Consider the following 57402-nt stretch of genomic DNA (forward strand, 5'->3'; position numbering starts at 1 on the left):
GCGGCGATCGCCAGCGCTGGACAACGTTATCAACAACGAATTCAACAGGCCCAGGGTTTACATTTCCTCCTGGTGCAACCCGACGATTCTGATGTGACCCACACCGCCCTTTGGCTTCTCAAAGCGTAGGGATTGGCGCAAATTCCCCTAATAGAATCCCAATAAAAAGCGATCGCCACCTGAGAGGAATAGGAGAAAGGCGATCGCCGACAATTTTTTTCAATACTATTTCTAGACACCTAAACCTGGGTCTAGCTTTCCGTTAACTTGGTGAACAGGTTGTCTTTCACCAGCATTTGCCGAAACATTTCCATTAAAAATTCTTGGGCTTGCTCCAGGCTCAGGTCTTGGGTACGGGTTTCAAAGATTTGCACCTGTAGCCTTTGTTCGAGGGTCAAGTTGGTTTCCGGGGACATGGGCAGCTCCTTGCCAATAGCTCTGGCGAATATTGCGAATGTCTCTACTGCATTTAATCTAACCTCTGTCAATCGTTCTGTCAAAATTGAAACAAAAAGAAACAATGGGGCGATCGCCTATTTTCCAGGGAGCGGCCCGAAATTCGTTAAGCTGAAAGATGTTTTTAACAAACACCGATAAAACGATATTTTTGTAATCAGCCAAGACCCAGAGGACAATTTTTCGATATGCAAAGCTTTGCGGATGCCAAGGAATTTTTCCAATACAGTGCCGGACAATGGCAGTCTCGACGCGTTACCCACCACCTCCCCTTCCGGCGGGCCGAATCCGGTGGTTCTAATATCCAAGTCGAAACCCTCGAAAAAGACGACCCCCGCATCATTGAAATTTGCCAGATGCACGACATGGACGCTAGCCTCAGCGTCGGCGGCTCCTATGTCACCTGGGCGGGCACGATGCAATGGGACAAAGACGATGAAAACCACGAAGGTAGCACGGTTTTTGCCCTCATCCCCGATGCTGATAACCCCCGCCAAGGAAAACTGTTGCGGGAGCGCGGCTATGCGGAAATCGTCCCCGTCGCTGGTGAATATCATCTAGATCACGAAGATGGCCTCGTTCTGACCACCGAATACGAAACCATGACGATCTACGAACGGTTTTGGTTCGCCAACCCGGATCTACGCCTGCGCACCAGCACCGTAAAACGCTTTGGGGGCTTTAACACAACGACTTTTTGTATGGAAGAGCGTATCCAGACATCCTCGGCAACGGCGACTGCGGCTGCGGAAACAAATCCCCTTTACGCTATTAGCGGTTGGTAGTGGGGAATTTTCGGCCATTTTGCCCCACAGGGATATCCGTGTTGCTGCAGTCAAAAAGATTCCGCCTGTCCATAGGCTTTCGGAGCAAACAGTGTTAGCATAATAGACTGCAATATTTGTATTTTATTTTCTACAAAAACAGATTATGGCTTTAACGCAAGAGCGTAAACAGGAACTCATGGGCGAGTATCAGGTACACGAAACTGATACTGGGTCTGCGGATCTCCAAGTGGCCTTCCTCACGGAGCGCATTAACCAACTGACCGAACACCTCAAGGTCAACAAAAAAGACCACTCCTCCCGGCGTGGTTTGTTAAAAATGATTGGGAAGCGGAAGCGCCTTTTACAATTTATTAAATCCAATGACCAAGAACGTTATCAAACCTTGATTGGTCGCCTCGGAATTCGTCGTTAAGTTTTTACCCAACCCATGTCCTCTGAACCGAAGCGAGATCGACTCCCCTTCGAGCCAAAGCAAACGAAGCAAAAGGCTCCCAAAAAGCCCCCAGCAACGGCAACGACCCAGTCTAGTTCAGGATCAAATGCGCCTAGGCGATCGCCAAAGGATGAGGCCAGTTTATCGGCGATCCCCGATGCAGTGAGCAAACGGATGATTCGTCGGATGGCCTTATTCTCCGGGATTCCCACGGCTATGGGGATCACATCTTTTGTGGTGTCCTACTATATTGTTTCCCGCGAACTGCTAGAGTTGCCCACCATCGCTGTTCTCCTAGTGAGCCTGGGTTGTTTCGGTTTGGGGGTTGTGGGGCTGAGCTACGGCATTCTCTCCACATCTTGGGATGAAAATCGTCTGGGGAGCCGTCTCGGTTGGGAGGAATTTAGTCTGAACCTCGGCCGGATGGTTCAAGCCTGGCGAGCCAGTCGCCGGGAAGCCCGCAGCAAATCTTAAAGTTTAGACCCTTGGTTTTTCAGGGTTTCCGAGCTTAAATATCACGTATGCAGCCTTGTCGGTTATCAAAATTTTCTCAGGTGAATGTGTCAAGATAAGACTGGGAGGGTGGCGATCGCCGACAACTTAGTTTTTAAGAACGTTATCCATAAAAAACGCCCTATTACATCGTTATTCCATAAATAAAATTTCTTTTACCTGTCGTAAATCTTCGAGGAAATACCATGATCGTAGTCATGAAAGTTGGCACTCCTGAAGCCGAAATCAACCGTTTAGGGAGTGAGCTTAAAGAGTTAGGCCTGACCCCCGAAAAAATTGTTGGGGCCCACAAAGTGGTCATTGGCTTAGTGGGAGACACCGCCACTTTTAACATTGAACTGATCCAAGAAATGAGCCCCTGGATCGAAAATGTCCTCCGGGTCGAAAAGCCCTTTAAGCGGGTCAGTCTTGAGTACCGTCATGGTCAATACAGCGAGGTCGTTGTCCCCACTCCGAACGGGGATGTCACCTTCGGCCCCAATCATCCCGTGGTTGTCGTCGCTGGCCCTTGCTCCGTCGAAAACGAAGAAATGATCGTTGAAACTGCCCTCCGGGTCAAAGCAGCCGGGGCAAAATTCCTCCGGGGTGGGGCGTACAAGCCGAGAACTTCTCCCTATGCGTTCCAGGGCCACGGCGAAAGTGCTTTAGAATTGTTGGCGGCAGCACGGGAAGCCTCCGGTCTAGGGATTATCACAGAAGTAATGGATACGGCGGACGTAGAAAAAATTGCTGAGGTTGCCGATGTGCTCCAAATCGGCGCGCGCAATATGCAAAACTTTGCCCTCTTGAAGAAGGTAGGAGCTCAGAATAAGCCGGTGTTGTTGAAGCGTGGGATGGCCGCCACCATCGACGACTGGTTAATGGCTGCAGAATATATTTTGGCGGAAGGAAATTCCCAGGTGATCCTCTGTGAACGGGGGATTCGCACCTTCGATAGTAAGTACACGCGCAATGTTTTGGATCTATCGGTGATTCCGGTGTTGCGCAGTTTGACCCACTTACCGATGATGATCGATCCGAGCCACGGTACAGGGAAGTCTGAATTTGTTCTTTCGCTGGCTAAAGGGGCGATCGCCATTGGCACTGATTCGCTGATGATCGAAGTTCACCCCAACCCGAAAAAAGCCCTTTCCGATGGCCCCCAATCCCTCACCCCAGAAGCTTTCGACCAGGTGATGCAAGAACTGGCAGAGGTTGAAAAGTTAACGGGACGTGGCCAAAAGGAATTGGCAACAGTTTAAAGCCCCTGTGATGGCTGGTTAATGTCAGTACCCTAACGTGATATCCCTGCTACTTGGAGTGGGGATTTTTTATTTACAAGTCAAGGTTGCCGCAAAAATCTTGGCCGTTGTAGCTTAAAGGAAGGCACCGGAAGGAATTTAAGGTGATGGAAAAAATGGCACAGCAAGCGGACGTTTTAATTTTGGGAGGCGGGATCATTGGTTTGGCGATCGCCGTCGAATTGCAACAACAGGGTTGTGCCGTGACAATCCTGAATCGAAACTTTACCGAGGCTGCCTGCCATGCCGCTGCCGGAATGCTCGCCCCGGAGGCCGAAGGGTTAACAGGAACGATGCTCGAATTGGGGCGGCGATCGCGCAATATGTACGCCGACTGGTGTCGCAAAATTGAACAACTCAGTGGCGTCGATGTGGGTTACTTGCCCTGTGGTATCTTTGCTCCCAAATCCGTTGCGCCGAGCCAAACCGTGACCGATAGTCCTTCTATTTGGCTAAACCGCGCCCAACTGGCCCACCATGAACCTGGTTTTGGTGATGGAGTGGTAGGAGCCTGGTGGCACCCTGAAGATGGCCAAGTAGACAACCGCCGTTTGAGCCAAGCCCTACTCCAAGCAGCGCGGGGTCTGGGGGTAGTAATTAAAGAAGGCGTCACTGTTTTGGGTCTCCAACAAATCCAGGGGCAAGTGCAAGCGGTGCAGACCGATCAAGGGCTATTCCAAGCGGGCCATTATGTTTTGGCCGCAGGTTCCTGGTCGAGTCAGATCACGCCCCTGCCCGTTTATCCGATTAAAGGGGAAATGATGTCCCTGAGGATGCCGAATCCTGAGGCCCTCCGGCGGGTGATTTTTGGTGATAATCTGTACCTCGTGCCGCGCACCAATGGCACCCTAATCATTGGGGCCACCGCAGAAACTGTACAGTGGCAACCCAACAATACCCCCCAAGGGATCCAAACCCTGCTGAATAAAGCGATTCAACTGTTGCCGAAACTCAAAGATTGGGAAATCACGGAACTCTGGTGGGGTTTTCGGCCCGCAACTCCCGATGAAAAACTGATTCTGGGGGCATCCCCTTGTGAAAATCTCACCTATGCCACGGGTCATTATCGCAATGGCATTTTATTGGCCCCCATCACGGCGAAACTCATTGGCGATCGCCTAATCCGCAACCAAGCAGATCCCCTCCTCCAACATTTTTCTTACCAACGCTTTTTAGATAACCCAACCCATCAACCCATGCAAAACGGTCACAATAGTCAAAACGGTTCAATGCCGAGCTTTTTTATCAGCCCCAAAACCACAACTGCAACGCCAAACCCCACAGAAACCCCTGATCAACTGGTCATTGCCGGTCGTCGCTTTACCTCGCGTTTGATGACAGGAACGGGGAAATATCCCTCAATTGCCGCAATGCAACAAAGTGTTGAAGCCAGCGGTTGCGAAATTGTCACGGTGGCAGTGCGTCGCGTTCAAACCAAAGCCCCAGGCCATGAAGGACTTGCCGAAGCCCTCGACTGGCAAAAAATTTGGATGTTGCCCAACACGGCGGGCTGTAAAACTGCCGAAGAAGCGATTAGGGTGGCCCGTTTAGGTCGGGAAATGGCCCGTCTGTTAGGCCAAGAAGATAACAACTTTGTCAAATTAGAAGTGATCCCCGATGCCCGCTACCTGCTGCCGGATCCCATCGGTACCCTCGAAGCCGCAGCACAATTGGTCAAAGAAGGGTTTGCGGTGCTGCCCTATATCAATGCCGATCCTCTGTTGGCGAAACGCCTAGAGGAAGTGGGCTGTGCCACGGTGATGCCCCTCGGTTCTCCCATTGGGTCGGGCCAGGGGATTCAAAATGAAGCCAACATCAAAATTATTATTGAACAGAGCAAGGTTCCCGTGGTGATTGATGCGGGGATTGGCTCCCCTAGTGAAGCGGCCTACGGGATGGAATTGGGAGCCGATGCGCTACTGGTCAATTCGGCGATCGCCCTCGCTAAAGATCCCGTACAAATGGGGCGAGCCATGGGGTTAGCCACCACTGCCGGCCGCCTCGCTCATCTGGCCGGGCGCATTCCGGTTCAACATATTGCCAGTGCCAGTTCTCCCCAAACTGGACTGGTTAGCACCTAAGTTTCTTCTGTCGATTGAATGCGGCGATCGCATCATCAATATTCTGATTTCGCAAAAGCCAGCCAGGCCCGTAGTTAACACTACAAAATCTCCCTGACTGAATGTTTACCTTGGTCAAATCACCCTGGATATCCAGCCGACGCCCATAGCAACATCAGTATTGAAATCAGGATTAACTCCATGACTGACGCCGCCACAATCCAAAAAATCAAACTCACAAAAATCGAACAAGCCAAACAAGCTAAACCCGGCTTAGCGATTAAAGATGAGTTGGCAACCCTGGCCCAGGCTGGCTGGGAAGCCATGGATCAAGATGACTTAATCATTCGTCTTAAATTTCTCGGACTTTTTCACCGACCGGTGACCCCAGGCAAATTTATGCTGCGTCTGCGGACTCCCCACGGCATCCTCAACAGTGCCCAAGTGCGCGCCCTAGCAGAAATTGTGCAACGCTACGGCGAAGACGGGAGTGCCGACATCACAACCCGCCAAAATATCCAATTACGCGGCATTCGACTGGAAGACACCCCAGAGATTTTGACGAAATTAAAGCAAGTGGGCCTCACCACGGTACAGTCTGGCCACGATAACGTGCGCAACATTACAGGGTCTCCCGTCGCCGGTATCGATCCCGAAGAATATTTTGATACCCGGGAACTCGCGGCCCAACTCCAAAATATGATCACCAATTACGGTGAAGGCAGTCTCGAATTTAGTGACCTCCCCCGGAAGTTTAATATCTGTCTAGAAGGAGCGCCGGATAATTCTTCCCACGTAGAAATTAATGACATTGGTTTTGTCCCGGCCTTTAAGGATGGGCAATTTGGCTTCAATGTCCTGGTTGGCGGATATTTTTCTGCCCAGCGACAAGCCGAAGGGATTTCGATTAATGTTTGGGTTCCCCCCAATGAGGCTGTCCTTGCGGTCAGTCGTGGCATTTTAGCGCTATATACCCGCCATAGTGCCGAGGAAGGTCTCCGGGGAAATCGGGCCAAAGCGCGGGTGTTGTGGCTGGTTGAAGCGTGGGGTGTCGATGCTTTCCGGGCGAGATTAGAAGCAGAAATTGGCCAATCTTTAGAACCGGCAGCCCCAGAACACGCCTTAACCATGGATAAGCGAGATCACATCGGTGTCTATGCCCAAAAACAAGCAGGTTATCACTACGTGGGCCTGCATGTCCCCGCCGGACGCTTGACCGCAGAGGACATGTTCGAGGTGGCACGCCTCGCAGAAACCTATGGCAATGGCGAAATTCGGGCCACAGTAGAAGAGAATTTCATTATTCCCTACGTCAAAAGCGAAAACGTTGAGGCGCTACTCCAGGAATCGTTGCTAGAAAAATTCTCGGTGAATCCTTCGACCCTAGTACGTTCTTTTGTGTCTTGTACGGGAAATCGTTACTGCAATTTTGCCCTTGTGGAGACGAAGGAACAGGGGTTAGCTCTGGCCCGTGAATTGGATGCCGAATTAGATATTCCCCAACGGGTACGGATGCACTGGACTGGCTGCCCAAATTCCTGTGGTCAAGCCCAGGTGGGTGATATCGGCTTTATCGGCTCTAAAGCGAAAGTTGATGGGGCAATTGTCGAAGCGGTCAATGTGCTCACTGGGGGAACGGTCGGTAACCAGGCGAGCCTCGGTGCGCCGGTGGCCCAGAAGGTTCCCTGTGGGGCCACCCTCAAGGCAACTGTGAAGAATATTTTAATCGAACAGTTTGGAGCAACGCCGAAGTCGGAGTAGGCTGAAGTCCTTCTAATTTTGCTTTAATCTTAAAAACTTACAAGCTATCCCACAGAGTCACTGACGGATTCTGTGGGATTTTTGCTGGATGGAATTTGTTGGGACGAGGAGACTAAATTTTTTCGCTGACCCAGATTCGATAGAGCTTACCATTCGCATCTGTTAACCAGTGAGCTACAAGGCGGGTCGGCACATTTCGATCTGTTTTGAGGGGAAAAGGGATCGAAGTTTGGGGGGTGGTTGGATTAGCAACATGATGCATTGTTCAAATCTCCTGGACACGCCAATAGGTAATGAAAGGATTAAGTCATAATTTACTTTTTCTTAACCTTGGTTTTAGTATACACCGAAGCTTTTTAGGAATTTCCTTTGTATCAGGGTTTTAAAACGGAAAAGTCCGTAAGGATATAGTTAATCTATTCTTAACCTTAGAGCGGGATTGCGGGCGATCGCCTTGCCTCTGGGGATAACCTCAGGCGACGAATTCACAGGAGGCAGCTTTTTAATTATTCGTTACAAACTTCATGAAAAATCACATTCACCGAGGCCGAAAACGTGCCAATTCAGGTTAGTCTGGAATACTAGTGTGACCTGTGTCGACCTAAAGAAGCCTTGTAACATCAGCCTTTGGGCCATCAGGTAAACCCTTTTAATAAATAGATAAAACTTCTTCCCACGCAACCATGACAGCTTTGCAAACAGAATCCACCAATGCCAGTTCCGCTAAGCCTGTGCCCCCTAGTGATTCCAAAGAACGGGTGAGCCAGTTTATGCAGCAAATCCAGGACAAAATTTGTCAGGGATTAGAGATGGCCGATGGAAAAGGAAAATTCCAGGAAGATTCTTGGCAGCGCCAGGAGGGTGGCGGCGGTCGTTCCCGGGTAATGCGTGAGGGGAATGTCCTTGAACAGGGAGGGGTCAACTTCTCTGAGGTGTGGGGCGATCAATTGCCGCCTTCGATTTTGAAGCAGCGTCCTGAAGCCGCAGGCCACGGGTTTTATGCCACGGGCACATCAATGGTGTTACATCCGCGCAATCCTCATATCCCAACGGTTCACCTCAATTATCGTTATTTTGAAGCTGGCCCTGTCTGGTGGTTTGGCGGTGGTGCAGATTTGACGCCCTACTATCCCTTTGCTGAGGATGCGGCCCATTTCCACAAAACCTACCAAGCCGCCTGCGATCGCCACCACAAGGAGTATTACAACGTCTTTAAGCGCTGGTGTGATGAATATTTCTACCTGAAGCACCGGGACGAAACCCGTGGAGTCGGTGGATTGTTCTTCGACTATCAAGATGGCACTGGGGAACTGTATAAAGGCCCCCACCCCGATAAAGCTGCTGCTGCCTACAGTAAGGATTTAGGGGAACAGCCCCAGCGCAGTTGGGAAGATATTTTTGCGTTTGTGCAAGACTGTGGTGGTTCCTTCCTTGATTCCTACGTGCCAATCATTGAACGGCGACGCAACACAGAATATAGCGATCGCGAACGACAATTCCAGCTTTACCGCCGGGGCCGCTACGTCGAATTTAACCTCGTCTATGACCGGGGAACTATTTTCGGCTTGCAGACCAATGGCCGTACCGAATCGATTTTGATGTCTTTACCGCCCCTGGTGCGTTGGGAATATAGCTATAGCCCAGAGCCTGGCACCCCAGAAGCAGAACTCTATGAACGGTTCCTTAAGCCCCAGGATTGGGCCAACTGGCAAGGTTAAGAATCGGCCTCTTTTAAAGAGTCAAAACCGAAAGCAAAAATTGTAGTGATCACTGGGGCAAATCTGGGGGCACGAACGCCGGAATTTCCCCAGAATTTTGATTTGGGGCATAATAGCTCAGGTATTACCGGAAAAGTCCAACACCAGCGGTGGCAATTCAAGCCGCTTTGGGGTGTTGCTCACCACTGCCCGGTCAGCTTTATTGTGCCCTAGAGAACGATTGATGCGGGTTACACCGAGAACACTACAAAACTATAAAAAAACGGCACGACCCATCGTGACCCTGACGGCCTGGGACTATGCGATCGCCCGCTTAGTCGATCAAGCTGGGGTCGACGTCATCCTAGTGGGGGACTCCCTCGCGATGGTGGCCCTCGGCTATGAAAATACGCTGCCTGTGACCCTAGAGGCGATGATTCACCATACCCAGGCTGTTTGTCGGGGGGTCAAGAATGCCTTAGTGGTCAGCGATCTTCCCTTTTTAACTTACCAAGAAAGCCTTTCCCAAGCGATCCATACGGCGGGTCGGATTCTCAAGGAAACCACCGCCCAGGCGATCAAACTGGAAGGGGGACACCCAGCGATGGCCGAAACGGTGGAACGTCTCACTCGCTTAGGCGTACCGGTGATGGGTCATGTGGGCCTCACTCCCCAATCGGTGCATACCCTGGGTTATCGGCAACAGGGCAATACGGAACTAGAAGCGACACGGGTAATCCAAGAGGCGATCGCCCTCGAACAGGCCGGGGCCTTTGCGGTGGTCTTAGAACATATTCCAGCGACCCTGGCACAGACGATTACCGAAAAACTGACAATTCCGACCATTGGCATCGGCGCGGGACGCCATTGTGATGGGCAAGTGCTGGTAACGGCGGATCTTTTGGGCCTCAGTGAAAAAGCGCCCCCCTTTGCCAAACAATATTTAGACTTAGACAATCTGATTACCAACGCAGTCCAACGCTATAGCGATGATGTTCGTACGCAGCAGTTTCCGCCCCATCTGGGCTCCTAGATTTCTCGTATTAGGGGCAGGGGTACTGATGGGCATGGCCTCGGCCCCCGTCGAAGCTTGGTATCTAGCCTGGATCGCCTTGATCCCCCTCTGGATATATCTTGGGCGATCGCCCCAAAGGACTAAGTCATCCCCGTCTGCTCAAGGTCGTAAAGGGCTACGGGCGATGCGTAATTTTTACCAGAGATATAAACAGCCCCTCTGGTTGAGCTTTTATTGGGGTTTGGGGTACCAGGGTTTTACGCTGTTTTGGATTACGGGGATTCACCCGATGACCTGGATGGGAGTGCCTTGGCTGTGGAGTTTGGCGATCGCCATTCTTTGCTGGATCATAATCACTCTGTGGGGGGCGGGCATCCCGGTGCTCTGGGCGTTAGGGATGGTTTGTTTCGAGGAATTTCGTGCTTCCTTCGGGCCTTTAAGCTTTGCCGGGCGACTTTACCGGGTTGTTTATGGGGCGTCCTTGTGGTGTGTGATCGAATATCTCTGGAGCCAGAGTGATCTCTTTTGGCACTTCCTTGCCTTTAGCCAGAGTCCCCATAATTTAGCGATTTTACAATTGGCTCAACTGTCGGGATTTACCACCATTTCTTGGCTTATTGTACTGGTGAATGGCTGTCTTGCGGAGGCCTGTTTCGATGCGACTGGGACTGTGCGCTTCCACCGTTGCAGTGGTCTGTTGGGGGGACTCACCCTAATTCTTCTGGGTAGTGCTCACCTGATTGGCTGGTCGCTACTCCAGACAACGCCCGTTACCAGCGATCGCCCTGCCCAAATCGGCATTATTCAGGGGAATATTCCCAACGAAATCAAACTCTACCAAGATGGTAATCAGTTGGCGATCGCCAATTATCGCGCGGGCTATGAAACCCTTGCCCAACAGCCCCTAGACTTGATTATCACCCCGGAGACGGCCTTACCCTTTCGCATTGAACAAATTCTCCAAGCAACCTTTTGGCCCCGCCTGATCCGCACAGAAAACGTCCCCCTCGTCCTGGGGGCTTTTGGTAGTGAAGCAAATAACTTTACCAACAGCCTATTTGCCCTGGATCGCCAAGGCTATGTATTCAGCCGCTACAACAAACAGCGCCTCGTGCCCCTGGGGGAATATATTCCCTTTGAAGCTGTCCTGGGCAAGATCATTAATCGCCTGTCGCCCCTCGATGCCCACCTGGTGCGGGGCCAAAACCCAGCAGTGATGCAAACACCCCTCGGCCCAGCCACCATCGCTATTTGCTATGAATCTGCCTATCCAGAACATTTTCGTCGCCAAACCGCCGCCGGGGGAGAGTTTATCATTGTGGCTTCCAATGACGCCCACTACAGTGAAACCATGCCAGCCCAACACCATGCCCTCGATGTGATGCAGGCGATCGCCAATGGTCGCTGGTTAGTGCGGGCAAACAATACGGGTCATTCGGGCGTGATTGACCCCACCGGAAAAACTTTGTGGTTATCTTCCCTAAATGAATTTGTCACCTACAGCGCACAAATATATTTAAGCGATAAAAAAACACCCTATGTCCACTGGGGAAATTGGCTCGTTAAAGGCCAAGGTTTATTTTTAATAGGAACGGGTTTGTCTGGATATATTAGCTACGCTCACAGAGCCAGAGTTTAAATTACTTATGCAGATAAATAAACAATAAAAAAGGGGAGGCTTTCCCCTTGAAGTTTCCTGAATTTTACAGTCTAAATCATTGCCAGAGAATAAACTTTAATCGGGTAAATTAAGATCCTGTTCCTGGAGAGATTTTTCGATCTGAAACCGTTGCTCGGCGTTACGGATAAAGTAGCCGCTCATCATTGCCGAGGCCAACAGTTGACCAAGCTGTTCACGGCTCATATTGACCGATACATTAAATCCATCGGCGTGGGATAAAACCCCCAATAACCCAACAATATTACGCTCAATCACTTGATTAACCGCTGGAGATTGGGGCTTTGACATATGGGCAATCATTTCTGGAGACAAAGACTGGACATAATGCCAAAGCTCGTCTGAACCTTGTTGTTTGTTACCTGTGAGACCATAAAAACTTTGGGCTTCGTTATTCACCAGTCTTTCCTCCTAGATGCTCAATGGAAGTGATGGGTTGAATCACTGTGTTTTGATGCAATACTAACTAAGGCTAATGTAACAACTTATTGACAACCTAGAGGGGAGTGTAACCGAACTTTTGCGGTGGCATTTTTACGATTTTTTCCCCCTAGGCGATCGCCAAATTATCCTTTGACTGAGCAATTAACTGGCTAAATATTCACCCATTTCCGCTTTTCGTTTGCGGAGTTTCGCAAGGGCCTCCCGTTCAATTTGACGTACCCGCTCCCGGCTGATGCTTAGGTGTTCACCGATTTTTGCGAGGGTGTGGGGCGTCCCATCCCGGAGACCAAAGCGGAGGGTTAAAACTTCCTGTTGTTGGGCGGTCAAATCATTTAACATCCGCGCCAAATCCCGTTTTAAGGCCGCATGGGTCGCATAATCATCGGGGGTCAAGCCGTCGTCTTCGAGGAGCTCGATCAGTTCCGTGTCGTTGTTATCGCCAACCCGCAGGTCTAGGGAAAGGGGCTGGCGGGATTTTTCGAGGTAGTCCCTGACTTGCTTGGTGGTTAAACCTAGTTCATCGGCTAGTTCTGGGATTGAGGCAGAACGTCCGTTAGTCTGGGCCAGTTGGCGCTGGGCTTTCTTAATTTTATTGAGCTTTTCGGTGATATGAATCGGGAGGCGAATCGTGCGACTTTTTTCGGCGATCGCCCGGGTGATTGCCTGCCGGATCCACCAGTAAGCATAGGTCGAGAAACGATAACCCTTGGTCGGGTCAAATTTTTCTACCCCCCGTTGCATGCCGATGGTGCCCTCTTGAATCAAATCGAGGAGATCCATATTGCGCTTAATGTATTTTTTCGCCACTGAGACCACAAGGCGGAGGTTCGCTTCGACCATTTTTTGTTTTGCCTGCTTCCCTAGGAGGAGTTGCTTTTTCAGCTCCCGCTGGGAAAGGTTCGCTGCCTGGGCCCATTCCTTGAGGCTCGGCTCTTGATCCTGCTTCTCTGCTAATTCGGCTTTAAGCTTCTCTAGGTTGACCATTTTCTGGACACGGCGAGAATAAAGGACTTCCTCTTCGTGGGTTAAAAGGGGAACTCTTCCAATTTCTTTGAGGTAGGTACGGACAGGATCGGCGGAGTATTTGGCAGTTTTCATAGGTCAACTCGGCTAGAAAGGACGAAATTTAAAAAATGAAAATAAGAAGCTACTCCCTAGACTGGATTCGCCAGGGCTGCGGAAAAAGTGAGTTGTCCACTAAAGGAAACAGGCAAGGTCTGTACTGACGGAGCAGCGATTTAACCTTGGTGAAAAAACGAGAATCGAAATGCTTAATTTTTATTTATGAATTTATTTTACCAAAAAATTAGAGTTTTATTAAGTTTATTTAATAAATGTAAAGTTACTGAGAATGACAAATGGGCCGTAGGGGAAACTACGGCGGACTAAGGGATCCAGGCACAAATTAGGGCGATGGCGAGTCCTCTTGGGGGACAAAATCAGGGTTGCGTTTAGAAAATCCCCAAATAAACATGGCGGCGATCGCCGTGATCATCAGCCATTCAGGCATCACAAAACTGGGATAAACCGCCTTAAGGAGGAGACGAACCCCCACAAAGCCCACGGTCACAAAACCCGCATCTTCTAAGTTGGTAAATTCATCGAGCCAGCGGATAAACAGCCCCGCCAGAAAGCGGAGGGTCAGAACGCCAATGGTGCCCCCAAGCACAATCAACCAAATGTCTTCCGCGACGGCGATCGCCGTTGTGACGCTATCGAGGGAAAAGGCTAAATCCGTAACCGCAATCATCGGGATCGCTTGCCAGAGGGACTTGAACTCTAGGCTATGGTGGTGATTTTTATCATCTTCAGGGGAGGTAAAGTAGCGAAAAACCAGCCACAGCAAATACAGTGCCCCCAAAAGTTCTACTTGCCAATAATGGATCACCCAGGTTGCCGTGAAAATGAGGGTGATTCTGAGAATGTAAGCCACCATCAAACCAATGTTGAGGGCTTTGCGTTGTTGGGTCGGACTGGCTAACCCCTGGGCGATCGCCGCGAGGGCAATGGCATTATCGGCTGAAAGAACAGCTTCTAGGGCCACCAAAATCACGAGAATGAAAGACGTTTCTAAGCTGAAATGCAACTGGGGATGAAGAATTTGCTCGAGCATGGGAAAAATTCGACACAGTAAACTTTTGAGAACAATTCAAGACAAAAAAAGACCGCCCGTCGGGTTGCTGTGGCGGCAAATGGGTCACCTTAAGGCCATTGTAAACAAACTATCCAGTCAACGGCAGAAACTTCTCAGAATCAAGGTTAAAGCGACGCATTTTTGGTGAATGGGTGCAGGTTGGGGTGATATGTTGCGTCTTGTTACAAAACCTTGGGGAAACCAGAGGCAATATCGCAAATTAAGGGATAAACCTCAGTTTATATTCGGAGTTTTTAAAATTATGGGAATTTCTGATACCCAAGTGTTAGTGGCCCTTGCCATTGCCCTCATTCCTGGTGTTTTGGCTTTCCGGCTCTCCACTGAGCTTTATAAGTAAATTTGTCTAAATCTGCCACAGAAGCAGACTTGGGGGTTCCGTGCGGAACCCTTTTTTCATGGCTCCCTTAATTTTTTTTAGTGGCGATAGGCTTTGAGAACACCCGGCTCTGTTTGGATCGGTAAAACCGCCAGGGTATCGCTTTGGGCACAGTAACGAATATCGATTTCATTGTCTAAGCGCAGGAGACGCTGGCCGTGGCTCGCGAGCTTAAAGAGGCCAAATAAATCTTGCTGCCACTGTTGGTAAAGGGAAATTGCCCCAATCACTTCGTCATTCCCTAACTGGTCACTGTCCCCATTCCACAGGGCCTTGGCGATCGCCCCAGCACAGACGGTATCTTCGAGGGAATAATCCCCCTGCCAACCGGAACCGATGAACCAAACGGTGTCTGGCTGTTCTGTCTGGAGAAACTTCACCACGCTCTGGCGATTCACTTGGGCTGCGGTAATCACTGTGGACGCTTGCTCAACGCGCTTGAGGGCCCTCGTGCCGTTGGTGGTTGTTAAGAAGAGGCGCTTCCCAGCCACCATTTCTGGGGTGCAACTGCGAGGAGAATTGCCAAGCTCACAGCCTTCTACCTGTTGCCCGCCCCGTTCCCCAGCCCGGAGAAAGGGGGTTTGCTGCCAAGTTTCACTAAATTGAAACAGTTCATCGAGGTCAGCAAAGGTTTGTACTGCTTCTGCTCCAGCGTGGAGCGCCGTAGCGATGGTCGTGGTGGCCCGCAGTACGTCAATAACCACAGCACAATCGGGGAGTTGATCCGTTGGCGTCGCCTCAGGCGTGTGATACACAAAAAGTTTCACGCAATAAAATCCTTCCTAACAATCCAGTCTAGATTCCAAAATACCTGATTTGGCGATCGCCCCGGACAAAACCTTCATGAGGTTAAGGGTTCTGACCAAGGCTGCCAAACAGCAAGGATCAACCCAAGCTGGCCGAGGAGAAATCCCAGATTATTTAAACAAGTTAAGCACGGCAGTCCGCACAGAGTCCCTTAACGGTTACTTCATAGCTCTCGGCGGTAACTTGCGTCGCAAACTGACCCAAATCAAAACAGCTAAAGGCTTGCCAAGGCAGATCCTGGATGGCCCCGCAGTCTCGACAGACGAAATGGTGGTGCGGATTAACATTGGCGTCATACCGAGTTACGCCTTCATCTAAGAGCACCTCTCGCACAAGATTCACTTCCCGCAAGACCGTCAGGGCACTGTAAACACTGGCCTTAGAAGCAATGGGCAAATCCGCATTCACATCCTCTAGGATCTGTTCTACCGTGGGATGATCCTGCCGACCGAGTAGATTGGCATAAACCGCAAACCGCTGGGGCGTGATGCGCAACCCCTCTTGCTTCATCGTGTTACGAATTTCTGTGGCACTAAAGGCTTGGGACATGGTTTTGGGGGAAGAACAGACGACAAGGAAATAATGGGGGCTATTCTGACGAATGGGCCAAGGTGAAATCAAGGCTTGTTCGTTGCAAAATCAGCGATAAAAGCAATTCTTAAGAATTTTTTCGGATTACGGATAAGAAAAAATATAGGTTAATAGTTCTTTAATGATCTTAGCACCTTAAATTAAGCTTTACGCCTATCTAGGAGAAAGTTCTATCTTATACCTTTCCCTAAGTAAGAATGAATCCAATCAGATCGAAAACGAATTGACGGCATTCTTTGGTCTCATTATTTGGCTTTGATGACATTTAACGGGCTAAATCTCTACCTCCAGTGATTTCCCTTGGGGCCAAGGGTGGGCAAACAGCACTTGAGTATTTATACTTAATAACAAGCAAAATCGATATTTCTTCGTTGCATATTTTGCTAGTGGAGCTGTCAAACCATGGAACTCAAAAAAGAAATTCAAGAAATCGGGATCATTTCGGGGCTAGCGTTATTGGTGTCTAGTTTTTTCACGGCCCTCGTCTGCCTGTAACGATTCATTAGGAGTTACTGATTCCCCATCGCTGCCAATCAGTTGAAGGAGCATCGAGCTTCGCAGTATTCTGGATGTCTGTTATATGAAGACTCTATAGAAATTTTTATGTTTAAATATCGACGCTTGCTCCAGGGGGCGATCGCCTTTCTGACGGCGGTGCTGGTGATTGCCTGTAATGCCCCGTCTCCTCCTACGGATGCCGGTAATAATAATGGCAACCTCGCGGAAATTCCTCTGGGAGTCGCCGTCGCCCAGACCAGTAATGTTGCCCTGTTTGGCCAAGAGCAGATCCTCGGCACCCAGATTGCAGAAACCTACTTCAACGAAAACGGCGGCATCAACGGTAAACCCCTAAAGATCATTCTCCAGGATGTGGCTGCCGATGAGCAGGGGGCAATTAACGCCTTTAATACCCTGATCAACCAAGATAAAGTGGTCGGTATCGTTGGCCCGACCCTTTCCCAACAAGCCTTTGCTGCCGATCCGATCGCCGACCGGGCCCAAGTTCCCGTCCTTGGCCCTTCCAATACCGCCGAAGGAATCCCGCAGATTGGTACATTTATTGGCCGAGTTTCTGCCCCTGTCTCGGTGGTTGCTCCCAATGCCGTAGCCCAAGCCCTGAAGCTCAACCCAGAACTACAGCGCGTTGCGGTTTTCTTCGCCCAAAATGATGCCTTTAGTAAATCAGAGACAGAAACCTTCCAGACGGCTGTGCAAGATTTTGGTCTGGAATTAGTCACGGTACAAAGGTTTCAAACCACCGACACTGATTTTCAAGCCCAGGTGACTGCCGCACTCAATGTTCAACCAGATCTAGTGATTATTTCGGGGTTAGCAGCCGATGCGGGCAACCTGGTGAAGCAACTGCGAGAATTAGGTTACAACGGCATTATTGTTGGGGGGAACGGCTTAAATACTTCTAATATTTTCCCCGTCTGCCAAGCAAAATGTGATGGGGTGTTGGTGGCCCAAGCCTACAGTGCCGAGTTAGATAATGAGATTAACCGCGCGTTTCGGGACGCCTATTTTCAACAAAACCAAAAAGAGCCGCCCCAATTTAGTGCCCAGGCTTTTACGGCGATCCAAGTTTTTGTTGAAGCCCTCAGCAGCCTCGATAAAAAAACGCCCCTAGAAACTCTTGCTCTACCGGACTTGCGACGACAACTGCGGGACGAAATTTTTGCAGGTACCTACGTCACGCCTTTGGGTGAAATTTCCTTCACAGAGGAAGGGGAAATTGTCCAGAAGGAATTTTTTGTGGCCCAAATTGAAATGGATGAATCGGGTCAACAGGGGCGTTTCGCCTTTATCGAAGGGAACTAGGTCAAAGCAAGCATTCGGAGGGACACCTAATGGAAATTTTCCCTCCGACTCCCCTCAAGAGAAGACACCCTCTGTCCTTTGGACATCTCCCTCAAGGGAGAATGGGGGGTTAGCCCCGGAGTTGATCGAGGACGCTGCGGTCTTCGAGGGTAGAAGTATCGCCCACAATTTCCTGTCCTGCGGCTAGGTTTCGCAACAAACGCCGCATGATTTTCCCAGAACGGGTTTTGGGCATTACATCGGCAAAACGGATTTCTCCCGGACGGGCGATCGCCCCAATTTCTTTCACCACATGGGCCTTCAGTTCCGTTACGAGATCATCGCTCGGACTGTAGGTGCCCTCAAGGGTGACAAAGGCAAACACCTCTTCCCCCTTAACCGGATCTGGCTTTCCAACCACGGCTGCTTCGGCGACGGCAGGGTGGGAAACGAGGGCCGATTCCACTTCCATGGTGCCGAGGCGGTGCCCCGAAACATTTAAGACATCATCGACGCGACCCATAATCCAAAAATAGCCATCTTGGTCACGGCGTGCCCCGTCACCTGCGAAATAAAGGTATTGTCCATCTTTCGGGGCGATGTGCTCCCAATAGGTAGACCGGAAGCGTTCGGGATTGCCGTAAACAGTACGCATCATCCCAGGCCAGGGTTGTTTCACTACCAGGTAGCCGCCTTCGTTGTCACCAACGGAATTTCCATCAAGGTCAACGACATCCGCCACAATCCCCGGAAAAGGACGAGTCGCCGAGCCGGGTTTTGTGGGAGTTGCACCGGGTAAAGGCGTAATCATCACACCGCCGGTTTCCGTTTGCCACCATGTATCAACAATGGGACAACGTTCGCCACCAATGACCCGGTGGTACCACATCCAAGCTTCTGGGTTAATCGGTTCACCCACGGTTCCTAAGAGGCGCAGGGAACTCATGTCATATTTATTGGGGATGTCTTCACCCATTTTGATAAAGGCCCGAATCGCCGTGGGTGCCGTGTAGAAGATAGTAACGCCATATTTTTGAATAATTTCCCAATAGCAACCGGGATTAGACGGACGGGGTGCGCCTTCATACATCAAGACCGTTGCCCCATTAGATAGAGGGCCATAGGTAATGTAACTGTGGCCTGTAATCCAACCCACATCAGCACCACACCAATACACGTCATCATCTTTGAGATCAAAGATCCACTTGGTCGTTATATGGGTGTAGAGATTATAACCGCCTGTGGTGTGGACAACGCCCTTGGGTTTGCCCGTGGTGCCGCTGGTATAAAGGATGAAGAGCATATCTTCGGCATCCATCGGCTCGGCGGGACAGTCAGCGGAGACTTCTTTTTGCAGCTCGTGCCACCAGTGATCCCGCCCGGCTTCCATGTGGACAGGCTCTTTGGTGCGTTGAACGACCAAGACATTCTCAACGCTGGGGGCATGATGATCGGCGATCGCCGCATCTACTTGATCCTTGAGGGGTACCGCTTTATCTTTTCGGAAGCCCCCGTCGGCGGTGATTACCAGTTTGGCTTCGGCATCTTCAAGGCGACTGCGGAGGGCTTCGGCACTAAAGCCACCAAAGACGACGGTGTGGGGCGCACCAATCCGCGCACAGGCGAGGAGGGCAACGACGGCTTCCGGGATCATTGGCATATAAATCCCGACGCGATCGCCTTTTTTGACGCCCAACTTTTTCATCGCATTGGCAAACTGGCAGACCTCGTGGTGTAGCTGGGCATAGGTGAGGGTACGGGAGTCACCGGGTTCCCCTTCCCAGATGAGGGCGGCTTTATTTTTGCGCCAGGTTTTGAGATGACGGTCGAGACAATTGTAGGAAATGTTAATTTTCCCGTTGACAAACCATTTGGCGAAGGGCGGTTGCCAATCGAGCACCTTGTCCCATTTCTCAAACCATTCCAATTCCTGCTCGGCGAGTTCCCCCCAAAAGCCTTCGGGGTCATTTTTCGCCCGGTCGTAGAGGGCTTGGTACTGGTCTATGCTCTTGATCTGGGCCTCGGCAGCAAAGTCTGGTGCAGGCGAAAAAAGGCGCTGCTCCTGGAGGATGGATTCAATGTTTTGTTCGGACATAACAGGGTTATTATCGTGGGATTTATTTCACCCCATTGTCCCCCAAGTCCGCCCCATCAGGGGGTCTCGTGCTTAAGCCGTAATGGTTTGCAAGATTTTTGCACTCAAGTTGATCGAATGTACGCCCCGGATATGACCTAGGGAGATTCTTCTAAAGCGAGCAGGGTTTGCCAAGTGGCGATCGCCTCAGGGAACCACAACCAACTTTGTTCGAGGCGACGGGGGTTGAGCTGGGAACGATCAAGATCTAGGGCGATCGCCCGGAGTTTTTCGGCTTTCCCCACAAGAATTTCCTGGTCAACGTCGGTGGGTTGCCCTTGGGCCAAATCGTACATACTAATCGCCAGGCCCGCATAAATCTCCGCCTGGAGGACTGGGGGGAAATCCTGGGTCGTTGCCGCTGCTAAGGCTTCATACCAACGATCATTGGCGGCTTCATAATCTGCATTGAGGTAATGGACAAAACCCAGGGCCATTAAAATTTCGGGGTCGTTGGGCTGTTGGGCTAGGGCTATGTCCCAATTTTCTTGCACCGTGGCGATCGCCGTTGCTTGGGTTGGTAGAGACTGGGGCGCGGCCAAGGTTGTTTGCCAGAGGTAGCGCCCCCGTAAAAAAGCGATGGTGCCATTCTCTGGGGCGATCGCCGGATCAAACAGTAATGGTTGCACCACACCAAAGGCTTGGCGATCGAGGAGTTCAGCGAGGATCATCTCAGCATTGCCCCAATTGTCTTGGTCAATATCTGCCTGGGCCAATTGCACTAAGTCTGCGTCATCGAGCTTGTCTAATTCCCTTTCTGTAAGACGTGTGATCCCCTCCGTGGTGGTCGGCGTTACAGAGAGATTTTGTAAATGTCGGCCCAGTAGAATGCCCCCCAGGGTGAGCATGATGATCAATCCCAACCCTAGGAGGCTACGGGGAAAGGCCAATAGGGAGCGCCAGGAGGGGATCAAGAGCATTCCCCGATGATCATTTTCAGTATTCGTCTCCGTCTCGGACGGTTCGGGCATATTCGCAAAAATATCTTGGATAAAGGCAACATCCTCCTCGGTTTCTGTCTCCCCTAACCAAGACAAATCAACCGCTGTATCTAAATTTTCAGAATTATCAGCACCAATTGCCCGATCCCGTTGCCGAGAAAAATTCACCGTATAACTCTGCGGTTCGATAAACATCGCCTCCCATGGCAGAAACCACAAAATCCCATCCGGTAAGCCCAAATAAACGTGAATGGGAAGATTATCCACTTTGGCGATCGCCACCATGTCCTGCCAATGCTCGTAAATCTCTCCCGTGAAAAGGGCCGTAAACAGCATTTTCCCCCAAGTCTCTAGGGGGTAATTGGCCCAGGTTGCCAGCCAAGCTTCCGGTTGCCAAGTGACCACTGCCACGATGGGTTCCGCACCAGGGGCGATCGCCGAACTCAAACGCAATTGATACTGGTCATGACCCAGGGCCAAGATAGACAATTGAAAATCATGGAGCATAGAAAATCTGTCGTGTCCAGGGAGATGCTGTTACCTTGATCGTAAGCGAGTCTGAATTGTTTCTCGATCAAATTTTTGGGACAATGATGTAATTCGCGACTGCCTTGAACGACCACAGCTATCCCAGTGCTCAACCCAATTCCTGTAACTTCGCCACCAAATCCGCCTGGCCAATCACATAAACCCCCCGAATTTTTTTGTGAGAAACAGCCAACTGGGCACGGGTGAACACCAGCAGTGGCGTGACAAAATCAAGCTTTTTTTTATCGCGTACCTGGAGCGCTTGCTTCATCACAATTTGTAAGAAATCCTTCTTAAAGCCATAGATCGTGCGTCCCATGCGGCGATGGAGCCGATGATCCTGGAAAATCACCGTGCCTTTATGGGATTTGACATCAATAACGTAGGTTTTTTTCTGGGGCGAAAAGCAAATCACATCGGCATCTCCCAGGCCATCATCAAGGCGCATTCCATATTCAAAAGACCACCCCTGGGGTTCTAGTTCCTGGAGTGTTTTGGCGACATTTTCCTCAGCCCTTGCCCCCTGGACAGCGCGGTTTGCGGCCTGCCAAAGATCTAAACCCCGGAAAATAAAACCCAAGGCCCCGAAGGCGGCGATCGCCACAATCACGATGGCTGCAATAAACCCCAGACCAATCGCCAAGACCGGAAACATGAACACCACCAAGACCGGGAGTCCTCCCGCCGCCAAGAAAGCCCGCCAGGACTGGAGGCGACGTCTAAAGGCTAAGCGACGTACATTTTGACCCGCTGTTCTAGGGGAAGAGGCAACCATAACTAGCCCAGATAAAAGTTAATCCATCAATAATCCACCAAACATCCAACCCAAAAGTCGTTATCCTAAAGCTGGAATTTAGTTTTCTTTCTATTGCCCATTATTCTGTCGTAAGTTCCATGGAAAAACCCGCCCAAACTCAATATCCAATTCATCCCCTACTGCGTCAACGGTTTAGTACGGTCATCTTTGATGGCGATCGCCCCGTAGAAGCAGAAAAAATTGGGAGCTTACTGGAAGCTGCCCGGTGGGCTTCCTCTTGTTTTAATGAACAGCCTTGGCGGTTTTTGGTGGCCACAAAAGCTGATGCTACTGCCTATGGCAAAATGTTGGACTGCCTGATGGAAACAAACCAGACCTGGGCAAAAAACGCATATATTCTGATGATTTCTGTCGGAAAACAGCGATTTACCCGCAATGATAACCCGAATCCCTACGGAATGTACGATGTGGGCCAGGCCTTGACCAGTTTAACAATCCAAGCTGAAGCCCTCAGTCTGCGGGTGCACCAAATGGGCGGTTTCGATAAAGACAAAGCCCGTGACCTCTACAAAATTCCCGCTGGCTTTGACCCGGCGGCAGCCGTGGCCATTGGTTATCCTGGGGACATTACCACAGCACCAGAAGCCCTCCAGGAACGGGAACAAAGCCCCCGTAGCCGCAAACCCCTCACGGAAATTGTCTTTACTGGAACGTGGGAAAATCCCTATTTCTAAAAATTAAACAAGGGCACAACCAAGGCAAAAAGCACCCCTAAACCCACAATGATTTCTAGGGATTTCAGTAACAAGCTCTGTCGCTGCTGAAATCCCTGTAACCAGTTTTTGGGGCGATCGCCTTCCCGTTTTCCCAGACTAACCATCGAAGCCAGCAGGGGAACACCTCCAACTTTAATGCCCAAAAGTAAGTGCAGAGCCAGCGCCCCAAACATGATCCCCCAGGCCAACAGATGACCAAGGTAGGCGAAATGATTGAGTTCTCCTGCCGGTAGCCATTCTTCTTTCATCATCCGGCCTGTAATGACAGCTAAGGTTCCCGCCAGCAGCATGCCTGTATTAATCAGTCGATGGGCCGAAACCCACCAAATCGGTTTTCCCAGTTGCTTTAATTGCGTCAGGAAATTCGGCTGCAACAAACGGCGATCACCCAGACGAAAACTGTACACCGCAAAGAACGGTAGCAATAAAAAGAATGTTAAGGCGATCGTTCCATGGATGCCCTGCATCGCTTCAATCTGTGGCAGACCCAAACGGCCCCAGCGACCATCATAAATGTCGTAAACCCAAAACCCCGTATCTAAAGCCAGCAATACCAGAATCGCCGTTAAACCATGGAGCAAGCGCAATAAAATAGGTTGATACGGTTTAGATTGTGCCATGGCCCCACAATGTCTTTGAGATTGCTAATACTTACTCAATTTTACGCAAAAAAGCAACCCATTTCCCTAAGACATTACCGTAACGCAGACTTTGGCAGCGGCAGAGACCCAGGATAACGGATCACCTCCCGCTGACGAGTCTTATCTCCGTTGGGATCGGCCAACAAAACATTACGGATGAAACGGGCGGCAATGCGCTGTAAAAGTCCCTCAGCGATTTTCTGACCTAATTGTTGCGTTTCCGGCTTAATGAGCACTTTAGGAATTAAAGGCAAAATAAACATCGGGTCAAAATCAGGGGTTTCCTGGAGGATGCGCCAAATATTTTGAATGTGCACCAGGTTCGCCCGGTCTTCTGCACTCATCCCCCTAGTCTGGTTGTGAGTCGGCTTTTGGCCCAACTGCTCTTGTACCAAACTGGTAATGTTTTGGAAGGTATTACGTCCGAGGATATCCACCGATTGAATAATTTCTTCGGCAAGGCGCTCCCGGATAAATTCACCCCGTTCTGAAAAGATATAGTCAATGGCTTGATTAACCGCCCCTTTGAGATCGTAGTCAGTAGAATCCTTCGCATTATTCAATAAATTTTCGAGACGATTCCAGCGAAAACTGCCTTCTTTAAACAATAAATCCTTCAGAGAATGACGCAATTCCGGAGAATTATCGGTCAACAAGCGCTTTGCAACATAGGGATAAGCTTTACTCAAGACTTTAAATTCTGGATCAACACCAATGGCAATCCCTTCGAGGGTCACCATCGAACGAATAATCAAAGCATAGTAGGCAGGCACCTTAAACGGAAATTCGTACATAATGCCCGACATTTGATCCGTGATGCTCTTAAAATTAAGTTCCGCCACACTAGCCCCCAAAGCATTATTAAAAACGGTGCTTAGGGCAGGCACAATGGGCGCAAGATCAGTATCTGGCTTGAGAAAATCTAATTTGACATAGTCATGGGCCAGGGCTTCAAAATCGCGGTTAACTAGGTGCACCACAGCTTCGATTAACCCATAGCGCTGGTAGGGTTCGATCATGCTCATCATGCCAAAGTCTAGATAAGCGAGGCGACCATCATCGAGGGCTAAAAGATTGCCAGGGTGGGGATCAGCATGGAAAAAGCCAAATTCTAGGAGTTGGCGGAGGGAACATTCCACCCCGACTTCAACCAAATGGGTGGCATCAATTCCTTTGGCGGCGACTTCCTTGAGGTTTGTTAGCTTTGTGCCATCGAGCCACTCCATGGTGAGGACGCGTTTACCGGTATATTTCCAGTAAATTTTTGGCACATAGATTTCTGCCATGCCGCCGTAGAGTTTCTTGAATTTCTCTGCGTTACGTCCTTCCTGGGCATAGTTCATTTCTTCGAAGATACGCGCCGCAAATTCGTCGGTAATGCCAATCAGGTCGGAGCGGACTTGTTTAACATTATTTTGGAGCCAGCGGGCAATGCGCCGCATGATAAAAATATCGAGGTTGATGCGCTGTTGCAGGTCAGGGCGCTGAACTTTTACGGCAACTTTTTCGCCGGTTTTGAGGCGAGCTTGATAGACTTGGCCGAGGGAGGCGGCAGCAAGGGGATGATCTGAGATCTCGGCGTAGATTTTTTCGGGAGGCTGTCCTAATTCTTCTTCAATGAAGCGAAAGGCAATTTCATTCGGAAAAGAAGGAAGTTGATCCTGAAGACTGGTTAGCTCCGTCAGATAGACGGGAGGGACGAGGTCAGGACGGGTAGAGAGGGCTTGGCCAATTTTGATGTAGGTGGGGCCTAATTTCGTCAGAATCGCCTTGAGGTGATCGGCTTGTTTCTGTTGGGCCTTAGGATTGTTGTTGTTTCCAGTGGCCTTAGCCCACCAAATTCTGAGTAGCAGGCCACTAAAGCTGGAAATAATGGTGAGGAGGCGTCCCAGAACAGCAAAGGGACGATTGCGGTATTTGGCTTCGATCGCCTCTGGATTGTAACGCCACAGCTCGGACTCCTGGGCGGGCTGTTCGATGACCGAATTGACCGGGGTCGCGGGGGTACGGGTCTGGTATGGCATAGTTTATCCGATGCGATCGCCTACAGTTGAATGGGTTGCATTGTAAATGATTGTAACAAATGTTTCTGGGTTACTCATCTACGGGAACTGCAGACGATCAAAGCGGCGGGAGGTGCTTAATTAGAGATGGCACCAGATGAGCGGGCGCTAAGGGGGGCTTGTTTGCCTGGAGTTTCACTAAGGCGCTGGTTCTGGAGAATATTGACTGCCTTGAGAAACTGGGGATCAGCACTCGTCCCGATCAAACTCGGATCGAGACGCAGTTGCGTGAACTGTTCATTATCTAGTTCTACGGTAATGTCAGGACTAACCCCATTCATATTGATACTCATGCCACTGGGGGGATAGTACCGGGAGATTGTGACTGCCAGGCCCGCACCGTTGGATAATTCATGGACTGATTGGACGGTGCCCTTGCCGTAAGTACGAGTCCCCACCAGGGTTGCCCGTTGGTTGTCCTTGAGGGCCGCCGCTAAGATTTCGCTGGCACTGGCAGAGTTTTCATCCACAAGCACGACGAGGGGTAAATCGGTAATCGCTGTTTGGTTGGCGCTAAATTGGCGATCGCCCCCTTTGCGATCCACCGTGCGAACGATTGCCCCTTCTTCCATCCACATCCGGGCAATATCAACGCTGGAGTAGAGTAAGCCCCCAGGATTTCCCCGGAGATCCAGAACAAAACCCGTAACCGTTTCCGCCTTTAGATCCTGGATCGCGTTATACATTTGCTCAGCGGCATGGGAACTAAACTCATCAAGGCGAATGTAGCCAACTTTTTCGTCCCCGATGGTTTGTACCCCGTAGTTCACCGTGGCCAATTCAATTTTTGCCCGCGTAATCGCAAGATCTAGGGAAGACTGGTCGCGGCGACGAATTTTTAAATTCACTTCAGTCCCTTCTAGGCCCCGAATCAGTTCCGAAGACTGCTCTAGGCTCAAAAGAGCGGTCACCTGACCATCAATCTGCATAATCTGATCTTCCGCTTGGACTCCCGCCGCCTCTGCCGGAGAATCCGGGAGGACATCGACCACCGTCAAGATCCCAGTTTCCGCATTAATTTCCATGCGGATGCCAATGCCAGATAGTTCTCCGGTGGTTTGGCTGGTTAGGGTTTCGAACTCCTCTGGATCAAGGAATCGCGTGTAGGGATCTCCCAAGCTTCTGAGGGCACCACGAATTTGACGATAGGCCGTGTCATAGGTATCGTAGTTCTGGCTTAATAAATCTTCGCGGAGCTTTAGCCAAGATTCCGGCTCAAAATTTTTGGCAACGGATTCTGTGTAGACGATCTGCCACATCTCATCAACGATGGCTTTCGGACTATCTTCCATCGCGGCGATCGCCGGACGAGACAAACTGGGCACAGTCAACAAAACTAAAACAGATAACGTCCTGAGGGCACCCTTTACAAAAGTATCTGGGCAACGAGGCAAAGACAGAGCAATCTTTTTCATGGAGATCTGAAGGCGAAGAAAAAAGGGGGGAGGAATGGCGCAAATCACCCCATTGGGACAGGTCAAAGTCAACAATCTACTTTCCTTCTGACTTCCCCACCGGAAAAACGGTTGGAAAAAGTCCCATGGAAACCCCTGGGCTTGACCCTAAAAACGCTGTGGGCGAGGAACTTGCAAGTCTCGAACGCTTTTAGATCAGCTTAGAGGGGAGATTGACTCGACCGAATCTTGTGCGGTTGCCCTCCATTGTAATCAATTCAGTTTTGCTTTTATCGGGTACGACAGCACATTCTTACAAAGGGCTTAACGGGTCGCTGAAGTCATGGGACATCTGTATCCCAATTACTCCAACAATTAGCCCCAATTTTCAGCAATTATGCTGGGGTAGTAATCCGCTATTCCACAGAAGCCGAGATGATTCTGTTGCTATCTGCCGCTGAGCATCTTAGGGATCAAGAGATACCGCGTTGCCACCCCGACTAATGAATCTGCGGAGAAGCTAGATCTCCGTAATAAATCTATGCAATGTAGGGCAAGAATGGTGCTTTTGCTTTAAGATAGGCGAGATTTTTCGTCCCATGGGTAAACAACTGTAAAAATCAAGAAATTTATATTATTTTTGCCCTTAAATCGTTGTATCTCCGATTTTTTCTCGCTACCATTGGACTTGAGTTATAAGTGCTCGATCAACCATCTGTAACCTTAACTGGCTGCTGCTAGTGAAAGCTCAAGCGACCTATGGAAATACAATTAATTAATATCGGTTTCGGTAATATTGTCTCTGCCAATCGTGTCATTGCGATTGTGAGTCCTGAGTCTGCACCGATCAAACGGATCATTAGCGATGCGCGCGATCGCGGCCAATTAATTGATGCCACCTATGGTAGACGTACCCGAGCAGTGATTATTACAGATTCCAGCCATGTGGTACTATCAGCGATCCAACCAGAGACAGTGGCCCATCGCTTTGTTGTGCAAAAAGATCCCGCCATGGCGATGACCAAAGTTTAACGGTTGAGTTATCATCTCCCGTCGCCGTCGAATCCATGACCACCCCCGGAAAATTAATTGTCCTCACAGGGCCAAGTGGTGTTGGTAAAGGAACTTTAGTTCGTTCTTTACTGCCGCGCCACCAAAATTTATTTCTCTCGATCTCAGCAACAACCCGTCAGCCCCGCCCCGGAGAAGTGGATGGGCAAGACTATTTTTTCAAAACCCGTGAACAATTTGAGGCGATGATCGCTGCGGGGGAGCTCCTCGAATGGGCCGAGTATGCGGGAAATTACTATGGCACCCCTCTGCCTCCGGTGAAAACACAAATTCAACAGGGAAACTTTGTCATCCTCGAAATCGAGGTCATTGGGGCCAACCAAGTTAAAGAAATCTATGCAGATGCCCTCAGAATTTTTATTTTGCCACCGTCCTTTGAAGAGTTAGAACAGCGGCTGCGGGGACGGGGGAACGATCCAGAAGCGGCGATCGCCAAACGGCTCGTCCGGGCAAAAGAAGAACTGGCCATGAGCCACGAGTTCGACCATGAAATTGTCAATGACGACCTAGAAACAGCCTTAACAGAACTCGAAAAAGTGATTTTCAGCTAGCCGAAACGCCACCGCTGCCAACTGAATCCATTACAATCAAACAAACAAGACATAAACAACAACGAGCTTACAGACCCCATGATTCCAACCGTTATCGAAAGTTCTGGTCGGGGCGAACGTGCCTTTGATATTTACTCTCGTCTACTCCGGGAGCGCATTGTGTTTCTCGGCACCCAAGTCAACGACGAAATTGCCAATCTCATCGTGGCACAGTTGTTATTCCTCGAAGCCGATGATCCCGAAAAGGATATTTACCTCTACATCAATTCTCCGGGGGGTTCTGTCTCAGCCGGCATGGGGATCTTCGATACGATGAACCAAGTGCGTCCGGATGTTTGTACAATCTGTATTGGTCTAGCGGCCAGTATGGGGGCGTTTCTGCTGAGTGCTGGGGCCAAAGGGAAGCGCATGAGCTTACCCAACTCCCGGATTATGATCCACCAACCCCTAGGCGGCGCCCAGGGTCAGGCGACGGATATTGAAATTCAAGCCAAAGAAATTCTTTATCTCAAAGGCAAGCTCAACCAACACCTGGCTGACCACACAGGCCAACCTTTAGAAAAGATTGAGATTGATACAGACCGCGATTTCTTCATGTCTGCGGCGGAGGCAAAGGATTATGGCCTCATTGATCAGGTCATTGAGAGAAGTCCTTCGGCCACCAATCCAGCTTAGATTTTTTTCTGTTGTGAATGATCGATCGTCCTCCTATTCCTAGGGGGATTTTTTATGATGGGGGTTTGTCACCTGTGGCGCGATAAATGGTCAGGGTAATTGCGCCGTGGGGATGTTGCGGTACTTGGCGGAAGTGAGTTAAGCCGTTTTCGAGGCGGTCTGGATTTTTGCCTAATTTCTCTACCATCTGGGGGATCATCAGTTTGATCCAGGTGTCGAGATGATCGACTAAGCCTTTTAGGTCTTGATTTTGGGGACTGTGCCAATGGTGAACGGCGATCGCCTCATTTTTAACCCCAGTAAAGCCCGCCTGTTCCAAATATCCTCCTAAGCTACGACCAACATAGGGATTGCCGTCTGCAACTTGAAATAATTCACAAAGAGCCTGCTGAAAATAGTCAAAATCAGGATGGGGCGGATAGATTAAAAGATTTTGGTAATCGGTTTCTGTTAGGCAAATTTTGCCCCCTGGTCGTAAAACCCGCAACGCTTCAGCAATAATTCCCGCTGGATCGGGCACGTGCTCCAGGAGCCACACGGTCAGGGCAAAATCAAAGGTATTTTCTGCCCAGGGCAAAGTGTAGGCATCTCCCACCTGGAGGTCAGTCTTGAATCCCAGGCGACGTAAATATTCTGTGGCATAGGCAATTTGACGAGGTTGGTGATCGATGCCCGCAAAGGTTAGGGTGGGAAACTTTTTACCGATGATCCCAAGGACAGCGCCGACGCCGCAACCGATGTCTAAAATTTTCGCCTTGGGGTCAAATGCGAGATCTTTTAACAACAGGCGATCGCCCCAGTAGCGTGCTTGATCAACGAGACGTTGTTGTTCCTCTGGATCATACCCGTGGATATATTCAGCCATATCCTTATTTTCTACCCAAAATATGCCTGCTCAACAATCTAACGCACTTAATCACCCTTTCTCTGTCATTGTGGCTTGTTTTTGGCGGATTCAAGTCAGGGTTGCGAGGGAGATCAAACGCGATAAAGCTCAAAAAATATTACAGATTGGCCGCGAAGTTGTTGCCATTGGGAACATAGTTTAGTACAAATCATCTTAAGATCATGTGTTTTGTACCATGGCACCATAAACATTCAACGCCTTCACGCCCCTGGCTTGTCTATTGAAGTGATTAGCTCGCGGCACTGGCGCAATATTTCGACTATGCAAAAATTAACCGTCGCCCAACAAGAACTCTACGATTGGCTTGTTTACTACATCCAGACAAACCAACATGCCCCATCCATTCGCCAGATGATGGTCGCGATGAATTTGCGATCGCCAGCACCAATCCAAAGCCGTTTAGAGCGACTGCGTAAGAAAAAATACATCGACTGGATCGATGGCAAAGCCCGTACTCTCAAGATTTTGCGCCCCCAACAACAGCGAGAAGGTCTGCCGATTTTGGGGACAATTACCGCTGGTGGCCTAGTTGAACCTTTTACGGATGATCAAAGTGAGACCCTAATCCTCAATCAAGTCGTCAACCAACCCAATTGTTATGCCCTCAAAGTCACCGGTGACAGCATGATTGAAGCCTTCATTACCGAAGGGGACTACGCGATCATGCAAAAAGTATTTGATCCAGACCGTGTTAAAAATGGCACCATTGTTGCGGCGCGTGTGACAGGGGACGGCACAACCCTAAAGCACTTTTATCGGGAAGGAAAAAAAGTTGTTCTTAAGCCCGCAAACCCCAAGTATGACGAAATAAAAACCGATGCGCTGAATGTCGATTTACAGGGGGTTTTAGTGGGAGTTTGGCGCGGCTACGGCCAATAGGCGACGATAAACTTCAATAGAAATAGAAAGTACAACCCCTGAATTATTTGACTTGCAGAGATATTTATTCAGGTTACTGTTAATCTTTGTTATTTATGCTTCTTCCGGACAAATAGTCAGTTGTGCCGGGGGCATCGTTTGATTTAAAACAACCTGGGTAATTGTGGCCTGTTCTCGTTCTAAGTCTTCTTGGTAACCCGCCAGATGACAGCGGGCTATTTTTTCACTGGAAAAAGGGCCAAAGTAGTAGACACAAAATGGATTCATGGTAGTCACTTTGAGCCACCAATCGCGGTTATAGGGTTGGTTGAGATAATAAAATACGGAACCCAGGGCTAGGGAATAGACTGCAAAAATAATTAAACCAGTCATTGTTCAAACCTCACTACAGCAAAAGTCAATATTTATGTAGATGCTTCAGCAGACAAATTTCGCAATTTCGACCAGAAATCAATGGTTTTCGCCAATATTTGTTGCTAGGCACTGGACGAGGAGACTTTTGGTTGAAAAATTCTCCCAGGCGATCGCCCGCTGAATAATATGACTCCTTAAATGCTAGCGAAGTTTCCAGGGCACAGACCCCAAGCAGTTGAGGAAATTCACGAAAGCGTACTATCGTATAAACAGTCCCATACACCAGAAAATACCGCGATGACTGCTGAGAACAATGCTTCCGACAAGGCTTTAGAGTTGATGAAAAACTTTGCCGAAAAATATGCCCAACGCACAGGCACCTATTTTTGTGTCGATCCTTCGGTAACGGCAGTTGTGATCGAAGGCCTCGCTAAACATAAAGAAGAATTGGGTGCGCCCCTCTGTCCCTGTCGCCATTACGAAGACAAAAAAGCGGAAGTTGACAATGCCTTTTGGAACTGCCCCTGTGTCCCCATGCGGGAGCGTAATGATTGCCACTGTATGCTCTTTATCACCGAAGACAACGACTTCGCTGGCGATAAGCAGGAAATTGAACTGGATTACGTCAAAGAAGTAGCGGCGAGCATGAAAGGATAGAGCCGATGACAATTCCAGAGACTTTTTTCGTGGGGGTAGAGCAACTAAATACTCAACAGTTTTATGCGTGCCACGATACCCTTGAGGCTCTGTGGTTTGAGGCTATGGAGCCAGAAAAGTCTCTTTACCAAGGTATTTTGCAAATTGCCGTGGCTTGTTATCACCTCAGTAATGATAATCTCAGGGGCGCGACAATTCTCATGGGAGAAGGGCTACGTCGCCTCCGCCAGACGGAAGAAGAAGTTTATGGTGGCCTGAATCTCGTGGACTTTATTCAGCAGGGAGAGGTGCTGCTCGCCAGTTTGCAACAGTTGCCCATGGCAGAGGTGACAACTTTTTATCAGGCGCTCCAAGCAGAGAATCGTTTCCCACGCCTCAATCCCGTTTAGGTTGTTTCTTCTCTAAATATTAAAGTGCCAAAAGATGACTAGCGATACGGTGGGCCGCCCCAGCCGTACCCATGCGTTCCTGGCCGTTGATGGCGATCGCCTGGAGTAAATCAGGATGACTCAGCAGAAAATCCACTTTATCAGGAACGGCGTTGGGGCGAGAACAAAGAAGCACGGATTCTCCCAGGAGCCGGGTTTGGGCTTCAGCGAAGGCCGGGGTAAATTGGGGGCCAGCACCGACGATGGTCAAAGCAGGCTTTCCAAGGCCAACAAATTGTTCGGTGGCCGTACCCGCCATGGCGATCGCCAAATCAGCACAGTGCAAACTTTCGGCATAGCGATGTTGGGTGAAGACAAGCTGAGCTTTATTTTGCTGGAAAACCTGGGCTTCAGGATCACCAAACGTGAGTTCAGTGGGCTGGGAATCGAGTTTTTGCCAACCTAAAGAGGACAAACAGTCGAAGAATTCTCCTGGGTCGAGACTAGGGGCGATCGCCGCAATAAAATTCACCGCCTGGTACTTTTCCACAAATAATTGTGCGGCTTGAAGAATTTTTTGCCAATTGTGCAGGGCTTCCGGGGGGCGCGAACCGGGCAGTAAGACAAAAGTCAAAGTTTGTTTTGTTTCCTTCTGGGGCAAATTTTCAGGAGGTTCGAGGCCATCCATCATTGGGTTGCCTAAATTTACGGCGGGAATCTTGTAGGTTGTTAAAACATCGGTGGTGAGGCGATCGCGCGGATAAACAGCCACACATTTTTTCCGACTAAGCAGCCACCGTTCCCAAGGCAAATAAACTGATCCAAACCACTTTTCGAGGGCAGAAGTTTTTGGGAGCCAATTTCCCTGGCGATCGCGCAAATAATATTCTGATTTGGCTGTCCCCACAAAAGCATATCGGCAACCACTGAGCCAAGCAAAAATGAGCGGGACAATATCACCCACCGCAAGAATTAAGGACTTTTCTTTTCCTTGATTTTTCCAGCGTTTCACAGCCTGATATTGTTGCCAAGTGAGCTGCAGTAAACCCCCTTTAAGATCCCGCATTAATTGCCGATTATCCATATAAACAAACCCGCCAGAAGGCATTTGCTGGGTACGACCAATGATTGGTATATCTAATTTTTGGTAGGCATGACCTGTGCCAACAATAGGGAGCGCGGCGAGGCTCACCTCTGGGTTTTGGGCTTGGATGGCGCTGAGGATTTGGACGGCGATCGCATCTTCTCCGTGGCCATTACTGAGACATAAAATCCGCATCGGTTAACCCCCAAATAAAAACTGTTTTGTTTCTTGCACAAGCGTGTCTAAGCAATTACCTAAACTGTGGTCACTGTCGAGAGAAATCAACATTGTCCAGGGTCGATCTTTACAATAATATTCGCTTACTTGAATGGGTACTGTTTCATCATGAATGCCGTGGAGAATTAACGTTGATGTTGTATTTTTAAACGAATAATTCGCGTAAGTTTCTGCATCTTGAAAAAAGTTATAGTGGAGAGGAATTTCCCGCTGGTAGCTGTAGTGAAACACCGGACGATAAATTTCTTTTTGCCATTTTGCGATGGTGGTTTCGCCTAAGCGACGATGCCAATTGGTGGTGAATTGGAAAGCCGGGGCCAGTAAAACAATTTTTTTAATCAGTTCTGGACATTGTTCCGCCAGGATTGCCGCAGTAAGGCCCCCCAAACTTGAACCAATGATGTAACTGGGTTCTGTGAGCAGGGGTTTAAGCTGCGCCAGTTGTCGGGAAATGGTCAAGCCACTGAAATCGTCTTGATTGAGATCGGGAATAACGAGATCAGGGATATGTTCAGCAAAATATTGGGCTTTGCGGGATTGGGGACTAGAAGCGAAGCCGTGGAGATAGAGGGTGCGGGTCATCAGCCAGGGAAACGGACAGCACAGACCATCATCTAATATTTTGGGTGTTTGGGCGAAGGGCGATCGCCTTTCTATTCGTCATCAAGAGTCTCAAGAATCGCATTTTCATAAAGATCAGCCACAGCACATTCAAATTCAATACTGGGGGGCCAAAAGGTTTCGTCGAGGCCGTAGTCGCTGTAACCCCACATCCGCCCCGATTGCCGCTGGTAAAGGGCCACAGAAATTTGTTGACTGTCGATTAAAATATATTCCTGGAGGCTGGGAATTTGCCGATAGAGCTTTAGTTTACGGCTTTGGTCATAGTTGGCGGTGCTGGGAGAAAGGACTTCTACAATCACCGTGGGATGCTGAATCTCCTTTGCTGTGTGATTACCGTTTCCATTGCGGTACAAGCTTATTAGCAGATAAGGTTTAATGTTGGCAGAGGGGTTAGCCTGCGTTTTTTGTCTATGGTGTTATGAATCAGCCGGATTTTTTGCGATTACAAAAAGCCTTATCCATCGAAGCGGAACGGGGCTTTCAGGATCTCCAGGGCCATCAGCATCGTTTTAGTGAATTTCTTTGCTTGAGTTTTGGCGCAGTTCCCCCGGCAGGCATTGATCCGGATCAGCGACGTCGGTGGCAGGGATTTGCCCAGAAATTTGCTGATTACCCCGTGGCAACGTTAGGCGATCGACGTCTTTTGGTAGCTGGGGCGAGACGTTTTTTGCAGCAACTTAAACAAGAGCTAGAACAGCCAAGCCAGATTGCTCCCAAAGCGAAAGTGCCCCGCACCCAATCGGTTTGTGAAAGTAATGTCAAAAGTTCAACCTATGGCAAGAGAATTTCCCTAGATCAACCGTTGATGTATTTGCCAGGCATCGGGCCGAAACGCAGCAACCAATTGGCAAAGCTAGGTTTAGAGACGGTGCGGGATGCACTCTTTTACTACCCCCGACAGCACATCGACTATGCCAAACAGGTCAAAATCACTGACCTAGAAGCGGGAGAAACAGTGACCCTGGTGGGCCATGTGGTGCGTTGCAATATTTTTACCAGCCCGAAAAACCAGAAGCTCAGTATTTTCGAACTCTGGCTGCGGGATAGCAGTGGCCGCATTAAGCTCAGTCGTTTCTATGCGGGCACCCGTTACAGTAATCGGGGCTGGCAGGAAAAGTTGAAACGGCAATATCCCCAGGGGGTGGCGATCGCCGCGTCGGGATTGGTGAAAAAAAATAAATATGGCCTCACCCTCGACAACCCAGAAATTGAGGTGCTCGACAGCAGTGGCGCTGATATCAAATCCCTCAAAATTGGCCGAGTATTGCCCGTTTATCCCCTCACGGAAGGGGTTCCCGCTGACCTAATTCGGAAAGTGGTCATTAACTCTCTACCTGCCATTGCGCAGCTTAAGGATGCTTTTCCCACTGCTTTTCGGGAGCAACACAGCTTGATGAAACTCCAAGAGGCGATCGCCAATATTCATTTCCCAGAAAATGCCGAAATTCTCCAACGGGCGCGGCAACGGCTGGTTTTCGATGAATTTTTCTACTTGCAACTGGGTTTCCTCCAACGGCGGCAACAGGAAAAAGCCAGTCAGAAAAGTGCTGTGTTTATTCCCCAGGGGGAACTCATTGAGCGTTTTGAAAAACTGCTGCCCTTCCAACTCACCAACGCCCAGCAACGGGTGATCACTGAAATTCTTGCGGATCTGGCCCAGTCAACGCCAATGAATCGCCTTGTCCAGGGGGATGTGGGGGCGGGGAAAACTGTGGTGGCAGTCTTTGCAATCCTCGCCGCGATCCAGTCCGGCTACCAAGCCGCTCTCATGGCGCCCACGGAAGTCCTTGCCGAGCAGCATTACCGGAAATTGGTGGGCTGGTTTAACCTGCTCCATCTGCCCGTAGAACTGCTCACGGGTTCGACAAAAACGAAAAAACGCCGGGAGATCCACAGCCAACTGCAAACAGGAGAGCTCAAAGTTCTGGTCGGTACCCACGCCCTGATTGAAGATCCGGTGCAATTTCAAAATTTGGGTCTGGTGGTGATCGACGAACAACACCGCTTCGGCGTCCAACAACGGGGTAAACTCCTCGCCAAGGGGAAAGCGCCCCACGTCCTCACCATGACCGCTACCCCGATTCCCCGGAGTTTGGCCCTCACCCTCCATGGGGATTTGGATGTTAGTCAAATTGATGAACTGCCCCCCGGTCGTCAACCCATTGATACGCGGGTGATCAAAGGAGGCGATCGCCACAAAGCCTACGAACTGATTAAGCGGGAAGTAGCCCAGGGTCGCCAAGCCTACGTCATTTTTCCGCTAATTGAAGAATCCGAAAAACTCGAAGCCAAGGCCGCCGTCGCCGAACACCAAAGGCTCTCTGAGCAAGTGTTCAAGAGCTTTAACGTGGGTCTACTGCACGGCCGGATGAAATCCGAGGAAAAAGACGCCGCCCTCAATGCTTTCCGCGATAACCAAAACCACATTATTGTTTCCACCACCGTGATCGAAGTGGGGGTTGATGTGCCCAATGCGACGGTAATGTTGATCGAAAATGCTGAACGCTTTGGCCTCTCCCAGTTGCACCAGTTGCGGGGGCGCGTCGGTCGGGGTCAACATCAATCCCATTGTTTGCTCGTCACCAATAGTAAAAATCCTGATTCCCAAACTCGTCTCCGGGTGTTGGAGCAATCCACCGACGGTTTTTTTATCTCAGAGATGGATCTACGCCTGCGGGGCCGGGGGAAGTGCTGGGGACGAAACAGTCGGGGCTACCAGATTTTGCCCTAGCCAGTCTGACAGAAGATCAAGAGGTTTTACTTATTGCCCGACAAGCGGCAGAACAATTGCTCAAAATCGATCCTCTCCTCGAACAATATCCCCTGATGCAACAGGAACTCCAGCGCAAATACCAAAAATTGTTGGGGGCTGACGTCCTGACCTAGGGGGCAACATCGCTGGTTTTTTTCAGACAGAAACTCCCTCCTAAAATTAGGGAAGCGCCCAGAATAATATTTACGGAAAGCTCTTCTTGGAAAAAGACGATGCCACAGACAATAGTGCTTAAAATTTCGAGATAACAGAGTAGGGCTGTGGTCGAAGCTTTGAGTTTACTAAGGGCAGAAAAAAACAGCATAAAACCAATAATCCCGATGGAAATACCGTAAATCCCTCCCATGGTGAACTGAAATAAGTTGGGCCAAGGTTGAGTTCCCAGCAGAAAAGGAAAGGAAACGACGCCAGCCACGAGGTTTTGGTAAAAAATCAGCCGATACACCGAGAAATCAGCGGCTTTAACCTTGTACATCACCACGGTAGACGCTACCAAAACGGCAGCAATGAGAACGCTGGTAAGACCTAAAAAGCTCCGGCTCGATAGACTAATTTCCGCATCAGCGTAGATGACGATGATCCCCAAAATGAAGCAGGGCAATAGCCACAGGTTACGGCGGGGAATTGTTTCTTTGAGAAAAATCCAACTCAATAGGGTCGTAAATAGGGGCCAGGTGTAGAGGATCACGACGGCACTGCTGAGGTCGGCATAGCTAAAGCCAATGATGTAGCACAGTCCCCGCACGGCATCGAGAAAGGAGATAAGCAACAAAAAAGGAGTTGCGCCCCAAAAAAGAGGTTCCCGACGGTAGAGGAATAAACCTGAGACGAAGATTAGGGGAATGCCCGCCCGAAAAAAGGTCATCACGAGGGGAGACAAAGCGGCCAGTTTGATAAAGACGCCGGAGGTTCCCAAAATCAGGGTGGCGATCGCCAATTGCAGTACAGGACTCATCAAAGGTTTTTAGACAGTGTAGAAAACAGGCCACAGAGACCGACCTATGTAAGGTAACCCCCAACAACCCCTAGCGCTAGCCCCTGACAAAATCAAAAACAACATGATCGCCCAAAAATAGTTAATTAAATTCTCAATAATATTGAAAAACTCTTTTATTAGTAGATTGTACTTAAACGAACCTGTTATCTTAGAAAAGTTGAAATAACAGTGATTACATGCAAGCGCTGGAGCACACTATGACACAGACTTTCACTGCCCAGGATGCCTTTCGGGCTGCCTACGAAAACCGCTACACCTGGGATCAAGATTTTCCCGGCTTTACTGCCACCGTTACCTTTACCCACGGCGACCAGAGCTACACCGGCACAGTAGCCATCAAAGCCGATATGTCCTTTGAGGTCACAGGGATTGAAGCCGAAGCAGCAAAAAAAGAAATCGAAGGTCAACTGTGGGAAATCACTGTCCACCGAGTACGCCGCTCCTTTGAAGACAGCCACGGCAAAAATAGCTTTGAATTTGGCGAAAAGTTTGCCGACGGTGCCCAGGAAATCCAAGTGACTGGCGCGTCCATGGGAAATTCCTACAAAATCAAAAATAATGTCGTTACCTTTGTGAACCGCAAGATCCGCGACATCATCGTTAACATCAATACCTTTGACGTGCTCAATACCGACGAAGGCTATCTTTCTTTGGGCTATGATTCGGTCTATTTTGATGCGGCCACCAAAGAACCCAAAGCGGGTAAGAGCCTTTTCCGAGATAGCTTCGAAAAAGTTAGCGGTTACTATGTCCTCACCCGTCGGGAAATTACTTACCTAGAAAACGATCAAGAAGTTGATAAAAAAGTGTTTACTTTCACTGATATTCAATTCTAGGGACGAAGCTGAGCATAATGTTTTCTCCTGGTGATCATTGATCATCTATCTCAGGTGAACACAAGGCCGTTCCGAGGGGACGGCTTTTTTTGGTTTAGACAATGGCCTCACCATTTTTTAAACGTTTGAGCTTGTACTCAATGGCTTCGATAACGGTCTCAATCACGAAAACACGGGCATAAAGTTTGTCATTGGCCGGCACAATCGTCCAGGGGGCGGCGGGGGTACTGGTGCGGGCGATCGCCTGATTAATGGCTACCGCATATTGATCCCATTTTTCTCGGTTGCGCCAATCTTCGTCGGTCAGCTTATATTTTTTGAAAATATTGTCCTGTCGTTGCTCAAAGCGTTTTAGTTGTTCATCCGGGTCAATGTGGAGCCAAAATTTTACAAGCACATAACCCTTATGAATTAGCTGGGCTTCAAACTCATTGATTTCGCGATAGGCCCGCTTCCATTCCGTTTCCGTCGCAAAGCCTTCAACCCGTTCGACTAAAACCCGCCCGTACCAACTGCGGTCGAAAATGCCAATCGTCCCCATGCCTGGTAAATGGCGAGAAAAACGCCAGAGGTAATGGTAACGGTTTTCTTCTTCGGTAGGCGCACCAAAGGCATCCACTTTGTAGCTACGGGGATCAAGGACATCAGTTAAGCGTTTAATGGCCCCCCCTTTGCCCGCAGCATCCCAGCCTTCAAACAACAGCAGAACTGGTAATTTTTCTTGGTGAATCTTGAGTTGCAGTTGCCGTAATTTAATTTGGGCCGCCCGGAGACGTTTTTTGTAGTCTTTGTCCTCTAGTTCTAGGCTTAAATCCACCTTGGCAAGAAAGTCTGGTTCCGTGGGCAAGAGTTGGGACTGGGGACGAATATGAACCGCTTCAGGAATGGTGATTTTGCGGCGATCTAAGGCTTCGACAATGGTCGCTACCAATTGGGAGAGCACTTTGATTTCCGACCACCGGTAATCGTTGCCCTCGACAAGAATCCAGGGAGCGGCACCGGTGCTGGAGTAGATCAACATTTCCTCCGCGAGGTGCCGATATTCTTTGTAGTTTTTCGCTTGTTGCCAATCTTCCGGACGCACTCGCCAGGCTTCTAATTCATCGGCTTCGGCACTTTTGAGGCGTTTTTTTAATTCTTTTTGGGACAGATGAATCCAAAATTTGGCGATCGCCATGCCATCATCCACCAGCTGCCGCTCAAAAGCATTAATTTCCCGCGTCACCAGGGGCACTTCCACCGGATCCAGCCGCTCAAACAGACGATCTTCGAGGACGTGGGTGTACCAACTGTGGTAGAAAAAAGCGATGCTCCCCTTCGCCGGGAGCTTATGCCAAAAGCGCCAAAGGAATGGATATTGCTTCTCACGGGCTGAGGGTTCAAAGATCGGTAATACCGAAAACCCACGGGGATCCATGTAGTTGGTCATTTTTTTGACTAAAGCGCCCTTGCCCGCCGCCGCCCAGCCTTCGAGGACGACCGTTACGGGTAATTGGTGCTGCCAACAGGCATTTTGCAAAGACCGCAATTGCTGCATCAGCTCCTCTAATTGTTCTTTGTAGGTGTCCTTTGCTAGGGTTCGCTTTAGATCAAGGGTATTTAACACGCGCCTTTTGCATTCCAAGAGTGCTTCACTACAAATTATGAATAAGGACACCCCGCGCCATGGTTATCGTGACAAAAACTGTAATGTGAGGGGGCTGACTTTTCCCGTAGGGCGATCGCCCCATTTAGACCTCACCAGAAAGTGAGCTATTCTGAAAAGAAAACGTGCGAAAATAGCGCCTAACAGCCAATCACCTTGTATTCGTTGTATTGTTTCATTCTGCACATCCTGGCAAGATTTCATGGACATTGAAGCTTTTAGCGAGCTTTTTCCCCTCTTTAGCACCGCAAACCCCGAAACCATCGAATGGCTCCTGTCTGTCACCACCGAGCATGACTATCCCGCAGAACGCACCGTCTTAATGGAAGACTCCTGGGGCAATGCCGTCTATTTCATCGAATCCGGCTGGGTTAAGGTGCGCCGCCTCACAGGGGACGATGAAACCGTGACCCTCGCAATTATGGGCAAAGGTGATTTTTTTGGGGAAATGTCAGTACTAGATGAATCGCCCCGTTCCACGGATGTGGTGGCCCTTTCGCCGGTCAAACTATTCAGTGTTTCGGCCCAACGTTTTATCCAGCTACTGTTTAAAGACCCCCAATTGCACCACAAAATGCTGCAACTCATGGTGCGTCGTCTTCGTAATGCCAATGCCCGGTTTTCTTGGCGTAAGCAGCCTCCCGCCCTCAAGTTAGTCAAAACTCTCCTCCTGCTGGCAGAAAACTACGGTCAACCCACGGAACAGGGTCTAGAAATTATTCAATTGTCGGTGTCTGACCTGGCCGATGTGGCTGATATCAGCACGAAAGAAGTTGAGATGATTCTGTCTAAACTGGAAGGGAAAGGGTGGATCGAAATGGGTGAAGGTCGCATTCATTTGATCAACTTTAAGCAACTGACAAATTTAGCCAACCGAGCATAGGAGTAAATTTTTTCTGATGGTTCACACGGCAACTTCCATGGCAACGCCAGCCCCAAGCGCGCAAAATACGGTGGCGATCGCCTATCAAGTGGCAATGCCCCAACCCCAAACCCACCTATTTGAGGTAACCATTCACATTAGCCAATGGGAAGCCGCAGTTTTGGATCTAAAAATGCCCGTATGGACGCCTGGCTCCTATATGGTGCGCGAATATTCCCGCCATCTCCAGGATTTTCGGGCGACTACAGCGGCAGGTGTTGACCTCAGTTGGCGCAAAGTGACGAAAAACCACTGGCAAGTTGAAACCACTGACACCTCAGACATCCAAGTCCACTATCGGGTTTTTGCCAATGACCTCACCGTCCGCACCAATCACCTCGATGGAACCCACGGTTATTTCAACGGTGCGGCTTTATTTTGCTTTATTCCGGGCTACCAAGACCAAGCTTGCACTCTGACCGTCGAACCGCCCCACATCGCCTGGGAAGTGAATACCACCTTGCCTCTGATCGAAGACCAGGAAAATTGTTTCTGGGTCGAAAATTTTGATGTGTTGGTGGATAGCCCTGTGGAGGTGGGTCTCCATGAAAATTATGAGTTCCTCTGTGAAGGGAAGCCCCACCGTTGGGTCGTTTGGGGGGAAGGCAATTTTGAAGCGGAAAAGGCGATCGCCGATACCAAAAAAATCATCCAGACCGAGGCCAAAATTTTCGGCGGTGAGTTGCCCTACGACGAATACATGTTTTTGTTGCACCTGTCCGGCAGTGGCTATGGCGGCCTCGAACATAAAGAAAGTTGCTCTTTAAACTATCCCCGGTTTGGCTTCCAAAAATCTGACCAGTACAACCGCTTTATGCAGTTGGTGGCCCACGAATTTTTTCCACCTCTGGAATGTGAAGCGCATTCGCCCTAAGGAACTCGAAACCTTTGACTACGAGACAGAAAATTACACCCCTTCCCTTTGGTTTGCCGAGGGTGTGACCAGTTACTATGATCTGCTCATTCCGTTGTGGGCCGGCATCTATGACAAGGCCTTTTTCCTTGAAAGCCTCAGCAAGGACATCACCCGCTACCTCCTCACCCCTGGGCGTTTGGTACAGCCCCTGGCCGAATCGAGTTTTGATGCCTGGATTAAACTCTACCGCCGCGAGGCCCATAGCAACAATAACCAGATGTCCTATTATCTCAAGGGTGCTCTGGTGGCGATGCTGCTGGATCTCAAAATCCGCGATCGCCACCAAAACCAAAAATCCCTAGATGATGTGTTGCGGATCATGTGGGAAAAATTTGGCAAACCAGAAATCGGCTTTACCCCGACCCAAGTAGAACAGATAATTAGTGAGGTGGCGGGCTGTGACCTGAGCGACTTTTTCCACGAATTTCTCCACACCACGGCAGAACTTCCCCTCGGCGCAGCCCTCGAAACCTTCGGCCTACAGATCAAACCCATCTACACCAACAAAGATCTCCCCTACCTGGGTCTCACCGTCACCGACCAAAACAATCGCACCCTAGTGCAAACGGTCAATGTTGATTCCCCGGCCCACCAAGCGGGCATTGATCCAGAAGATGAACTCCTGGCGATCGCCAACTATCGCACCAATGCCGAACAACTCAACCATCGCCTTCAGAACTACCAAGCAGGTGATACAATTTCGATCACGATTTTTCACCAAGACCAACTGAAAACCCTTGCCGTCACCCTCGCTGCCCCCCAACCGAGCAGTTATCAAGTCGTGAAAAATCCCCAAGCCTCTGCCAAGCAGTTGCAAAACCTCAAGGGCTGGCTGAATCCCAAAGATTCAGGTGCGGTAAGATAAATTCCTTGCTTCATTGTTCTTTCTGTAATTCATTTCGCACCCTACCGTTTGCCCCCAACCCATGCATAATTTCCTTCCCACTGCCTATTTCCAAGGAAAATTTGTTCCCTTCATTGATGCAAATATTTCCATTGCAACCCACGCACTCCACTATGGAACAGGGGCTTTTGGGGGCTTACGGGGTATTCCTGATCCCGCCGACGCAAACCAAATTCTTTTATTTCGTCTCGAACGCCACTGCCGCCGTCTTAGCAACAGCGCAAAATTTCTCCATTTCGATCTCCCGGCTGACAAAATTGAACACGTCATTGTGGACTTCGTGAAACAAAATCGGCCCACAAAATCTTTTTACATTCGCCCCTTTGTTTATACTTCTGATTTAGGCATTGCCCCCCGTCTCCACAACATTGAAAAAGATTTCTTCGTCTATGGCTTAGAACTGGGTGATTACCTTTCCCCCGACGGAATCGCCTGTCGCATCAGTTCCTGGACACGCCAAGAAGACCGGAGTTTTCCACTCCGGGGCAAAATTAGCGGTGCTTACATTGCCTCAGCCCTGGCCAAAACCGAAGCCGTTGCCTCTGGATTTGACGAAGCATTGCTGATGAACTCCCAAGGGAAAGTTTGTGAAGCATCTGGAATGAACGTCTTTATCGTCCGCGATGGCAAACTGATCACCCCTGGTTCTGACCAGGATATTCTCGAAGGCATCACCCGTGACAGCGTCGTTACCCTTGCTAAACATCTGGGTATCGACGTGATCGAACGCCCCATTGATAAATCAGAGCTTCTAATTGCCGATGAGGTCTTTTTAAGTGGGACAGCGGCCAAAGTCACCCCTGTGAAGCGAGTCGAAAACTATACCTTACCCACGGAACGGCCCATCACTGAGAAATTGCGAGAAAAACTAACGGCAATCACAGAAAACCGCGATTCGGAGTTTAGTGACTGGGTTTATAAAATCAGCCTGGCTTAAATTCTGTATTGTTTTCGCAAACTTAAATTCATTCAGTAGCATCAGAATATCAACAAAAATTTCTATCATGAAAAGTAATTTAAATGATGATCTAAAGTGTCCTGCATGTTACGGGCGAAATGTGTGTTTGTTGGAGTCTGGACTTTACAAATGTAATATATGCAATTACGAAGGAAGCTATGAGGAATACAAGCTAATAGAGAAAGATAATACAGAATATGATTGGCATAAAAAATTTAAAATCTATCAGCATCCTAATTCTCAATATCGACTGCAAGCTATAAAGAAAGGGTTTTCATGGCCTGCTTTTTGGTTTGGAATATTTTGGTTACTTTATCACCAGATGTGGAAGCAGGTTTTTTGTATTGTGTTCTTATCCTTATTATTTGGGGCTCTTTCTACTTCTGCTGAAAATGAAGATGAAATAAGAGCTATCAATTTATTTGGTAGCCTTACAGGTCTAGGTATCGCATATATTTTAGGAAGCGAAGGTAATAGGTGGCGTTCCAATGAATTAGAGCTCAGGGGATTTGAACATAAGCAAACGGTGGAAGCTAATCATCCAGATTCAGCAATTGCTTTTTATATCAAAGAGAAGAATTTGAAAGAATAATAAACATCACATCTTGTTAAAAGCATTGTTGATCATAAAGCTATGATCAAAGTAATGATTTGGACAATATGAACGTGGAGATTATTCGTTTACCAGCTTTTAACGATAACTATATTTTTCTCTTGGTTGATCGAGCTACAGGGGATTGTGCGGTTGTTGATCCAGGCGACGCTGAGGTTGTCCTGGAGTATCTAAGTAAAGAAGATTTAACGCTTAAGACCATTCTGATTACGCACCATCACGCTGACCATGTGGGTGGCAATCGTCAACTATTAAGTCATTTCCCCGCAGCGGCTGTGTATGGTAGCGAGATAGATTTACAAAGAAGACGTATTCCAGGCCAAACGGTGAGCCTTAAGGCTGGTGATCACTTAGATTTATTTAATCGCGCCGTCGAAATTTTGTTTGTACCAGGCCATACCCAAGGTCACATCGCCTACTATTTCCCTCCCCTACAGCCCGAAGACAGTGGCGATTTATTTTGTGGCGATACGCTGTTTGCCAATGGCTGTGGTCGTCTCTTGGAAGGAACGCCTGCTCAACTTTTTGCCTCGCTCCAGCAAATTTGTGATTTGCCGGATAACACGAATATCTGGTGCGCCCATGAGTACACCCTGAAAAATATTAAATTTTCCTTGACGGTTGATCCAGAAAATGAGGCTCTTCAGAGACGTTTTCAGCAAGTGCAGACCCAACGACAACGCCAGGAACCGACCATTCCAACGGTGTTAGCTTTAGAAAAACAGACAAATCCTTTTTTGCGCTGTGGCGATCGCCAACTGCAAGCTAACTTAAAAACAACAGATCCCCTGCGAGTTTTTACAAAATTGCGCGGCAAACGGGATCTCTTTTGAAGTTTAAACTGGTGGCAGCGACTTCCATAAAAAAATTCAACCATACCCCAGGGGAACGATTGCGGATTTGCTAAAACCGTTTACAGTGAGGATCAATCCCCTAAAATAAGGCTCAATTTATAGTTTTCTCTTCTTTTTTCCTGAAAAGTAAACCCCAGGGCCTCCGATCAGGAGCAAGGTATCACACACGACATTTCTCCCCTATCCTCTTTGTCACAATCATTTCCAAACGCCCACCACGTCCTATAATCTCCCTCGGATTACCCTACCCTGAGCTAGCCTTGTTCCATATCGCCAAACAAAAAATTTCTTTAATAAACCTCTAATCGATTTTCGGTAATTGCCATAATGCCTACTCTCCTCACTCCAGACCAGATCAACCAAATTGTTTCTAACCACCACGACAACCCCCATGCTGTCTTGGGTTGTCATCCCACCAACGACGATCCCAATCCGAAAACCTGGTCAATTCGCGCTTATTTACCTTCTGCTAGCCAAGCTTGGGTGATTGATACCCCTTCCCAAACGGAACACCCGATGACAACGGTGCATCATCCCCACTTTTTTGAGTGCACCCTCCAGAGTGAAACGACGCCGAAATATCAACTGAAGCTCCAAGAAGGCGATCGCCAACACATCATCAACGATCCCTATGCCTTTGCCGAAGCCCCCCACATTAGCGATCTCGATCTCCACCTCTTTGCCGAAGGGAATCACCACCGCATCTACAACAAACTGGGGGCGCACCTCGTCGAAGTCGATGGCATCAAAGGCGTTTACTTTGCCGTTTGGGCGCCCAATGCCCGCAACGTCTCCATCCTGGGCGACTTTAACAACTGGGATGGTCGCAAACACCAAATGCGCCGTTTAAACGTTGGTATTTGGGGAATTTTCATTCCTGACCTCGGCCCCAACACCAAATACAAATACGAAATCAAAAACCAACACGGCCACATCTACGAAAAATCAGACCCCTATGGCTTTCTCCGGGAAGTGCGCCCCGACACTGCTTCCATCGTTGCTGACCTCGACCAGTACCAATGGCAGGATCACGATTGGCTAGAACAACGTGCCAAACAAGATCCCCTCAAAAATCCTGTTTCCATCTACGAACTACACCTCGGCTCCTGGCTCCATGGTTCCGCCACCGAAAAAATGCGACTCCTTTCCGGTGAAGTCGATCCCATTCCTGTGGGCGATCAAAAACCCGGTGCCCGCTTCCTGAGCTATTACGAACTGGTTGATAAGCTCATCCCCTACGTTAAGGACATGGGCTACACCCACATCGAGCTACTGCCTGTCGCTGAACATCCCTTTGACGGCTCCTGGGGCTACCAAGTAACCGGCTACTATTCCCCCACTTCCCGCTTTGGCAATCCCGAAGACCTGATGTATTTCATCGATCAATGCCACGCCAATGGTATCGGGGTGATCGTTGACTGGGTTCCTGGCCATTTCCCTAAGGATGCCCATGGTCTCGCTTACTTCGATGGCACCCATCTCTACGAACACGCCGATCCCCGCAAAGGTGAGCACAAAGGCTGGGGCACCCTGATCTTTAACTACAATCGCAATGAGGTTCGCAACTTCCTGATTGCCAATGCCCTATTCTGGTTTGATAAATATCACATCGATGGCATTCGGGTCGATGCAGTGGCATCAATGCTCTACCTCGACTACGACCGGGAAGATGGCGAGTGGCTTCCCAATGACTACGGCGGCAACGAACACCTCGAAGCCGTAGAATTTCTCCGCCAAACCAACAATCTCATCTTCAAATACTATCCAGGGATTATCTCCGTTGCCGAAGAGTCCACCGCTTGGCCCATGGTTTCTCGTCCCACTTATCTCGGTGGCCTCGGCTTCAACCTCAAGTGGAATATGGGCTGGATGCATGATAATCTCAAATACTTCAGCATGGATCCTTGGTTCCGGCAGCACCACCAAAACAGCATTACCTTCAGTATGTGGTATCACCACAGCGAGAACTACATGTTGGCCCTTTCCCACGATGAAGTCGTTCATGGTAAGAGCTCGATTATTGGCAAAATGCCGGGGGACGAATGGCAGAAATTTGCCAATGTGCGGGCTTTATTTGCCTATATGTTTACCCATCCTGGTAAAAAGACCATGTTTATGAGCATGGAATTTGGCCAATGGAATGAGTGGAATGTTTGGAGTGACTTGAGTTGGGATTTGCTGCAACATGAACCCCACGCCAAACTCAAAGGTTTCTTCGGGGCATTAAATAGTCTCTATAAACAGGAACCGGCCCTTTACGAACGGGATTTTGAAGAGGAAGGATTCCAATGGATCGACTGCTCTGACAATCAAAATAGTGTTCTTTCCTTTATTCGACGGGCAAAAGATCCCAATGATTTTTTAGTTGTGGTCTGCAATTTTACGCCGCAACCCCATAGCCATTATCGAATTGGCATTCCAGAAGAGGGCTACTATCAAGAAATTTTGAATAGTGATGCCGAAACCTTTGGGGGGAGTAATCTGCTCAACTTCGGTGGCGTCTGGACTGAAGACTGGAGTTTCCATAATTTTCCTTATTCGGTTGACTTGTGTTTGCCGCCCCTCGGCGTGGTTGTCCTAAAAATTGATCGAGAAAAAACAGCCGCAATGCTTGCTCAAAAACAGGCCGATAAAGCCAAGGCTCTATCCGGCGAAATATAAAAAATAAAATTTTGTCGTTAGCTGTTGAACTATATTTACAGGGTCTGGGAGTTTGTCTCCAGACCTTTCTTGTTGGGTTTAAGAGAGACTGGATATGAATCCTCATCATTATCCCTTGTAATTTTTAGATGACCACCCATTTAATAAAGCAAAAGTAAGGTAGCACAAACCATGACACAACGCTGGACAGACGAAATGCTCGACAAGCTCGCCGATGACGTACAGGAGCTTACTGAAGCTATCAAAACCCAACGGGACGAACAAAAAGAATTGACCATCCGCTTTAATGCCTACCAGATGGCATCTCAATGGGTAGTTAATCTCGCCTTTGGCCTACTGGCAACTGCCACGATCACGACGATCATCACTGCGGTCGTCAAATAAAAATTTATTTCATCTAATAATTAAGAGGGTTTGAGACTATTTCTTGAACCTTTTTGGTTCTTTGCAGAGAAATTCGTGTGTTTAATTAGCCTCTATTAGGGCATAAAAAATAAAAAACTAGGAGTTCTACTTACGGAGCGAGTTCTAGGTCGATTTCAGCTATTAACAATAACAATAAGGTGGTACCCAGATTCGAACTGGGGAGTGGAGGTTTTGCAGACCTCTGCCTTACCACTTGGCTATACCACCGGGTCAACAGTTCGCTATTATAACAGGGCTTTTGTTCACATCACAACATTTTTTTCGTTATGGAAGTTATTCCCGCTATTGATCTGCTCGGTGGCCAATGTGTGCGCCTCTACCAGGGTGATTATCAACAGGCGCAAGTGTTTAATAATGACCCGGTTCAGGTGGCACGGACTTGGGCTGAGCAGGGGGCAACGCGGCTCCATGTGGTGGATTTAGACGGGGCAAAACAGGGAGAGTCGGTCAATCTAGGGGCGATCGCCAAAATTGCAGCAGCGATTGATATTCCTGTACAGGTGGGCGGTGGTCTCCGTACGGTAGAAAGTGTGGCGCAATTGTTTGATGTGGGTGTAGAGCGAGCCATTCTTGGGACGGCGGCGGTAGATAACCCGGATCTCGTGACAGAACTCTGTGCCAAATATCCTGGCCGGATTGCGGTTGGGATTGATGCCCGCGATGGAAAGGTAGCGACAAAGGGATGGTTGGAAACGTCGGCGGTTTTAGCGACGGATTTGGCGAAACAGATGGCTACCCAGGGCGTCGCTGCCATTATTTACACGGATATTCATCGGGATGGCACCATGGCTGGCCCTAATTTGGAGGCGCTGCGGGAATTGGCGGCCACCATTGAGATTCCGGTGATTGCGTCGGGGGGCGTGAGTTCTTTGGCGGATCTGGTTAATCTTGTGGCCCTTGAAGGGATCGGAGTCACAGGAGCGATTGTGGGCCGGGCGATTTATACCGGAGATATTAATTTGGCTGAAGCGGTGAAGGCGGTTGGCCCCCAACGTTTACAGGATGTTTTTCCGGATGATGGTACGGCGATCGCCTAATTTTCGTGTTAGATTGAGTCGTGAAATTGTAATGGAACAAACCACATCAAAAGCGATTCTAGAGTAAAGCTATATAGTGATCGACTGCACCACTTTATGCCATTGATATTTGTTGTAGATTTCTAATGTGTTTATGCTGAGACCCTTACGTAGATTAATCGGACATTCCTGGGTTCTTTCGGGGCTTGTATGGCTAGGAACCCTTGCACCTGCACAGGCAGCGGTTGATCTCCGGGTCGCTGTACGGCAGACGACGGCCAATCTCCAGGTGGGCAGTTCCACCAATGCTTTAATCAGAAATGGCCAAGGCCAAGTCCTCGGTGAAATTGCCGGAATGAGTTCCTTTGCGGTGGGACGCCAGGGTAATCAGTTGGCGTTTGACCGTTGGCGGGCAACTGAGGTCTGGATTGAGCCCCAGGGTGATGGCTATGTGTGGATTGGCGATCGCTGGTACCGGGGGCGCACCCAACTCCGGCAGAGTGGCAACGGAATTCTCGCCATCAATCACGTCGATCTCGAAGACTATCTCTATAGTGTTGTCGGCGCTGAAGCAATTCCCAGTTGGCCCCAGGAAGCCCTCAAAGCCCAGGCTGTCGCGGCCCGTACCTATGCATTAAAAAAACGCTCGGAAAATGCCGGGAAACCCTATGACCTAGACACCACAACGGCGACACAGGTCTACAAGGGTCTAAATAGCGAGTACAGCACAACCCATGCTGCCGTTAACGCCACGGAAAGTCAGGTGATGACCTATAACGGTAGTGTTATTCTGGCGGTATTCCATTCTTCTTCGGGTGGCCATACCGAAAACGTTGAGGATATCTGGAGTCAACCTCTGCCCTATCTCCGGGGGGTTGTAGATTATGACCAGTCTTCGCCAGTCTATCAGTGGAATAAAACCATTTCTGCGGCTCGCTTAGGGGAACTGGTTGGTGGTGTTGGTACTGTAAAGCAACTCATTCCCCAACGGGCTACCCCCCAGGGTCGGGTGATTACGATGAAAGTGATTGGCGATCGCGGCACCAAAAATATCAGTGGCGATCAACTGCGTAGTTTATTAGAACTGCGTAGCACTTTGATCAATGCCAGAATCCAACAGGGCGACGTTTATATCTACGGTAAAGGCTTTGGCCATGGCGTTGGTATGAGTCAATGGGGAGCTAATGGTTTAGCAGCCCAGGGCATTGATTACCAACAAATTCTGCGTCACTATTACCAAAATGCCACCATTGCCAAGTTGACGCCACGGTAACTGTCAGTTTTCAACGTGAAGTAAATACAAGATCTCAGGAGGGGTAAAATTCCCCTCTTTTTTGGTTTTCCCAAGGGCGATCGCCTTTCTTGTGCCTGTCACTTAATAGCCGAGATCTGTCGCCACCTTGTGGGCACAGGCAAAGCCAGAAAACGCCACAGCATTTAAGCCCTGTCCGGGGAAGGTACTATCGCCGACACAATAAAGTCCAGAGACTTCTGTTTTATTGACCCTGGGTGGAAAACCAGCAAAATTAAACATTCCCAATAATCCCAGGAGTTTGCGCTGGGGGATCGGCCCGTAGGAGCCATCGACCCGTCCGAGGAATTTGCGATGGGTGCGCGGTGTCCCCACTTCCATGTAGTCCAATCCCGCATCTAATCCTGGAAAAATAGCTTCAAGGCGATCCACGAGTTGCCAGGCGGCGGCTTCTTTTTTGGCTTCATATTCCTGGGGAGAAAGGCCTTGCCATTCGCTCAGCCAACTGGGGGTAAAGGTGTGAATGATGTGGTATCCCTCAGGGGCCAGACTCGGATCGAGGAGCGTCGGAATAGAAACAAAAATAGTACCCTGTTCGGCTTCCATGGTGTCCCAATTTTCGAGCAAAATGTGGTGGCATTCCGTCCCAGGAGGAAGAACATCGGCTTTGACACCGAGGTGAACGCTGAGAAAACTGGGGGATTTTTGGTAATTCTCCGTCCACTTTTCTTCAAAAAAGGGTTTATTTTCACTGGGGAGCAGTTTTTCAAAAGTATCCCAACGGGTGGCATTGGAAATGACTTTTTTGGCGAAATACTCGGTGCCATTGGCTAAGCGCACGCCGACGGCCCGGCCTTGGTCGGTGATGATTTCGTAGACATTTGCACCATATTGGATTTCACCACCATGGTGCTCTAAACCTTCAACCAGCTTGAGGGCGATTTGGCCCACTCCGCCTTCTGGATAGTTGATGCCCCCATAATGGCGATCGCTAAACACCATACCCGCATTAATCATGGGAGTCAGTTCAGCTGGCACCACTGACCAGCAGTAACATTCCATATCGATAAACTTCAGCAGTTCGGGGTCTTTAATATATTGACGGGCGAGATCCCCAGCATTTTTGGGTAAATATTTAAGTAACTCTAGGCAAGCAAAGGGTTTCTGCATAAAGACCCGCAGCAGGTAGCGAATTTCTTCGAGGGAAAGCAACTCAATGCTATTGAGGCAATTAAATACTTTCCAGCATTCATCATAAAATTTACGAATGCCCTTGGCTTCGTGGGGAAACCGTGCCGTTAACTCCGTTAAAAATTCTTCGTAGTCACGGTGTACCTTGACCTCAAGATCATTGGGGAGATGGTAATGAATTTGCACCGGATCTGGGATGGTCGGAATTGACATATCCACTGCGGCGAGGGCCCGGGTGAGGAGATTGGTGGTGCCGCGATCGCCAAAGCCAAAGATCATCGAAGCGCCCACATCAAACCGATAGCCCTGGCGCTCAAAATAACCCGCACTGCCACCGGGGATCACATAGCGTTCTAGCACCAGCACCTTGATCCCTTTTGCTGCTAATTGGGTTGCCGTGACGAGGCCCCCGATACCGGAACCAATGACAATCACATCGTACTGGGGAGCAGAAATGGCAGTTTTGGCGGTCATAAACGGTGAGGCTCGCAAGGTAGGCTAAATTTTGACTGTTACATAGTCTACCTTTATTTCCCTTGGGATTAGTAGGGTAGCTCTCCGGCGATGTTACGGCGACAGTTCTTTGTTGGGCATGGGCCTTTGTCACAAAAAAAGGCGGAAAACTTTCCACCTTGCTGTATCAGAACTATATTTATTTTTAATAAGAGATTTAGAGGGCACTGGGGCCAGAAAAATACTGAATTTACTCTTCGTCGTCTTCGGGGGAAGGATAAACAAAGCTAGAACGACCAGTGAGTACAGATTTGCCAAGGGAAAGGGCCTTTTGGGCTTCGATGGTTGCCTTACGCTTCCAGTGGGCCCGGCGTTGGTCACGCTTTGCCTTTGAGGTTTTCTTCTTTGGAACTGCCATGGGATTAACTACAGATTTTTACAGAATTACCATTATAAAATCTTCTCTCCCAAAAAGTAAGTCCTCCGTCAGAATCTCTTGAATTGTGGGGGTGAATGAAGGCGGGGTTTGTCACGGGTAAAGAAATCCATGCAAATCCCACCAGAGAGGAACCGAGCTTTTACAATCGAAATCGCATTTGTGTGTCTATTTGTCCAGGAGTCTTAACAGCAATGGTGTGGTATCGACGACGGCTATACCGTAATCCCCAAGCCTATGGGGTCGTGATGGAATGGTGGTTGGGTTGGGTCGATTTTGTGCAATGGTTTATTCCTCGCCCGGTGACGGGGAAAAAGACGCGGCGTCTGTATCGGCAGCTTTTGATCGAGGCGAGCTGGCGGCTTAATTTTGTGATGTTGACGGTCAGCTCCTGTATTATTGCCACCTTTGGGCTCATTAGTAATAGTACGGCTGTGATTATCGGGGCGATGCTGGTGGCGCCGCTCATGTTGCCGTTGCGGGGATTAGCTTTTGCCGCCCTAGAAGGGGAATTGAAATTATTTTGGCGATCGCTGTATTCGATTACCGGCGCAACCGCCCTTTCCCTGGCTTTATCCTGGATGATCGGCGTCGTCATTGGCATCCCTGATTTTGGCTCGGAACTGACGGCTCGGACGCAGCCAAATCTGATCGACCTTGGTATTGCCGTGGCCGCTGGGGGGATTAGCGGTTTTGCGAAGGTGCGCCGAGGGATTAGCGATGCCCTCGCAGGGACGGCGATCGCCGTTGCCCTGATGCCTCCCCTCTGTGTGGTGGGCTTATCCTTTTCCCAAGGTTATTTCAATTACTCCCGTGGTGCTTTTTTACTCTACCTAACAAACTTACTCGGTATTACCCTTGCCTGCATGGTGGTCTACATCTTGGCCGGTTATGCCGAGATCAATCACGCCCTGGGTTGGACGATGGCCCTAACCCTGATTTTGTTAGTACCCCTTGGGGCAAGATTTGTTCAACTCGTGCAACAGCTCCGCCTACAACAAACCATCACCAGCCAGCTCACAACTAAAACCGTCACTGTTGGTCAAGACGTTGAAAATGTTCGGGTGCGGGTTGACTGGACTTCTTCCCCGCCGATTATCTATGTCAATCTCCAGGCGAAAAAAGAAATTACCCCCAGACAGGCTCTCCTCGTTGAGGAATTCTTACGCAAGCGTAATCGGCAAATTTTTAAAATTGTGTTTCAGGTCAGTCCAATCCAAGAAGTCAAAGCCGATGACATCGATCCCCATGATTTAGATTTACCCCAATTGGACATGGCCCCACCACGCCAATAAAAAAGACTCCAATTGTCAACTAGAAATCCTTGAAAGATCAAGCTTTCCGCTTTTCTTCAACCTAACAACAACCGACAAAGAACGACCCTATCTAGCGCCAGTCAAAAGGTTTACCTGTTCTTAAAGTCAAGATGTCGCAGGACTGATAATATACTGGAGCCGAAGGTTTTGTATTCTAATGGTCTAGGCAAAACTGATAAAGCTGGCAAACGCGGAAACCCTCTCCATCGTTAAGCTCTTCTCAGATTTAAACAAGCCTCAACATTAGCTCCACCAAGTCATTCGGCAAGTGATTGACTATTTTCTTGACTCCCCGCATCCGGCCTAGATAAGCTGCTTTTCCAATGATTGAACTCGACAATGCAAACGCCACAGACTACGTTCTGCAGACAGAAAATGTCAGTGTCTATTACGGTAACTTCCTGGCGATCAAAGGCGTTTACCTCAACATTCCCAAAAATCAAGTAACAGCATTTATTGGCCCCTCTGGTTGCGGTAAAAGCACTCTGCTGCGTTGCTATAACCGTCTCAATGATCTCATTCCTTCTTTCCGCATAGATGGCGACATCGCTTACCACGGCAGTAGTCTCTACGGATCCGGTGTAGATCCAGTGGAAGTGCGCCGTCGCATTGGCATGGTGTTCCAGAAGCCAAACCCCTTCCCCAAATCGATCTATGACAATATCGCCTATGGGGCACGGATCAATGGTTACAAGGGCGACATGGACGAACTGGTAGAACGCTCACTGCGCCAGGCCGCTCTTTGGGATGAGGTTAAGGACAAATTGCGTCAAAGTGGCCTCGCCCTATCTGGGGGGCAACAGCAACGGCTTTGTATTGCCCGGACAATCGCCATTCAGCCAGAGGTGGTACTGATGGACGAGCCTTGTTCTGCTTTAGACCCGATTTCGACCCTCAAAATTGAAGAGTTGATCCACCAGCTCAAAGAGCAATACACGATTGTTATCGTGACCCATAATATGCAACAGGCTTCGCGGGTCGCTGATATGACGGCATTCTTCAACGTGAAGACCAATGATGATGGTACCCGCCAGGGCTATCTAGGGGAATGTGACCGCACGGAGGTTATTTTCCAAAATCCCCGGGAACAGGCCACCCAAGAATATGTCAGTGGCCGTTTCGGTTAATTTGAGGGAATGACTTTAGGGTCTGTTTTTCTCGCAACGCTACACTAAATTTTTGTCTCAGCCGTAACCCATGCCCGCTGTTGCCGGTAATGGGTTTTTTGTTTGTGATTGAATTTGTTACGGGTTGACCAAAAAAGACGGCACTTCGATAGGATAGGACAATCCTAGAGACTGAACATGAATTGGGCTTTGTGGGTTCATACCACGATTGAATGTTGAGCTGATATGTTTAAATGTGAGGACTTAGTATTGTCTTTGTTTAGCGACAATTTTTCTGCACTGATTTGGAATCCATGGCTGTTGCTCCTACCGTCACAATGAATCAACCTCAACATGTTTTTGTTGTCCAAGATGACACTGGACAACGGGAATATATTTTGACGGATGCTCGCTATTCTATTGGGCGTCGTAGTAGTTGCGCGATTCACCTCCAGTCTCAGTTTGTGTCTCGTCTCCATGCCACCTTAGTCCGGCATCTCACGGATGATCATGTTTACTATCGCATTGTTGATGGGGACGGTTTGCAGGAGGCGAGTGCCAATGGCATTTTGGTCAATGGGAACAAAGTGAATGCGGTCACACTCCAAGATGGGGATGTCGTGACGTTTGGCCCCCAAATTTTGGGTCGTTATGAACGGCGATCGCCGCGTGCTTCAAAGCGCACTCAGCCAGGGGAAGAAGATCCCTTTGACATTACGCTCATTGATCCGGCGATGTTAGCTGAGGATCAAGAACTGATGGCTGATGAAGAGGCAACACGTTTGTTTTAGGGTGGCCTTAACGGAAACGGGTGATAGTTGTTTGAGGTATTTTTTCCAGGAACGCAATGGTTAATTTTTCTGCTCCGAAAGCGGCTGGTTTGGCCCCTTGGTTTGATATTACGGCCCTGTTGTTGTGGGGAGCTTTGCTGCTCAAGTATGCGATTACAGGCCAGCTAGCTCTGTTGATCCACCCTAATTACTTCGGTTTATGTGTGGCGGCGGGGATCATTCTCCTTCTGCTGGGGTTGGGAAAATTACTACAACAGGTGCGTCCCCAAGTTAGTGGCGGGGAGTCGGTGCAGCACATTACGCTATTACCCCAGAATGTGGGGAGTGCTCTATTAATTGTGGTGGCGATCGCCGGATTTTTGATCCCGCCGACCATTTTGTCAAGCCAAACGGCGATTCAACGGGGTTTAACGGAAGAGTTGCCCCTCACCCGGAGCCAACCGGAAAGTTTTCGGGTCGGTACCTCCCCAGAGGAGCGGACGTTATTGGATTGGATTCGGACGTTGAATGTTTACCCGGAACCCGATGCCTATACGGGGGATCCGGTGAAGGTGAACGGCTTTGTGACTCACCTGCCCCAGTTGCCGGACAATTACATGATGGTGTCGCGGTTTGTGTTGACCTGTTGTGCAGTGGATGCCTATCCGGTGGGATTGCCCGTGAAACTCGAAGGCGATCGCCAAGCCTTTGCGCCGGACTCCTGGGTAGAAGTCACGGGGGAAATGATTACCGAGGATCTCCAACTCACCACAGAAGCTGAGGGTGATAATAATTTGCCCCAGCGTCAGTTGGTGATCCAAGCCAGTGCCGTCGAACCGATTCCCACCCCCAGAAATCCTTA

The 57402-nt window shown here is 49.3% G+C and carries 53 protein-coding genes, 1 tRNA gene and 2 pseudogenes (2 of these 56 only partly in view); 34 read left to right on the forward strand and 22 right to left on the reverse strand.

Annotation, left to right across the window (positions count from 1 at the left end):
• On the forward strand, window positions 1–129 hold the end of the coding sequence (locus AACR41_RS12220) for a Tab2 family RNA-binding protein (RefSeq protein WP_030006374.1). The gene continues 354 nt to the left of window position 1, outside the view; the window shows 129 of its 483 coding nt (coding positions 355–483); its start codon lies beyond the left edge, outside the window; it ends in the stop codon at window positions 127–129.
• Window positions 130–251: 122 nt separating this feature from the next.
• On the opposite strand, the gene AACR41_RS12225 is transcribed toward AACR41_RS12220, so the two are convergent.
• Window positions 252–416 (reverse strand): NblA/ycf18 family protein, encoded by a 165-nt coding sequence (locus AACR41_RS12225; RefSeq protein WP_030006375.1) that lies wholly within the window; start codon window positions 414–416, stop codon window positions 252–254.
• 228 nt (window positions 417–644) lie between these two features.
• Between AACR41_RS12225 and AACR41_RS12230 the strand changes: the two genes are divergently transcribed.
• The 9 genes from AACR41_RS12230 to lnt all read left to right on the forward strand — a co-directional run bounded on the left by AACR41_RS12230 (window position 645) and on the right by lnt (window position 11642).
• On the forward strand, window positions 645–1241 hold the full coding sequence (locus AACR41_RS12230) for a phycobiliprotein lyase (protein ID WP_030006376.1): 597 nt from the start codon (window positions 645–647) through the stop codon (window positions 1239–1241).
• 145 nt (window positions 1242–1386) lie between these two features.
• Window positions 1387–1656 carry a 30S ribosomal protein S15 gene (rpsO, locus tag AACR41_RS12235; RefSeq protein WP_012307434.1) on the forward strand — a complete coding sequence of 90 codons (270 nt, stop codon included), beginning with the start codon at window positions 1387–1389 and terminating at the stop codon, window positions 1654–1656.
• A 15-nt stretch (window positions 1657–1671) separates the two neighbouring features.
• Window positions 1672–2151 (forward strand): PAM68 family protein, encoded by a 480-nt coding sequence (locus tag AACR41_RS12240; RefSeq protein WP_030006377.1) that lies wholly within the window; start codon window positions 1672–1674, stop codon window positions 2149–2151.
• A 224-nt stretch (window positions 2152–2375) separates the two neighbouring features.
• Window positions 2376–3431: a 3-deoxy-7-phosphoheptulonate synthase gene (gene aroF, locus AACR41_RS12245; protein ID WP_012307436.1), complete on the forward strand. Its 1056-nt coding sequence runs from the start codon at window positions 2376–2378 to the stop codon at window positions 3429–3431.
• Window positions 3432–3586: 155 nt separating this feature from the next.
• The gene (gene thiO, locus AACR41_RS12250; protein ID WP_030006378.1) at window positions 3587–5551 is read left to right on the forward strand and encodes a glycine oxidase ThiO; all 1965 of its coding nucleotides are present in this window, start codon (window positions 3587–3589) and stop codon (window positions 5549–5551) included.
• A 180-nt stretch (window positions 5552–5731) separates the two neighbouring features.
• A complete protein-coding gene (locus AACR41_RS12255; protein WP_030006379.1) occupies window positions 5732–7291 on the forward strand; it encodes a ferredoxin--nitrite reductase in 1560 nt (519 codons plus the stop codon).
• A 683-nt stretch (window positions 7292–7974) separates the two neighbouring features.
• Window positions 7975–9009, forward strand: coding sequence for an oxygen-dependent coproporphyrinogen oxidase (gene hemF / locus AACR41_RS12260; RefSeq protein WP_030006380.1), 1035 nt, complete (start codon window positions 7975–7977; stop codon window positions 9007–9009).
• 223 nt (window positions 9010–9232) lie between these two features.
• On the forward strand, window positions 9233–10021 hold the full coding sequence (panB, locus tag AACR41_RS12265; RefSeq protein WP_012307440.1) for a 3-methyl-2-oxobutanoate hydroxymethyltransferase: 789 nt from the start codon (window positions 9233–9235) through the stop codon (window positions 10019–10021).
• A 28-nt stretch (window positions 10022–10049) separates the two neighbouring features.
• A complete protein-coding gene (lnt, locus tag AACR41_RS12270; protein WP_045441594.1) occupies window positions 10050–11642 on the forward strand; it encodes an apolipoprotein N-acyltransferase in 1593 nt (530 codons plus the stop codon).
• A gap of 96 nt (window positions 11643–11738) precedes the next feature.
• Here lnt and AACR41_RS12275 read toward each other — a convergent pair whose 3' ends face one another.
• The 3 genes from AACR41_RS12275 to AACR41_RS12285 all read right to left on the reverse strand — a co-directional run bounded on the left by AACR41_RS12275 (window position 11739) and on the right by AACR41_RS12285 (window position 14238).
• The gene (locus tag AACR41_RS12275) at window positions 11739–12080 is read right to left on the reverse strand and encodes a DUF760 domain-containing protein (RefSeq protein WP_030006382.1); all 342 of its coding nucleotides are present in this window, start codon (window positions 12078–12080) and stop codon (window positions 11739–11741) included.
• Window positions 12081–12266: 186 nt separating this feature from the next.
• The gene (locus AACR41_RS12280; RefSeq protein WP_030006383.1) at window positions 12267–13223 is read right to left on the reverse strand and encodes an RNA polymerase sigma factor, RpoD/SigA family; all 957 of its coding nucleotides are present in this window, start codon (window positions 13221–13223) and stop codon (window positions 12267–12269) included.
• A 307-nt stretch (window positions 13224–13530) separates the two neighbouring features.
• A complete protein-coding gene (locus tag AACR41_RS12285; RefSeq protein ID WP_030006384.1) occupies window positions 13531–14238 on the reverse strand; it encodes a TerC family protein in 708 nt (235 codons plus the stop codon).
• A gap of 283 nt (window positions 14239–14521) precedes the next feature.
• Here AACR41_RS12285 and psaM point away from each other — a divergent pair, with 283 nt between their 5' ends.
• Window positions 14522–14617, forward strand: coding sequence for a photosystem I reaction center subunit XII (gene psaM / locus AACR41_RS12290; protein WP_012307445.1), 96 nt, complete (start codon window positions 14522–14524; stop codon window positions 14615–14617).
• Window positions 14618–14694: 77 nt separating this feature from the next.
• On the opposite strand, the gene AACR41_RS12295 is transcribed toward psaM, so the two are convergent.
• Both AACR41_RS12295 and AACR41_RS12300 read right to left on the reverse strand, forming a co-directional pair.
• A complete protein-coding gene (locus AACR41_RS12295) occupies window positions 14695–15423 on the reverse strand; it encodes a 2-phosphosulfolactate phosphatase family protein (RefSeq protein ID WP_030006385.1) in 729 nt (242 codons plus the stop codon).
• A 163-nt stretch (window positions 15424–15586) separates the two neighbouring features.
• Entirely contained in the window at window positions 15587–16084 is a 498-nt protein-coding gene (locus AACR41_RS12300; protein ID WP_339367641.1) for a Fur family transcriptional regulator, read from the reverse strand.
• 573 nt (window positions 16085–16657) lie between these two features.
• On the opposite strand from AACR41_RS12300, the gene AACR41_RS12305 reads away from it, so the two are divergent.
• The gene (locus tag AACR41_RS12305) at window positions 16658–17875 is read left to right on the forward strand and encodes an ABC transporter substrate-binding protein (RefSeq protein ID WP_030006387.1); all 1218 of its coding nucleotides are present in this window, start codon (window positions 16658–16660) and stop codon (window positions 17873–17875) included.
• Window positions 17876–17984: 109 nt separating this feature from the next.
• Here AACR41_RS12305 and acs read toward each other — a convergent pair whose 3' ends face one another.
• The 3 genes from acs to AACR41_RS12320 all read right to left on the reverse strand — a co-directional run bounded on the left by acs (window position 17985) and on the right by AACR41_RS12320 (window position 22232).
• Window positions 17985–19949: an acetate--CoA ligase gene (acs, locus tag AACR41_RS12310; protein ID WP_030006388.1), complete on the reverse strand. Its 1965-nt coding sequence runs from the start codon at window positions 19947–19949 to the stop codon at window positions 17985–17987.
• A 137-nt stretch (window positions 19950–20086) separates the two neighbouring features.
• The gene (locus tag AACR41_RS12315; RefSeq protein ID WP_030006389.1) at window positions 20087–21436 is read right to left on the reverse strand and encodes a hypothetical protein; all 1350 of its coding nucleotides are present in this window, start codon (window positions 21434–21436) and stop codon (window positions 20087–20089) included.
• A gap of 130 nt (window positions 21437–21566) precedes the next feature.
• Complete coding sequence (locus AACR41_RS12320; protein WP_030006390.1) at window positions 21567–22232, reverse strand: nuclease-related domain-containing protein; 666 nt, start codon at window positions 22230–22232, stop codon at window positions 21567–21569.
• Between the two features lie 119 nt (window positions 22233–22351).
• Here AACR41_RS12320 and AACR41_RS12325 point away from each other — a divergent pair, with 119 nt between their 5' ends.
• A complete protein-coding gene (locus tag AACR41_RS12325) occupies window positions 22352–22948 on the forward strand; it encodes a nitroreductase family protein (protein WP_030006391.1) in 597 nt (198 codons plus the stop codon).
• Here the strand turns inward: AACR41_RS12325 and AACR41_RS12330 are convergent.
• The 3 genes from AACR41_RS12330 to AACR41_RS12340 form a co-directional block, all read right to left on the reverse strand.
• Window positions 22945–23610, reverse strand: coding sequence for a cytochrome b/b6 domain-containing protein (locus tag AACR41_RS12330; RefSeq protein ID WP_030006392.1), 666 nt, complete (start codon window positions 23608–23610; stop codon window positions 22945–22947). The genes AACR41_RS12325 and AACR41_RS12330 overlap by 4 nt on opposite strands.
• 74 nt (window positions 23611–23684) lie before the next feature.
• Window positions 23685–25655: an ABC1 kinase family protein gene (locus AACR41_RS12335; RefSeq protein WP_012307454.1), complete on the reverse strand. Its 1971-nt coding sequence runs from the start codon at window positions 25653–25655 to the stop codon at window positions 23685–23687.
• A gap of 116 nt (window positions 25656–25771) precedes the next feature.
• Window positions 25772–27109: a S41 family peptidase gene (locus AACR41_RS12340; RefSeq protein WP_045441624.1), complete on the reverse strand. Its 1338-nt coding sequence runs from the start codon at window positions 27107–27109 to the stop codon at window positions 25772–25774.
• Window positions 27110–27847: 738 nt separating this feature from the next.
• Between AACR41_RS12340 and remA the strand changes: the two genes are divergently transcribed.
• The 3 genes from remA to clpP all read left to right on the forward strand — a co-directional run bounded on the left by remA (window position 27848) and on the right by clpP (window position 29385).
• Window positions 27848–28120, forward strand: a complete 273-nt coding sequence (gene remA / locus AACR41_RS12345; RefSeq protein ID WP_012307456.1) for an extracellular matrix/biofilm regulator RemA — start codon at window positions 27848–27850, stop codon at window positions 28118–28120.
• Window positions 28121–28155: 35 nt separating this feature from the next.
• Entirely contained in the window at window positions 28156–28710 is a 555-nt protein-coding gene (gmk, locus tag AACR41_RS12350) for a guanylate kinase (RefSeq protein ID WP_030006394.1), read from the forward strand.
• A gap of 78 nt (window positions 28711–28788) precedes the next feature.
• Window positions 28789–29385 carry an ATP-dependent Clp endopeptidase proteolytic subunit ClpP gene (gene clpP / locus AACR41_RS12355; protein WP_012307458.1) on the forward strand — a complete coding sequence of 199 codons (597 nt, stop codon included), beginning with the start codon at window positions 28789–28791 and terminating at the stop codon, window positions 29383–29385.
• Window positions 29386–29437: 52 nt separating this feature from the next.
• Here clpP and AACR41_RS12360 read toward each other — a convergent pair whose 3' ends face one another.
• Window positions 29438–30250 carry a class I SAM-dependent methyltransferase gene (locus AACR41_RS12360; RefSeq protein WP_030006395.1) on the reverse strand — a complete coding sequence of 271 codons (813 nt, stop codon included), beginning with the start codon at window positions 30248–30250 and terminating at the stop codon, window positions 29438–29440.
• Window positions 30251–30553: 303 nt separating this feature from the next.
• Here AACR41_RS12360 and lexA point away from each other — a divergent pair, with 303 nt between their 5' ends.
• The gene (lexA, locus tag AACR41_RS12365; RefSeq protein ID WP_012307460.1) at window positions 30554–31171 is read left to right on the forward strand and encodes a transcriptional repressor LexA; all 618 of its coding nucleotides are present in this window, start codon (window positions 30554–30556) and stop codon (window positions 31169–31171) included.
• A gap of 93 nt (window positions 31172–31264) precedes the next feature.
• Here the strand turns inward: lexA and AACR41_RS12370 are convergent, their stop codons facing one another.
• Complete coding sequence (locus AACR41_RS12370; RefSeq protein ID WP_012307461.1) at window positions 31265–31543, reverse strand: DUF1816 domain-containing protein; 279 nt, start codon at window positions 31541–31543, stop codon at window positions 31265–31267.
• 279 nt (window positions 31544–31822) lie between these two features.
• Here AACR41_RS12370 and AACR41_RS12375 point away from each other — a divergent pair, with 279 nt between their 5' ends.
• Entirely contained in the window at window positions 31823–32182 is a 360-nt protein-coding gene (locus AACR41_RS12375) for a ferredoxin-thioredoxin reductase catalytic domain-containing protein (RefSeq protein WP_012307462.1), read from the forward strand.
• Between the two features lie 5 nt (window positions 32183–32187).
• Window positions 32188–32571: a DUF309 domain-containing protein gene (locus AACR41_RS12380; protein ID WP_030006396.1), complete on the forward strand. Its 384-nt coding sequence runs from the start codon at window positions 32188–32190 to the stop codon at window positions 32569–32571.
• A 19-nt stretch (window positions 32572–32590) separates the two neighbouring features.
• Here the strand turns inward: AACR41_RS12380 and AACR41_RS12385 are convergent, their stop codons facing one another.
• From AACR41_RS12385 to AACR41_RS12395, 3 genes are all read right to left on the reverse strand, one after another.
• Window positions 32591–33829, reverse strand: coding sequence for a lipid-A-disaccharide synthase-related protein (locus tag AACR41_RS12385; RefSeq protein ID WP_030006397.1), 1239 nt, complete (start codon window positions 33827–33829; stop codon window positions 32591–32593).
• Between the two features lie 3 nt (window positions 33830–33832).
• The gene (locus AACR41_RS12390) at window positions 33833–34453 is read right to left on the reverse strand and encodes a YqiA/YcfP family alpha/beta fold hydrolase (protein WP_030006398.1); all 621 of its coding nucleotides are present in this window, start codon (window positions 34451–34453) and stop codon (window positions 33833–33835) included.
• Window positions 34454–34524: 71 nt separating this feature from the next.
• Window positions 34525–34848 carry a Uma2 family endonuclease gene (locus AACR41_RS12395; RefSeq protein WP_223209870.1) on the reverse strand — a complete coding sequence of 108 codons (324 nt, stop codon included), beginning with the start codon at window positions 34846–34848 and terminating at the stop codon, window positions 34525–34527.
• A 65-nt stretch (window positions 34849–34913) separates the two neighbouring features.
• Here AACR41_RS12395 and recG point away from each other — a divergent pair.
• Window positions 34914–37381: pseudogene (gene recG, locus AACR41_RS12400) on the forward strand (ATP-dependent DNA helicase RecG).
• Here the strand turns inward: recG and AACR41_RS12405 are convergent.
• Window positions 37378–38223, reverse strand: coding sequence for a DMT family transporter (locus AACR41_RS12405; RefSeq protein ID WP_030006400.1), 846 nt, complete (start codon window positions 38221–38223; stop codon window positions 37378–37380). The pseudogene recG and the gene AACR41_RS12405 overlap by 4 nt on opposite strands.
• 239 nt (window positions 38224–38462) lie before the next feature.
• Here AACR41_RS12405 and AACR41_RS12410 point away from each other — a divergent pair, with 239 nt between their 5' ends.
• Window positions 38463–39101 carry a DUF3386 domain-containing protein gene (locus AACR41_RS12410; protein ID WP_030006401.1) on the forward strand — a complete coding sequence of 213 codons (639 nt, stop codon included), beginning with the start codon at window positions 38463–38465 and terminating at the stop codon, window positions 39099–39101.
• A 94-nt stretch (window positions 39102–39195) separates the two neighbouring features.
• Here AACR41_RS12410 and pap read toward each other — a convergent pair whose 3' ends face one another.
• Complete coding sequence (gene pap, locus AACR41_RS12415) at window positions 39196–40707, reverse strand: polyphosphate:AMP phosphotransferase (protein WP_030006402.1); 1512 nt, start codon at window positions 40705–40707, stop codon at window positions 39196–39198.
• A gap of 241 nt (window positions 40708–40948) precedes the next feature.
• Here pap and AACR41_RS12420 point away from each other — a divergent pair, with 241 nt between their 5' ends.
• The 7 genes and pseudogenes from AACR41_RS12420 (at window position 40949) to AACR41_RS12450 (ending at window position 48958) form a co-directional block, all read left to right on the forward strand.
• Window positions 40949–41629, forward strand: coding sequence for a Crp/Fnr family transcriptional regulator (locus tag AACR41_RS12420; RefSeq protein ID WP_030006403.1), 681 nt, complete (start codon window positions 40949–40951; stop codon window positions 41627–41629).
• 16 nt (window positions 41630–41645) lie between these two features.
• Window positions 41646–43449: pseudogene (locus tag AACR41_RS12425) on the forward strand (M61 family metallopeptidase).
• A gap of 61 nt (window positions 43450–43510) precedes the next feature.
• Window positions 43511–44425, forward strand: coding sequence for a branched-chain amino acid transaminase (locus AACR41_RS12430; protein WP_030006404.1), 915 nt, complete (start codon window positions 43511–43513; stop codon window positions 44423–44425).
• A gap of 67 nt (window positions 44426–44492) precedes the next feature.
• Window positions 44493–45038 carry a DUF2628 domain-containing protein gene (locus tag AACR41_RS12435; RefSeq protein ID WP_084149993.1) on the forward strand — a complete coding sequence of 182 codons (546 nt, stop codon included), beginning with the start codon at window positions 44493–44495 and terminating at the stop codon, window positions 45036–45038.
• A 74-nt stretch (window positions 45039–45112) separates the two neighbouring features.
• Window positions 45113–45892, forward strand: a complete 780-nt coding sequence (gloB, locus tag AACR41_RS12440) for a hydroxyacylglutathione hydrolase (RefSeq protein ID WP_030006406.1) — start codon at window positions 45113–45115, stop codon at window positions 45890–45892.
• Window positions 45893–46240: 348 nt separating this feature from the next.
• On the forward strand, window positions 46241–48574 hold the full coding sequence (glgB, locus tag AACR41_RS12445) for a 1,4-alpha-glucan branching protein GlgB (protein WP_030006407.1): 2334 nt from the start codon (window positions 46241–46243) through the stop codon (window positions 48572–48574).
• Window positions 48575–48745: 171 nt separating this feature from the next.
• Complete coding sequence (locus AACR41_RS12450; RefSeq protein ID WP_030006408.1) at window positions 48746–48958, forward strand: hypothetical protein; 213 nt, start codon at window positions 48746–48748, stop codon at window positions 48956–48958.
• A 177-nt stretch (window positions 48959–49135) separates the two neighbouring features.
• Here AACR41_RS12450 and AACR41_RS12455 read toward each other — a convergent pair.
• Window positions 49136–49207 (reverse strand) — tRNA-Cys (locus AACR41_RS12455).
• A gap of 59 nt (window positions 49208–49266) precedes the next feature.
• Between AACR41_RS12455 and hisA the strand changes: the two genes are divergently transcribed.
• Together hisA and AACR41_RS12465 are read left to right on the forward strand one after the other, a co-directional pair.
• The gene (gene hisA / locus AACR41_RS12460) at window positions 49267–50037 is read left to right on the forward strand and encodes a 1-(5-phosphoribosyl)-5-[(5-phosphoribosylamino)methylideneamino]imidazole-4-carboxamide isomerase (protein WP_012307500.1); all 771 of its coding nucleotides are present in this window, start codon (window positions 49267–49269) and stop codon (window positions 50035–50037) included.
• A gap of 133 nt (window positions 50038–50170) precedes the next feature.
• Window positions 50171–51289, forward strand: a complete 1119-nt coding sequence (locus AACR41_RS12465) for a SpoIID/LytB domain-containing protein (protein ID WP_030006409.1) — start codon at window positions 50171–50173, stop codon at window positions 51287–51289.
• A 102-nt stretch (window positions 51290–51391) separates the two neighbouring features.
• Here the strand turns inward: AACR41_RS12465 and crtH are convergent, their stop codons facing one another.
• A complete protein-coding gene (gene crtH / locus AACR41_RS12470; protein ID WP_030006410.1) occupies window positions 51392–52933 on the reverse strand; it encodes a carotenoid isomerase in 1542 nt (513 codons plus the stop codon).
• A gap of 229 nt (window positions 52934–53162) precedes the next feature.
• Entirely contained in the window at window positions 53163–53330 is a 168-nt protein-coding gene (gene rpmF / locus AACR41_RS12475) for a 50S ribosomal protein L32 (protein WP_012307503.1), read from the reverse strand.
• A gap of 212 nt (window positions 53331–53542) precedes the next feature.
• Between rpmF and AACR41_RS12480 the strand changes: the two genes are divergently transcribed.
• The 4 genes from AACR41_RS12480 to AACR41_RS12495 form a co-directional block, all read left to right on the forward strand.
• The gene (locus AACR41_RS12480; RefSeq protein WP_030006411.1) at window positions 53543–54643 is read left to right on the forward strand and encodes a DUF389 domain-containing protein; all 1101 of its coding nucleotides are present in this window, start codon (window positions 53543–53545) and stop codon (window positions 54641–54643) included.
• Window positions 54644–54987: 344 nt separating this feature from the next.
• Complete coding sequence (gene pstB, locus AACR41_RS12485; RefSeq protein ID WP_012307505.1) at window positions 54988–55791, forward strand: phosphate ABC transporter ATP-binding protein PstB; 804 nt, start codon at window positions 54988–54990, stop codon at window positions 55789–55791.
• Window positions 55792–56084: 293 nt separating this feature from the next.
• Complete coding sequence (locus AACR41_RS12490; RefSeq protein WP_012307506.1) at window positions 56085–56561, forward strand: FHA domain-containing protein; 477 nt, start codon at window positions 56085–56087, stop codon at window positions 56559–56561.
• Window positions 56562–56617: 56 nt separating this feature from the next.
• Window positions 56618–57402, forward strand: the 5' portion of a protein-coding gene (locus AACR41_RS12495; protein ID WP_012307507.1) for a TIGR03943 family putative permease subunit. Its footprint extends 10 nt past the window's final position; the window shows 785 of its 795 coding nt (coding positions 1–785); the start codon lies at window positions 56618–56620; the stop codon falls past the right edge of the window.

This window comes from Picosynechococcus sp. NKBG042902 (assembly GCF_963864045.1).
Classification (GTDB): domain Bacteria; phylum Cyanobacteriota; class Cyanobacteriia; order Cyanobacteriales; family MRBY01; genus MRBY01.

Excerpts from the sequence above, each read along its gene's own strand:
- psaM (WP_012307445.1), top strand. The coding sequence starts at position 14,522 with ATGGGAATTTCTGATACCCAAGTGTTAGTGGCCCTTGCCATTGCCCTC.
- AACR41_RS12405 (WP_030006400.1), bottom strand. The coding sequence starts at position 38,223 with ATGAGTCCTGTACTGCAATTGGCGATCGCCACCCTGATTTTGGGAACC.
- lexA (WP_012307460.1), top strand. The coding sequence starts at position 30,554 with ATGCAAAAATTAACCGTCGCCCAACAAGAACTCTACGATTGGCTTGTT.
- lnt (WP_045441594.1), top strand. The coding sequence starts at position 10,050 with ATGGGCATGGCCTCGGCCCCCGTCGAAGCTTGGTATCTAGCCTGGATC.
- hisA (WP_012307500.1), top strand. The coding sequence starts at position 49,267 with ATGGAAGTTATTCCCGCTATTGATCTGCTCGGTGGCCAATGTGTGCGC.
- panB (WP_012307440.1), top strand. The coding sequence starts at position 9,233 with ATGCGGGTTACACCGAGAACACTACAAAACTATAAAAAAACGGCACGA.
- AACR41_RS12335 (WP_012307454.1), bottom strand. The coding sequence starts at position 25,655 with ATGCCATACCAGACCCGTACCCCCGCGACCCCGGTCAATTCGGTCATC.
- AACR41_RS12480 (WP_030006411.1), top strand. The coding sequence starts at position 53,543 with ATGGTGTGGTATCGACGACGGCTATACCGTAATCCCCAAGCCTATGGG.
- AACR41_RS12375 (WP_012307462.1), top strand. The coding sequence starts at position 31,823 with ATGACTGCTGAGAACAATGCTTCCGACAAGGCTTTAGAGTTGATGAAA.
- remA (WP_012307456.1), top strand. The coding sequence starts at position 27,848 with ATGGAAATACAATTAATTAATATCGGTTTCGGTAATATTGTCTCTGCC.
- gmk (WP_030006394.1), top strand. The coding sequence starts at position 28,156 with ATGACCACCCCCGGAAAATTAATTGTCCTCACAGGGCCAAGTGGTGTT.
- AACR41_RS12410 (WP_030006401.1), top strand. The coding sequence starts at position 38,463 with ATGACACAGACTTTCACTGCCCAGGATGCCTTTCGGGCTGCCTACGAA.
- AACR41_RS12385 (WP_030006397.1), bottom strand. The coding sequence starts at position 33,829 with ATGCGGATTTTATGTCTCAGTAATGGCCACGGAGAAGATGCGATCGCC.
- AACR41_RS12360 (WP_030006395.1), bottom strand. The coding sequence starts at position 30,250 with ATGGCTGAATATATCCACGGGTATGATCCAGAGGAACAACAACGTCTC.
- AACR41_RS12370 (WP_012307461.1), bottom strand. The coding sequence starts at position 31,543 with ATGACTGGTTTAATTATTTTTGCAGTCTATTCCCTAGCCCTGGGTTCC.
- aroF (WP_012307436.1), top strand. The coding sequence starts at position 2,376 with ATGATCGTAGTCATGAAAGTTGGCACTCCTGAAGCCGAAATCAACCGT.
- glgB (WP_030006407.1), top strand. The coding sequence starts at position 46,241 with ATGCCTACTCTCCTCACTCCAGACCAGATCAACCAAATTGTTTCTAAC.
- hemF (WP_030006380.1), top strand. The coding sequence starts at position 7,975 with ATGACAGCTTTGCAAACAGAATCCACCAATGCCAGTTCCGCTAAGCCT.
- rpmF (WP_012307503.1), bottom strand. The coding sequence starts at position 53,330 with ATGGCAGTTCCAAAGAAGAAAACCTCAAAGGCAAAGCGTGACCAACGC.
- thiO (WP_030006378.1), top strand. The coding sequence starts at position 3,587 with ATGGCACAGCAAGCGGACGTTTTAATTTTGGGAGGCGGGATCATTGGT.
- AACR41_RS12420 (WP_030006403.1), top strand. The coding sequence starts at position 40,949 with ATGGACATTGAAGCTTTTAGCGAGCTTTTTCCCCTCTTTAGCACCGCA.
- AACR41_RS12320 (WP_030006390.1), bottom strand. The coding sequence starts at position 22,232 with ATGGTTGCCTCTTCCCCTAGAACAGCGGGTCAAAATGTACGTCGCTTA.
- AACR41_RS12240 (WP_030006377.1), top strand. The coding sequence starts at position 1,672 with ATGTCCTCTGAACCGAAGCGAGATCGACTCCCCTTCGAGCCAAAGCAA.
- AACR41_RS12390 (WP_030006398.1), bottom strand. The coding sequence starts at position 34,453 with ATGACCCGCACCCTCTATCTCCACGGCTTCGCTTCTAGTCCCCAATCC.
- AACR41_RS12380 (WP_030006396.1), top strand. The coding sequence starts at position 32,188 with ATGACAATTCCAGAGACTTTTTTCGTGGGGGTAGAGCAACTAAATACT.
- acs (WP_030006388.1), bottom strand. The coding sequence starts at position 19,949 with ATGTCCGAACAAAACATTGAATCCATCCTCCAGGAGCAGCGCCTTTTT.
- AACR41_RS12430 (WP_030006404.1), top strand. The coding sequence starts at position 43,511 with ATGCATAATTTCCTTCCCACTGCCTATTTCCAAGGAAAATTTGTTCCC.
- AACR41_RS12225 (WP_030006375.1), bottom strand. The coding sequence starts at position 416 with ATGTCCCCGGAAACCAACTTGACCCTCGAACAAAGGCTACAGGTGCAA.
- crtH (WP_030006410.1), bottom strand. The coding sequence starts at position 52,933 with ATGACCGCCAAAACTGCCATTTCTGCTCCCCAGTACGATGTGATTGTC.
- AACR41_RS12285 (WP_030006384.1), bottom strand. The coding sequence starts at position 14,238 with ATGCTCGAGCAAATTCTTCATCCCCAGTTGCATTTCAGCTTAGAAACG.
- AACR41_RS12465 (WP_030006409.1), top strand. The coding sequence starts at position 50,171 with ATGCTGAGACCCTTACGTAGATTAATCGGACATTCCTGGGTTCTTTCG.
- pstB (WP_012307505.1), top strand. The coding sequence starts at position 54,988 with ATGATTGAACTCGACAATGCAAACGCCACAGACTACGTTCTGCAGACA.
- AACR41_RS12315 (WP_030006389.1), bottom strand. The coding sequence starts at position 21,436 with ATGCTCCATGATTTTCAATTGTCTATCTTGGCCCTGGGTCATGACCAG.
- AACR41_RS12305 (WP_030006387.1), top strand. The coding sequence starts at position 16,658 with ATGTTTAAATATCGACGCTTGCTCCAGGGGGCGATCGCCTTTCTGACG.
- AACR41_RS12450 (WP_030006408.1), top strand. The coding sequence starts at position 48,746 with ATGACACAACGCTGGACAGACGAAATGCTCGACAAGCTCGCCGATGAC.
- AACR41_RS12280 (WP_030006383.1), bottom strand. The coding sequence starts at position 13,223 with ATGAAAACTGCCAAATACTCCGCCGATCCTGTCCGTACCTACCTCAAA.
- AACR41_RS12435 (WP_084149993.1), top strand. The coding sequence starts at position 44,493 with ATGAAAAGTAATTTAAATGATGATCTAAAGTGTCCTGCATGTTACGGG.
- AACR41_RS12230 (WP_030006376.1), top strand. The coding sequence starts at position 645 with ATGCAAAGCTTTGCGGATGCCAAGGAATTTTTCCAATACAGTGCCGGA.
- AACR41_RS12340 (WP_045441624.1), bottom strand. The coding sequence starts at position 27,109 with ATGAAAAAGATTGCTCTGTCTTTGCCTCGTTGCCCAGATACTTTTGTA.
- AACR41_RS12330 (WP_030006392.1), bottom strand. The coding sequence starts at position 23,610 with ATGGCACAATCTAAACCGTATCAACCTATTTTATTGCGCTTGCTCCAT.
- AACR41_RS12325 (WP_030006391.1), top strand. The coding sequence starts at position 22,352 with ATGGAAAAACCCGCCCAAACTCAATATCCAATTCATCCCCTACTGCGT.
- AACR41_RS12255 (WP_030006379.1), top strand. The coding sequence starts at position 5,732 with ATGACTGACGCCGCCACAATCCAAAAAATCAAACTCACAAAAATCGAA.
- AACR41_RS12490 (WP_012307506.1), top strand. The coding sequence starts at position 56,085 with ATGGCTGTTGCTCCTACCGTCACAATGAATCAACCTCAACATGTTTTT.
- rpsO (WP_012307434.1), top strand. The coding sequence starts at position 1,387 with ATGGCTTTAACGCAAGAGCGTAAACAGGAACTCATGGGCGAGTATCAG.
- clpP (WP_012307458.1), top strand. The coding sequence starts at position 28,789 with ATGATTCCAACCGTTATCGAAAGTTCTGGTCGGGGCGAACGTGCCTTT.